Source organism: Enterobacter sp. CCUG 70166, from assembly GCF_020224095.1.
Classification (GTDB): domain Bacteria; phylum Pseudomonadota; class Gammaproteobacteria; order Enterobacterales; family Enterobacteriaceae; genus Enterobacter; species Enterobacter intestinihominis.
This window is the reverse complement of record NZ_NRIQ01000011.1, coordinates 56,410-114,080: the sequence shown is the minus strand read 5'-3', so window position 1 is coordinate 114,080 and position 57,671 is coordinate 56,410. Positions and strand designations below refer to the sequence as shown.

Below are 57,671 nucleotides of genomic sequence, written 5' to 3'. Positions count from 1 at the left end.
CCACCGCCGCCGTGGGTGCGATGCTCTGTAGTCTGGCGCTGGATCTTCGTCTGCCGCGCTTTAACTTTAAAGCAGCGGATATTGGCGCGTACTCTACGGTGCGCTATCTGGGCGTGCTGGATAACACCATCAATACCCTGCGGGACGAGAACGTCTGGTATCACGATATCGACCTCGATAAGCCCGGCGCGAAACTGGACGCCCGTCTGCACTTCCCGCTGCGCGGCAACGTCACGCTGGGCTTCCGGCAACTGGCCAATGCCCGCTGGCCCGCGACGCCGCTCTATACCCTGAGCATCAACTCTGCCGAGCTGGCGAAAGCCATTGCGGGCGACGGCGTACTGAACGTGCGCCTGAAGCTGCGTGGCGGCAATAAGCAGGAGGGGCCGGAATCTTTCGAGCTGAGTGATGCCTGGCTACAGGACGGCACGCCAGTGCCCCCGGACGCCCTGACCTTTAAACTGAATACTCTGGCCGATCGCCGACACAGCGGCAGCCACTACTGGATCGACAGCGGGAGCGTATACCTTAAATGACTGCGACGACTGCCACCACTCAGGCCTTAATCGGGTGGATCAATGAGACGCGACAGCACGCCCCGATGCTGGATAACGAAGCCGACGCCCTGCTTGCCCGCCTTAACGCAGTAAGCGCGCGTGAAGAGGCCCTCGAACGTGCCCTTGTCTGCCAGGGCAGCATCGGCTTATACGGCCACTCGCAGGCCGCGAAAGCGCATCTGCTGGCCTCCCTGTGCGGCAGCGGCGACGAACGGCTGAACGTTACGCCGGGTCAACGCACGTTTGATTACTTCTCGCATATTAACCCCGGGCATGCGCCGACCAATATGGCCGTGCGTTTCACCAGAGCGACCAGCGAGGTCGCAGACGACGCGTTTCCCCTGCGCCTGAGCCTGGTAACGGAGGCCGAGCTGGTACAGCTGTTTATCGCCCGCACCACGTTGGATCCGCAGATCCGTGCGGTGGATAAATCGGTGATTGAATCCCGGCTTGAGAAGTGGCGTACGCTGCGTCAGCCGCACAGCGTGCCGGGAATAACGGCGCAGGAAGTCGCGACCGTTGCCCGGTTCTGGCAAACCGTAGTACCCGGCGCTAAGCAGCATATTGATGATGCCCTGTGGCACCAGTTTGCCCTGCTGGTTCCGTCGCTTGATCTCAGCACCCGCGCCAGCGTCTGGTCTCTGCTGTGGGGTGAGCAGCAGGAGTTAACCCAGCAGTGGCTTAAACTCGCCCAGGTGCTGCATCAAACCAGCCATGCCAGCGCGCTTGCGGCGCCGTTGAGTCTGCTGGTGGACAGTTTTGGTCTGCCGTGTGAAGGTTTCCTTACTCACGGGGCGTTTACCGTGCCGGAAGCGCAGGAAACATTGCTTCATCCGGTAAATAACGGCGAGTTACTTAATGCCATTAGCCTGCCCGTCGATGTGCTGGCCAGTCTGACCCGCGAAGTGGTGCTGCCCGTTGAAAACTGCGTTCTGGATAACGTAGATATTATTGATATTCCGGCCATTTCTGAGGAAAACACGCCGCTGATGACGCAGGCAAAATGCCTGTGGCTGCTGGAGTATTATCGTCAGCACATACAGCCTGATGTCCTGGTTATCTGCAATGCGACGGCCCACCACCAGCAGACGGCAAAAACGGCCAGACTCCTGCAAAACTGGGTCAAAGAGACGCAGCCGGTGGAAGAGTCCGCGTTGCCGGGCCTGGTCTGGGCCATTACCCCTCACGATGCGCGGTTTACCACAAAGCAGAATCTGGACGAAGCGGTGCAACAGTTGCTGGGCCAGCCGGGTCTGCGCTGGGGCACGCTCCAGGCGCTCGATAGCCACAGCATGCAGCGAGTGATTGAGTGGCTGTCGCAGGCTACCCTGCCGGCACAGCGCCAGAAGCGTCTCCGCGCGCTGAAAAGGCTGTTACAAGAGTCGCTGTCGACGCTGATGCGCGCATACGTCGCGCCTCTCACTCAGGAGCCAGGCGCAGGGCGGGCAATGGCCGAAAAAATGGTCCGAACGCTGCAAGGCAGTGCCGCTCGTCATGGTGAACTGCTTGAGGGGCTTCTGCCGCCGTTAAACGCGTTTGAGACGCTGCTGACGGTTCACCAGCCCCGTGAGGAAAAGGTCAACGGCCTGTTTAACGACGTTATCGATCTGTTTGCGGAAGAGACGCCGGAATATCCAGGCGCGTTGCAGACCAAAGACAAGGCGCGACTGGCCCATAACGTGTGGGTTAACCATCTTCGTCAGTGGAGTCGCAACGACGCGGCCGCCGCCCGTCTGGGCCTGGACCCAGAGGTATTACAGCAGATTGCGGATGTGTTAATCGTTACCAGCTACCGGCTGGATCTGCCGCTGCAACTGCAACGCATTGCAGAAACAGATAAAAGCAGTGCTGCGCAGCTGCATGCCGCGACAGGCAATTTCATTAGCTGGCTTGGCTATGAACTGACGCCCGTTTCTGAACGGCCTGCAAGCCGGATCCGCAAAGGTCAGCCAATTTTTGTGACGCCCGTTGTGAGCAGCGCTTCACCCCGTCTTACCCGACTTGGCGAGCAGCCTGTTCATGCGGCGACAGCCTATGTTTATGACTGGCTGGTTGCGCTCTACACCCGCGCGATTGAGAATGTGGATTATCAGTGCCCGTATGACATTAAGCCTGCTGCGCGGAAAGCCTTGTCTGCCTTGCTGTCTTAATCATTGCAGCCCGCAGCAATGCGGGCTACCCCTTCATGATCCGTTTATGAAGCCAGACAAAGCCTGAGCCAACGCTGACGGGTTTTCCCAGGACATTGAATGGCCCGCATCAGGGATAATTTTACAGCAACGCCTTTTTGTTGCAGGCGATTAAAATCTTCATCAGGCAGGGACCACTCACCAAAAACTAACATGACCGGGCAGCTCAATGACAAAAACAGGTGTTCCCAGTCGGGTTTAACGCCCTTGACCAGGCTCGTTGCGCCGCGCCAGACGGCCCAGGGGGCATTGCTTTGAAGGCTTCCAGACCACGCCGTCGTTTCCGCCCGCAGCATGTCATCATAGCCCTGTTCCAGAAAATGTTGTTCCGTTTGGGCCGCAATTGCCCGGCTGAACATCCCGCCACCCGCATGAAAATTGGGTTCAGACACTATCAGGCCTTTAACGCGTGACTTTAGCAGCGTTGCCGTTTCGATCGCGATACTCCCCCCCATGCTATGACCATAGAGCCAAAGACTATCCAGGCCGAGATGGTCTAACAGTTCAACCACTACCTGCGCCTGTTCACTTGTGCGATAACGGTAGTTGTCAGGTTTGTCACTGTAACCGCTACCGGGGAGATCGATCAGAATGGCTCTGCGCCCCCCAAAACGGGTATCACAGACAATACGAGGATATTCATACGACGATGCACAGCCCAACCCGTGGATAAACACAACCGGGTCACCGAAACCGGGAAGATCCTGCCAGCGCACCGTGCAGCCTGCTTGCTGTGAATAGAAACTGTTCATAAGCACTCCATGTATGACGGACTGTATATTTATACAGCCTCAATGTATGGAATGCTATGTCTGGATGCCGATTCTGGACGCGTGCTTCAGAAAAGAGAGATTAACAGGGCAACAGGAAAGCTCATCGGCCAGGTGGAACCCACCAGGAATGCGCTCAACAGGCGAATACGTTTACGATCTTTAGACAGGAACCAGGTAATTAATGCGCAGATGGAGGCCATGATTGCGTAGAAAACCAACATCTTTTGATACAACGTCATTCTGTTTACCTGAGCCGAAAAATAACCGCACGCAATATGCGTCATATGTTGACACAGATCAAGTTTTTTCGTTACACAATAACCACTTAATTATTAATGATAATAACAACTGAGTACCTTGTGTAACAACGCCGGGTAAAGCAAAACGGTTATTATTGATAAGATGTATATTAAATACACTTTTTGATAAATCCATCCCCTCAGAAAGCAGTTTAATAACAGCAGGCTTTTAAGGGAGGAAACATGCTACGCATTCCGCAGAGTTGCATTCACACCCGTTCCACGCCTTTCTGGAACAAAGAAACGGCCCCAGCTGGCATTTTTAAACGTCACCTTGATACGGGCACGCGTCCGGGCGTTTACCCTCGCCTGTCGGTGATGCGTGGCGCAGTGCGTTATCTGGGCTATGCTGATGAATTTATACCTGAGCCTGACAGCGAGCTCGTCATTGAAGCGGGTCGTTTCGGCGTTTTCCCGCCAGAGAGATGGCACCACATTGAGGTGATGACCGACGACACCCTGTTCAATATTGAATTCTTTGTTGAACCTGAGGTGCTTAAATCCCTTTAAGCACCCGCCAACATGAAGGAAACTATGATGTTACGTATTCCTGAAAACTTTGTTCATACCCGCTCGACGCCGTTCTGGAATAAAGAGACCGCCCCAAAAGCGCTTTTTACCCATCACAACACCAAAGCAGGCGTGTACGGTCGGTTGTCCGTCATGCAGGGTGCGGTGCGTTACTTTGGCTTTGCCGATGGCGACGCCACCGAGCCCGATCTGGAAGTGGTTATTGAGGCCGGTTCTTTTGGCATCTCCCCACCGCAAAAATGGCACCGCATTGAGCTTCTGACCGACGACACCTATTTTAATATCGACTTTTTCGCGGATCCTGCCGTCACGCTCAGCGGTGCGGGCATCGGTAAAGTGGTCAACACGCATAAGGAGTAAATAATGGGTAAGGCTACCTATACCGTGACCGTCACCAACAACAGCAATGGCGTGTCAGTGGATTATGAAACAGAAGCGCCAATGGAGCTGTTGATCCCGGACGTCGCGGCAGATGTCGTGAAGGATCTGGTGAACACCGTTCGCGCCTACGATACGGAAAATGAACACGAGGTATGTGGCTGGTAAGCTGAATCGCCCGGCACTGCGCCGGGCATGAGGGTTTAGTGTTTAAACATGACATGTCGGACTACCGTGTAATCCTCAAGTCCGTAGACCGACATATCTTTTCCGTAACCGGATAACTTCATCCCGCCGTGCGGCATTTCGCTCACCAGCATAAAATGGGTATTGACCCAGGTGCAGCCATACTGCAACCGTGCGCTGAGGCGATGGGCGCGTCCGACGTCTTTTGTCCAGACGGACGAGGCCAGGCCGTATTGCGAATCGTTAGCCCAGTTCAGCACCTGCGCTTCATCCTCAAATTCTGTCACGCTGACCACCGGGCCAAACACTTCTCGCTGGACGATCGCATCTTCCTGCTTCGCCCCGGCCAGCAGCGTTGGCTGGAAGTAATATCCTGCCCCCTCTTTTTTACTGCCACCGGTGACGACGCGGATATGTCCGAGGGCTTTGGCTTCATCCACGGCAGCACTAACGCGGGAAAGATGCGCTGCGGAGCTGAGCGGTCCCAGCTCCGTTGACGCATCGTCCGGCGCGCCCATTTTCAGGCTGGCAACGGCTGCGCCCAGCTTTTCGACCAGCGCGGGGTAAATCCCCTTCTGGGCATAGATACGACAGGCTGCGGTGCAATCCTGACCGGCATTGTAGAAACCAAACGTGCGCACGCCTTCAACCACGGCATCCAAATCTGCATCGTCAAAGACAATGACCGGGGCTTTTCCGCCCAATTCCATATGGGTACGTTTCACTGAAGATGCGGTATGCCCGATAATATGTTCTCCGGTGGCAATAGAGCCAGTGAGAGAAACCATACGGACTTTTTCGTGACCGGTCAGCGGATCTCCTACGGTTTTGCCGCGACCAAACAGCACGTTCAGCACGCCTGGCGGGAAGATATCTTTCGCCAGTTCCGCCAGCTTCAGCGCCGTCAACGGGGTAATTTCAGATGGCTTGATGACGACACAGTTTCCCGCCGCCAGCGCGGGCGCCAGCTTCCACGCCGCCATCATCAGAGGATAGTTCCAGGGGGCAATAGAGGCGACAACGCCAACCGGGTCGCGGCGGATCATCGAGGTATGTCCTTCGAGATATTCTCCGGCAGCCAGCCCGTTCAGGCAGCGAGCGGCTCCTGCAAAGAAGCGAAACACATCGACCACGGCCGGGATCTCATCCCCCTGGACGCAGTGCAGCGGTTTCCCGCAGTTAAGGGACTCCAGTTTTGCGAACGCGTCAGCGTTGGCTTCTATCACATCAGCCAGTTTCAACAGACATTCGGCGCGCGTTTTCGGCGTCGTTTGTCCCCACTCTGTGAACGCGCGATCGGCAGCCTGGACGGCAGCGTCCACCTGTGCTGCCGACGCTTCAGCCATCTCCAGCAGCACTTCACCCGTGGCAGGATTATAAACCGCCTGCTTCTCACCTTCGCCGGTCACCAGTTCACCATTAATCAGCAATTGATTTTGCATAGCATCGTCCTGTTGAAATCGACATTGTTTTCGCTGTCAGCACACGTTCTGGCGGGCCGATACGTGACAACGTCACGTTACCAATCCGCGCTCCCTTACTAAAGGTAGACCGCGCGTCATGTCGCTTCAGGAATTTTCATCAAGGTGTGACTGGGTGCAGCATCATTTCGCGGATTAACCCCGCCAGCTGGACGACCGCCTGCTCCTCCCGCTCGCCCCAGCCCCATGAGGTATTGAAACGGAAAAACGGTGTCCAGATATTGGAGGTGGAAAACATCTTACCGGGCGCAATGCTGATTTGATGAGTTAATGCCTTTTCACTCAACTGCCCCGCATCCAGCTGTTCAGGCAGTTCCAGCCATAAAAAGTAGCCGCTGTCGTTATGATGGATTTTGACGCCAGCAGGCATATGGCGCAAAAGCGATTGCCAGGCCTGCTGTTTGCGTTCAGCAAGCGTGCGCCGCAGGCGACGAAGGTGGGCGTCGTAACGTTTGGTCGCCAGGTAATCCACCAGCGCCAGCTGCATGGGGGAGCTGGTGGATAACGTACTCATCAGCTGTAACTGCTGAATACGGCGCGCATGTTTTCCCGCCGCCACCCAGCCAATACGGAAACCGGCCACCAGACACTTGGAGAATGAGGAGCAGTGCAACGTCATATCCTGCTTATCCCAGGCCTTTGCCGGAAGCGGCTTTTCGCGGCCAAAGTAGAGTTCGCTGTAAACATCGTCTTCAATCAGCGTGACGTTATGCCGGGTTAATAAGGCCACCAGCTGAGCTTTCTTCTCTGCACTCAGCGTGAAGCCGAGCGGGTTCTGACTGTTGGTCATCAGCCAGCAGGCTTTCACCGGATAATCATTTAACGCCTGCTCAAGGGCACTGAGATCGATGCCCTCACGCACGTCAGTAGCAACCGACAGCGCTTTCAGTTTCAGACGTTCAAGTGCCTGGAGTGCGCCATAAAAACAGGGGTTTTCAACGATAACCCAGTCACCTGGTTCAGTGACAGCCTGCAAACTAAGGTTGAGTGCTTCGAGCGCGCCCGCGGTGATCACAATTTCGTCCGGGGAGATATTCATCCCCTGCTGAGCGTAGCGACGGGCAATGGCATGACGTAAGTCGACGTTACCCGGCGGCAGGTTTTCAATCACGCTCATGGCCGTGGCCGTTTTACTGACATTAGCAAGCGAGCGGTTGAGTTGCTGAAGCGGGAATAGGCGCGGATCGGGAAATGCCGAGGCAAAAGGGACAACGGAGGGGTCGCGGCTGGCCTGTAGCACGTCGAAGATATAGGTGTTGATGTCAACTACTTCATCGCGCATCACCTGCGCGGGCGGTGCTGGCTGATGTGTGGTCGGACGGGCGGCAACGTAATAGCCTGACTGCGGTCTGGCAACAATGCGCCCCTGACTTTCCAGCATCTGATACGCGTGGCCCACGGTCATGAAACTCATGCCGCTGCTTGCCACCTGCTCTCGCAGAGAAGGCAGCTTATCGCCCGGCAACCATACGCCAAGCTCAATCTGCGAGATAATTTGTTGCGCCAGACGCTGGTATTTTTTCATCAGATTCTCCTTATTGCTGACAGTGTATATCAGCAGGAGAAAAAGAGAAGAATTTGCTAACTGTTATGGGAAACGCGGTAGATTACTTGCGGTACTCAGTAATGTGATTCTGAGCAGAACGCGCTGCGGCCAGGTGGTCGAGCGTGATCATCGACGATTTGCAGAAAATGCATTTTGCGCCGAACGGATTTTTGTCAGACACATCAAAAGCTGAGGTGCGGTACTGCGAGCCATGACAGCATGGGCAGCGGAAATGGATATAAGAAGTCATAGGATTCTCCTGTAAACGTAAAAACGTAAATTACTCATGAGCCGATCAGGCAAAAGTTGGTTCGATACAAAACTAATCGGAATGTAGATAAAGACCCAAGAGAGGCTGCGGAGAGGCACAACGTGATGAGAACTGCTTTATAAAACTACGTCAGATATTTATTTGGATTCAAAACCAGAAATCCATTAACGCATGTTGCTGGCGACAAAGCAAGCTGTTTAATGCGTAAAAATCATAAAAAGAAATTTTTTATTCAAGATTGTCTACAGCTTCATTGATTATTCAAGAAACCGATTTCGAAGCACCAACACATAACACATTGAAATATATTTGTTTTATATGGCATTTTATGCCTACCTGGTTGGTTCAACAGAGGTATTAACTTTTCAGATTCACTCAGAAAAAAGGAACTATAGGATGGCAATTCCAGCATACCTCTGGCTAAAGATGACGGTGGCGCGAATATTAAGGGTTCTGTCGACGTTGTAAATCGTGAGGGAAGTATCGAAATTTTGAGTTTTGGGCACGGCCTGTATCTCCCTACCGACGACATGACCGGTAAGATCACAGGTACCCGTATTCATAGCCCACTTAATTTTGAAAAAGAGTTCGACAGCTCAAGCCCCTATTTGTACAAAGCAGTAGCAAAAGGACAAACCTTAAAAAGCGCTGAGATTAAGTGGTATCATATCAATAATGCAGGCCAGGAGGTCGAATACTTCAACATGCTACTGGAGAACGTGAAAGTTGTCTCTATCTGCCCACTCATGCATGATATAAAAAATCCCGCGACTGAAAAACATAACCATCTCGAAAGTATCGCACTTCGCTACGAAAAGATTACCTCGAAGCATTGCGACGGGAATATTCTCTTCTCTGATGAATGGAAAGACAGATGATTCGATGTACTTTTCATTTAAACGGGGGACAACTTTCAACGCTGAGCTGTCCTGGCCTGGGTTTTTTCCCCGCATATTCAGGAAACTCAGGTCACAACAGAAACAATCCTGATGCCGTTTCAACGCCTGAGGTAGGGCCATTACCACCCGGACTCTATTATAACGTTACACGTCCTCGAGGTGGGTTAGCTACCCACTGGCATGATGTTATCAAAGAGTTTGAAAGCGGATCGAACCGTGATTTTTGGTTTGCTCTTTATCGTCATGATAATCACATTGACGATACAACCTTTATCAACAGAGTTGAGCGAGGATCTTTTCGTCTACACCCTGCGGGACAGTCCGGTATTAGTAATGGATGCATCACATTACCAAACCATGCTCACTTCAGAATATTAATGCATGGACTACTGGCGTCCGGCACAATAAAAGTCGCTGCTGGATTAAATGCACTTGGCACCATACAGGTATATTGATGAATGCAAGAAAACATGCCCTTACGTGGGTGGTCGAAACATTGATGCTTTTCATTATTTATTCGCTGGTATGCTACATCATGCCGGATGTTTTGCTTTATCACCTCTACACCAGACATTTTGGATTTGTAACTGAACTTGAATGGAGTGAAAGCTACACATTATTACTTTTTATTTTTTCCTTTCTGCTTAACGCCGTATTGATCTACCTTTGGGCGTTACGAAAGTGAGCGTTAACATGGGCGGTAATATTACCGCCCGATACAAGTTTCACATAGACGGTCAAGAAAACTGTTATAGATAAATAACATCGGTCTGTCTCTGCAACCCAGACCTGGCAAAGCTTAGAATGGCATCGAATTTTTTGCACTGCGGAGTTTTGCATGTTTGGTTTCGATGCGTTTCATCTTGCGCGAATACAGTTCGCCTTTACCGTATCCTTTCATATTATTTTTCCGGCGATAACCATTGGCCTGGCGAGCTATCTCGCCGTGCTGGAAGGGCTGTGGCTGAAAACAAAAAACCCCGTCTGGCGTTCGCTGTACCATTTCTGGTCGAAGATCTTCGCCGTCAACTTTGGGATGGGCGTGGTCTCCGGCCTTGTGATGGCTTATCAGTTTGGCACCAACTGGAGCGGGTTTTCGCAGTTTGCGGGCAGCATTACCGGCCCTCTGCTGACCTATGAAGTGCTCACCGCGTTCTTCCTTGAGGCGGGGTTCCTCGGGGTCATGTTATTTGGCTGGAATAAGGTCGGGCCGGGGCTGCACTTCTTTTCGACCTGCATGGTGGCACTGGGGACCCTCATGTCTACGTTCTGGATCCTCTCGTCAAACAGCTGGATGCAAACACCGCAAGGGTATGAAATCATCAACGGTCAGGTCGTTCCGGTGGACTGGTTTGCCGTGGTGTTTAACCCCTCCTTCCCTTACCGCCTGCTGCACATGTCGATAGCGGCATTTCTCAGCAGTGCACTGTTTGTCGGAGCCTCCGCGGCCTGGCATTTGCTGCGCGGAAACAACACCCCTGCCATTCGCACCATGTTCTCCATGGCGTTGTGGATGACGTTGATCGTAGCCCCTGTTCAGGCACTGGTGGGTGATATGCACGGGCTTAACACCTTAAAACACCAGCCCGCGAAAATAGCCGCCATTGAAGGCCACTGGGAGAATCCCCCGGGTGAGCCTACTCCGTTGCTGCTGTTTGGCTGGCCGGATATGGAACAGGAACGGACCCGTTTTAGCCTTGAAATTCCCGCTCTCGGCAGCCTTATCCTGACCCACAGTTTCGATAAACAGGTTCCGGCATTGAAGGAGTTCTCAAAAGACGATCGCCCGAACGCCACCATTGTCTTTTGGTCTTTCCGCATCATGGCCGGTTTAGGGATGTTGATGCTCTTCCTGGGCATGGTGGCGGTCTGGCTGCGTTACAAACAGCGCCTCTACACCTCACGTTCCTTCCTGTGGTTTGCCCTGCTGATGGGGCCGTCCGGGCTGATCGCGATCCTCGCCGGATGGGTAACAACGGAGGTCGGCCGCCAGCCCTGGGTCGTCTATGGGCTACAGCGTACGAAGGATGCGGTTTCCGCACATGGCGATCTGCACATGAGCATCAGCTTGCTGGCCTTCTTCGTGGTTTATACCGCGGTGTTCGGCGTGGGTTACAGCTATATGGTGCGTCTGATTAAAAAAGGGCCGCAGCCTTATGAATCCTTCGCGACTGAATCCGATGGCCGCCCTGCTCGTCCGCTTTCTGCCGTCACCACTGAATTTAAGGAGTAACCGTAATGGGTATCGATCTTTCCATTATCTGGTTCGTGATTATCGTTTTCGCCACGTTGATGTATATCGTGATGGACGGTTTTGATCTGGGGATAGGCATACTGTTTCCGATAACGCCGAATGCGGACGATCGCGACGTAATGGTCAACAGCGTGGCTCCCGTCTGGGACGGCAACGAAACCTGGCTGGTGCTTGGCGGTGCGGCCCTGTTTGGCGCCTTTCCTCTCGCCTATGCGGTGATCATCGACGCGCTAACCATTCCACTGACAATAATGCTGATCGGGCTTATATTTCGTGGCGTCGCCTTCGAATTTCGCTTCAAAGCGACTCCGGCGCACCGTCCGTTCTGGGATAAGGCCTTTATTGGCGGGTCAATTGTGGCGGCCTTCAGCCAGGGCATCACCGTCGGCGCGGTCATCCACGGGTTCAGCGTCACCGGTCGCGCTTACAGCGGTGGTCCGTTTGACTGGTTTACCGCGTTCAATCTTTTCTGCGGTGCGGGTCTTGTGGTGGCTTACGCGCTGTTAGGATCAACGTGGCTGGTAATGAAAAGTGAAAATGCCCTGCAACAGCGGATGCGTCAGGTATCGAAAGTGCTTCTGCTCCTGCTTCTGGTATTCATTGCGGTAATCAGTATATGGACCCCTCTCGCCCAAGCAGCCATTGCTGCGCGCTGGTTTACGCTGCCAAATCTGTTTTATCTGCTGCCCGTTCCTGCGCTGGTTGCGATCCTGAGTCTGTGCCAGTGGCGCTGCCTGAACGATCCTGCGAGCCATACACTGCCGTTTATCATGACGTTAGGGCTGGTTTTTCTTGGCTTTAGCGGGCTTGGGATCAGCATCTGGCCGCATATCATCCCGCCGGACATTACCCTCTGGCAGGCCGCTGCGCCAGCCCAAAGCCAGGGCTTCATGCTGGTGGGCGCACTGTTGATCATTCCTGTGATTCTGGTCTACACCTTCTGGAGTTATTACGTTTTTCGCGGAAAAGTACAGCATGGGGAGGGTTATCACTGATGCAACAACCTGTATGGAAACGTTTGATGTGGCTTGCCATCATCTGGGGCGGCAGCGTCCTGGCACTGGCCTGCGTAAGTATGCTCTTTAAAATGCTGATGGCCGCAGCCGGATTTACATCGCACTAATTTATTCACCGGGTGCGTTGCCGCCCGGTCCTTATCTCGCACTTTCAGATAAACCCCATTAACACCCTGGCGGGTATGGTTACACTGAGAAAATATTTACAGCATTGATAGTTTGAGAAGAAAAATGAAAAAGCTCGCGGCAGTAAGTTTAATCAGCCTCGCACTGGCTGGATGCGTTAATCCCGGTAAAGCCTCCGTTCAGACCGATCAGTTAGAGAATCACCGTTTCGTGCTGGAAAACGTTGATGGAAAAGCGGTTAAGGGCCTGAAAACGCAGCCTGAAATTCGGTTCAGCGCGCAGCCCAGTATCAGCCTGATTAACAACATTGCCGTCTCCGGCACAATGTGCAACGGCTTCAACGGCCAGGGAAAATTGTCCGAAGGAGAGTTGACGGTCAAAACGCTGGCAATGACGCGGAAACTCTGCACCGAGCCGCAGCTTAATGAACTGGATCAGACCCTCGCCGATATGCTACGCACAGGCGCTCAGGTAGACCTGACCGAAGACCAGTTAACGCTGGCGACAGCCAATAAGTCTTTAATGTTTAAGCGAGTTGAATAACTCAGTAACTTCCGCACGATCCTACGGCAAGCGACTGCTCACTACAGCGTTTGCCGTTTGGCAACGCGCACATGCCGATAGCGGAGCCGTCGAGCTGACGGGCAACGGAGAGTGACCCTCCGATCATTGCGCAGTTGGCCTGGCCTGAACTGGACATAGCCGCTCGCATACCTGGCGTAACGTGTGCCGCAGTCGCCTGCTGTACAGGTTCATTGCTGCATGCCGACAACAGTAACGCGGCACATCCGACCCAAAATGCAGAACGCATACCTTCCTCCCCATAGTTAAAGCGAAACCTATGCATAATAGGCATCACGCACCGCATCGTCGAGAGCGGATGTGCGTATTTATGCGCTCTGGTAACAATTTCTCGCAATTTTTTATCGCGAATAGCCATCCAGTCATTGATACAGCGCATCCCAAGGACACAAAAGCGAAAATCGTAAAACCTGAGCTTTGCTAAAATACACAGATAATATTCAGGGTCTGTCGTCGTTTTACAGGCCCTTCATTTTTGCGCAATGTAAGGGTGTTGTCCTATGCAAACTATTGACGGCAATGGTGCAGTCGCGTCTGTTGCGTTTCGCACCAGCGAAGTTATCGCCATCTACCCCATCACCCCAAGCTCCACGATGGCTGAACAGGCTGACGCCTGGGCTGGTAATGGGGTAAAAAACGTCTGGGGCGATGTCCCGCGGGTTGTTGAGATGCAGTCCGAAGCCGGCGCCATTGCCACCGTGCATGGTGCGTTGCAGACCGGTGCCCTGTCGACCTCGTTCACCTCGTCTCAGGGGCTGCTGTTGATGATCCCCACGCTTTACAAGCTGGCAGGACAATTAACGCCGTTTGTCCTGCACGTCGCCGCACGTACTGTAGCCACACACGCGCTCTCTATTTTTGGCGACCACTCAGACGTGATGGCCGTGCGTCAGACCGGCTGCGCTATGCTCTGCGCCAGCAGCGTGCAGGAAGCACAGGACTTCGCGCTGATTTCGCATATCGCCACGCTGAAAAGTCGAGTGCCATTTATTCATTTCTTCGATGGTTTTCGCACCTCTCACGAGATCAATAAAATCGTTCCGCTGCCGGATGACACCATACTGAACCTGCTGCCGCAGGCTGACATTGATGCCCATCGCGCTCGGGCCCTCAATCCGGAACATCCGGTGATCCGGGGTACCTCTGCCAACCCGGATACCTATTTCCAGTCCCGCGAGGCGACAAACCCGTGGTACAACGCGGTATATGAGCACGTCGAACAGGCGATGGACGATTTTGCCGCTGCGACGGGTCGCGCATATAAGCCATTTGAATATTACGGTCATCCGCAGGCCGAGCGCGTGATCGTCCTGATGGGCTCCGCCATCGGCACCTGCGAAGAGGTGGTCGATGAGCTTCTTACGCGTGGTGAAAAAGTTGGCGTGCTAAAAGTTCGCCTCTACCGTCCATTCTCTGCGAAACATCTGCTCGCAGCCCTGCCGGAAAGCGCGCGTGCCGTGGCGGTACTTGACCGCACCAAAGAGCCTGGCGCGCAGGCTGAACCCCTTTACCTTGATGTAATGACCGCTCTGGCTGAGGCGTTTAATCACGGTGAACGCGAAACGCTGCCGCGCGTCATTGGCGGGCGTTATGGTTTGTCTTCCAAAGAGTTCGGGCCGGAGTGCGTCCTGGCCGTATTTGCTGAACTGCGCGAGGCAAAACCGAAGCCGCGCTTTACGGTCGGCATTTATGATGACGTGACTAACCTTTCTCTCCCTTTGCCGGAAAACACCCTGCCCTCGAATGCGAAACTGGAAGCGCTGTTCTACGGTCTGGGCAGCGACGGCAGCGTCTCGGCGACCAAGAACAACATCAAAATTATCGGTAACTCCACGCCGTGGTATGCGCAAGGGTATTTCGTTTACGATTCCAAAAAAGCGGGCGGGTTGACCGTCTCGCACCTGCGCGTCAGCGAACATCCAATCCGCTCGGCATACCTGATTTCTCAGGCGGATTTTGTTGGCTGTCATCAGCTCCAGTTTATCGATAGATACCAGATGGCCGAGCGCCTGAAGCCCGGCGGTATTTTCCTGATCAACACCCCGTATAGCGCCGATGAGGTCTGGGCACGACTGCCCCAGGAAGTCCAGGCGGTGCTAAACCAGAAACAGGCGCGCCTGTATGTCATTAACGCCGCGAAGATCGCCCGCGAGTGCGGCCTGGCCGCGCGTATCAATACGGTTATGCAGATGGCGTTCTTCCATCTGACCAATATTCTGCCGGGCGACAGTGCGCTGATGGAGCTCCAGGGGGCGATAGCCAAAAGCTACAGCAGCAAAGGTCAGGAGCTGGTTGAGCGCAACTGGCAGGCGCTGGCGCTGGCCCGCGAGTCGCTGTTCGAGGTGCCGTTGCAGCCGGTCAATACCAGCAGCCCGAACCGGCCGCCAGTGGTGTCTGACGCTGCCCCGGATTTCGTCAAAACCGTTACGGCGGCGATGCTTGCCGGGTTGGGCGACACTCTTCCCGTCTCTGCGCTTCCGCCTGATGGCACCTGGCCGATGGGCACGACCCGCTGGGAAAAACGTAACATTGCCGAAGCGATCCCTATCTGGAAAGAAGAGCTGTGCACCCAGTGCAACCACTGCGTGGCGGCCTGCCCGCACTCGGCCATTCGCGCCAAAGTGGTGTCGCCAGAAGCAATGGCGGACGCACCGGAAAGTCTGCACTCGCTGGATGTAAAATCCCGTGATATGCGTGGCCAGAAATATGTCCTTCAGGTGGCACCAGAGGACTGTACCGGCTGTAACCTGTGCGTCGAGGTGTGCCCGGCGAAAGATCGTCAGGATCCCTCAATCAAAGCCATTAATATGATGTCGCGTCTGGAACATGTTGAAGAAGAGAAAGTGAATTATGACTTCTTCCTCGACCTGCCCGAAATCGATCGCAACAAGCTGGAACGCATTGACATTCGTACCTCGCAGCTCATCACCCCCCTCTTCGAGTACTCCGGGGCGTGTTCCGGATGCGGTGAAACGCCGTACATCAAACTGCTTACCCAGCTTTACGGCGACCGGATGCTGATTGCCAACGCGACGGGCTGCTCGTCAATCTATGGGGGGAACTTGCCGTCTACGCCTTATACCACCGACGCGTATGGCCGCGGCCCGGCTTGGGCAAACTCGCTATTTGAAGATAACGCAGAATTTGGTCTGGGATTCCGCCTGACGGTCGATCAGCACCGCGCCCGCGTAATGCGTCTGCTGGAACAGTTTGCCGATAAAATCCCGGCAGAGCTGAATGACGCCCTGCATGCGGAGGCCACGCCTGACGTTCGTCGCGCACAGGTTGCTGAACTGCGCCACGCGCTTCAGGGTGTTGAAGGGGCTGAACAACTGCTGACCGATGCTGACGCGCTGGTTGAAAAATCTATCTGGCTGATCGGTGGCGACGGATGGGCCTACGATATTGGTTTCGGTGGTCTTGATCACGTCCTGAGCCTCACCGAAAACGTTAACATTCTGGTGCTTGATACTCAGTGTTATTCCAACACCGGCGGACAGGCCTCGAAAGCAACGCCACTGGGTGCGGTCACGAAATTTGGTGAGCATGGCAAACGAAAGGCGCGTAAAGATTTGGGCGTCAGCATGATGATGTATGGACACGTCTACGTCGCGCAGATTTCGCTGGGCGCGCAGCTTAACCAGACGGTGAAAGCCATTCAGGAAGCGGAAGCGTATCCTGGCCCGTCGCTGATCATCGCCTATAGCCCGTGTGAGGAGCATGGCTACGATCTGGCGCTTAGCCACGACCAGATGCGTCAGCTTACCGCAACCGGCTTCTGGCCGCTGTACCGCTTTGACCCGCGCCGTGCCGATGAAGGAAAATTACCGCTGGCGCTGGATTCCCGTCCGCCTTCAGACGCCCTTGCCGAAACCTTACTTCAGGAGCAGCGTTTCCGCAGGCTGAACGCCCAACAACCAGAAGTAGCAGAGCAGCTATGGAGGGACGCGGCAGCGGATCTTCAGAAGCGTTATGACTTCCTTGCTCAGCTGGCGGGGAAAGCAGAAAAATCAACCAGCGAATAACCATTATGCCCGGCTTGTCCGGGCATTTTTTTGCCATAAAAAAACCCGATGCACGTGCACCGGGCTAATCCAGAAGTTCGGTGAAAATTGCCTCAATGTTCTGAACAATATTCACGTGAATTATGGATGAAAAAATCTTAAAGGCATATAACGCCATGGAGAATACCTGCTTTACCACTTAATTAATAATTTTTATTTTGTATCGATTATAACGATTAATTCACGGCATCAATTGTTATTTCAAACGCATCATTTGCTTTAGATTTTACTCAACCCGTAACAATTATATTTTATTCATCAGCCCTCAGTGTGATTTAGCATGGGACAGCTTTCCAGCCCGGAAAGTTCACTAAGCAATAAAAAATAACTGCAAAGGAATAATCAAAATGCAAAGAAAAGTACTGGCACTGATGATCCCCGCTTTGTTAATGGCTGGAGCCGCTCACGCAGCTGAAATTTATAATAAAGACGGCAATAAACTGGATCTGTATGGCAAAGTAGATGGTCTGCATTATTTCTCTGACGATGCGTCAAAAGATGGCGACCAAACCTATATGCGTCTGGGTTTCAAAGGTGAAACCCAAATCAACGACATGATGACCGGTTACGCGCAGTGGGAATACAACATTCAGGCAAACAACACCGAAGGCTCTGACAATCAGTCCTGGACGCGTCTGGCCTTCGCGGGTGTGAAGGTAGGCGACTACGGATCCTTCGATTACGGCCGTAACTATGGCGTCCTGTACGACGTAGAAGGCTGGACCGATATGCTGCCAGAATTTGGTGGCGACTCTTATACTTATGCCGATAACTTTATGACCGGTCGTGCAAACGGCGTGGCGACCTACCGTAACACCGACTTCTTTGGTCTGGTGCAGGGTCTGAACTTCGCGGTGCAGTATCAGGGTAATAATGAAGGTAATAACTGCGATGAGAATTTCTGCTCTACCAATGAAGGGACCAACAACGGTCGTGATACACGTCATGAAAATGGTGACGGTTACGGTATCTCCGCAACCTATGATTTCGGCATGGGCTTCAGCGCAGGCGCGGCATATGCTTCATCTGACCGTACTAACGATCAGGTAAATTACACTACTGCGGGAGGTAATACTGCGGATGCATGGACCGCAGGCCTCAAATACGATGCCAACAACATTTACCTGGCTGCAATGTATTCCGAAACCCGTAATATGACGCCGTACGGCGACAATGCAGATGCGGTTGCAAATAAAACCCAGAACTTTGAAGTGACCGCACAATATCAGTTCGATTTCGGTCTGCGCCCGGCTGTTTCCTATTTACAGTCCAAAGGTAAAGATCTGGGCAATGGTCAGGACGATAAAGACCTGGTGAAATACGCTGACGTCGGTGCTACCTACTATTTCAACAAAAACATGTCCACCTATGTTGATTATAAAATCAACCTGCTGGATGAAGATGATTCATTCTACAAAAACAATGGCATCGGTACGGATGACATCGTAGCGTTAGGTCTGGTTTACCAGTTCTAATCCCGTTAGCCCGCAGCGATCTGCGGGCTAATTTTATCTCTGTTTCGCCTGTTCTTTGCGAAAAGAGAGATAGCCAATTACCCCGCTGTCGCCATCCATAGGGTGATTTATCCCATCCATTACCGCCACTTCCGGGAAGTCGAATGGCGTAACATTTTCCAGACAGGCGACATTCACACCATATTCATTGGGATTGGAACGTCGTTGATGGAACGTGTAAATACCGCAAACCGAGCAGAAGAAATGGCGCGCCGTGCCGGTGTTGAAACGGTACTCTGTGAGCGTGTCCGCGCCCTGCGTCACCTTAATACCCGTCAACGGCGCGGAAACCACTACTGCCCCGCGCATCCTGCAAAACGAGCAGCTACATCGCCGTGCGGTATTCAGGCCGTCCGTCAGCTCAACAGTAAATTTCACCGCCCCACAATGACACTGTGCATGACGAATTTCAGCCATCGCTTATACCCCTTTTCTCACTAACTCAGCCGCTTTCAAAAAGACCTCATCTTCGACACCATCCCCCTTCTGCCTGCCGAGCCTCACCAGCTCATCGACAATACTTTCACGGTTGATGATCTTCTGCGCTGAAACCAGCCCGATAACGGCGGCACCAATCGCCAGCCCAACTAATCCTGTCTGTTCGTCTTTATTTTTCATAGAAGCGCTCCCTTGTTCCCCTCAAAAGCGTAGCAGGAGAACTGTAAAACGTGCTGGAACGCGGGGATGAGATCGGTGCTTTATCTCACCTTCTCGTCCGGCAAAACAGGGGGGTTCTGAGCGGGTATCGGAATATCGTGAATAGCGTTGCGCATAGCGAGGCCGTAATGGGTGTTAAAACCGCCTTCGTAAAGGCGGCTGGTCATTACTCTGGATCTTTATCGCCTGATTCAGGCGCTGAGCCAGGATCATCTTTCGGTTTTCTTCCATCCTTTTCCGGGTTATCCGGGCTGGGATTATAATCAGGATGGTCACCATTAACGGGACGGTCAGTCATTTTCACCTCCGTTTTTACTGCGTAAGCTGTAAGTGTAGACAACCCGTTAGTCTTAACCAAACTTCTTTGAGGGGCTCATTTGTAAATCGTGCTGGCATTCGGCGCTGCAATCCGTACCATACACGACACACTTTCGCATGCTGGTTTTTACCGGTAGCCGCAAACCCGTCTTTTATCGCTAACCAGATGGGGCACGTAAATGCGCAGATGGTGTATGAAATCTATGCTACATGGATAGAAGAGATGAACACGAAGCTGACGCTTTGAAATCGTTTTCTCACCCTGTGCCCCATTTGAGATCTGAGTAACGAATAGATGCAACAAAATCAAGAGATTAACAAGAAAGAACAGTACAACCTGAATAAACTGCAAAAGCGACTGCGCCGTAACGTGGGCGAAGCCATTGCAGACTTCAACATGATTGAAGAAGGCGATCGCATCATGGTCTGCCTGTCGGGCGGTAAAGACAGCTACACCATGCTAGAGATCCTGCGCAATCTACAGCAAAGCGCACCGGTGAACTTTTCCCTGGTCGCGGTTAACCTCGATCAGAAACAGCCAGGATTCCCTGAGCATATCCTGCCGGAGTACCTTGAAAACCTGGGTGTTGAGTACAAAATCGTAGAAGAGAATACCTACAGCATTGTTAAAGAGAAGATCCCGGAGGGCAAAACGACCTGCTCGCTTTGCTCACGTTTGCGTCGCGGCATTCTGTACCGCACCGCAACCGAACTGGGCGCCACCAAGATTGCGCTTGGTCATCACCGGGACGACATTCTTCAAACACTGTTTCTGAATATGTTCTACGGCGGCAAAATGAAGGGAATGCCACCGAAGCTGATGAGTGACGACGGCAAACACATCGTGATCCGCCCACTCGCCTACTGCCGCGAGAAAGACATTGAGCGTTTCTCTCAGGCCAAAGCCTTCCCTATCATTCCGTGCAATCTGTGCGGTTCACAGCCGAACCTGCAACGTCAGGTCATTGGCGACATGCTGCGTGACTGGGATAAACGCTATCCGGGTCGCATTGAAACCATGTTCAGCGCCATGCAGAACGTGGTGCCTTCGCACCTCGCCGATGTTGAACTGTTCGATTTCAAAGGGATTAACCACGGTTCAGAGGTGGTGAACGGCGGGGATCTGGCGTTTGACCGCGAAGAGATCCCGATGCAGCCTGCTGGCTGGCAGCCAGAGGAAGAGGATGCGCAATTCGATGAACTGCGCCTGAACGTGCTGGAAGTGAAATAACCTGACTGCGTCTCAGACAGTGCTTCTGAGACGCTTTTACCCTTACTTCAGCAGCCGAACACGGCAGGTTTTCCCTTTAATCTTCCCGCCCTGCAACTGTTTCCAGGCCTTATGCGCAACCGACTGGCGAACCGCTACATAGACATGTGCAGGATGGACCGTGATCTTGCCAATATCTGCCCCGTCGAGACCAATATCCCCTGTTAACGCCCCCAGAACGTCACCGGGTCGCATTTTGGCTTTTTTTCCGCCGTCGATGCACAGGGTGGCCATTTCCGCCGCCAGCGGAGCGATGCTGATATTACCGGGGGCATTCACCCAGTTGAGTTTCAGTTGCAGCATTTCCGCAAGAATATTAGCGCGCTGCGCCTCTTCAGGTGCGCAGAAGCTGATCGCGAGACCGCTGTTACCCGCACGCGCGGTACGCCCGATGCGGTGGACATGCACTTCCGGATCCCATGCCAGTTCGAAATTCACCACCAGTTCAAGCGATTTAATATCCAGGCCACGAGCCGCCACATCCGTTGCAACCAGCACGCGAGCGCTGCCGTTAGCGAAACGCACCAGCGTCTGATCGCGATCGCGCTGCTCCAGATCGCCATGCAGCGATAATGCGCTCTGTCCGGCATCATTCAGGGCATCGCACACCGCCTGACAATCTTTTTTGGTATTACAGAACACCACGCAGGACGCTGGCTGGTGTTGGCTAAGCAATTTTTGCAGCAGTGGAATTTTGCCCTGCTGCGACGTCTCGAAGAACTGCTGCTCAATCGCTGGCAATGCATCGACAGTATCGATTTCAATGGTCAGCGGGTTCTTCTGCACGCGCCCGCTGATCGCCGCAATCGCCTCTGGCCAGGTGGCAGAAAAAAGCAGCGTCTGACGCGTGGCTGGCGCAAAGCGAATCACTTCGTCAATCGCATCGCTGAAGCCCATATCCAGCATGCGGTCAGCTTCATCCATCACCAGCGTTTGCAGTGCATCGAGTGAAACGGTGCCTTTTTGCAGGTGATCGAGCAGACGGCCCGGCGTTGCCACAATGATATGCGGGGCGTGTTGAAGGGAATCGCGCTGCGCACCGAACGGTTGCCCGCCGCAGAGCGTTAAAATTTTAGTGTTAGGCAAAAAACGCGCCAGACGACGCAGCTCACCCGCGACCTGGTCGGCCAGCTCGCGCGTCGGGCAGAGTATCAGGGACTGGGTCTGAAACAGGGTTGCATCAATATGCTGCAACAGGCCGAGTCCAAATGCAGCCGTTTTTCCACTACCGGTTTTCGCCTGCACGCGCACATCCCGGCCTTCAAGGATAGCCGGCAGCGCGGCGGCCTGGACAGGGGTCATAGTGAGGTAACCCAACTCATTCAGGTTTGTCAGTTGGGCTTCAGGCAGAACGTTCAGCGTGGAAAAAGCGGTCACAATATACTCTCATGGTAATGATTGCAGTCAGATGGCGCGTATCCTCGCAGATCTCCGCTAACGATGCGACAATTTAATCGGTTCTTCGTCCGGTGGCGGATCCGGCATCGGCTGCGGACGCGGGATGGGATCGGGAATTGGGGTCGGATCGGTGGGCACCGGATCGGACTGCCATGTGTTCAGGCGTTGCAGGGCAAGTAGCATACTCATCTTTTCCTCCAGATTAGGGTGCTTACCCCTAAAGGGTAGACGCAGATAAACAGGAGGCAAAAAAAAGCCGACTATGAAGTCGGCGTCGTACGAATCAATTGTGCTATGCAGTAATTCAAAAAAAGGAAGTAAGACAATATGGAGCGCAACGCCCATCGCTTGACGTTGCATTCACCTGCGGGAGTCATATTGCACCTAACATGGTCTAAGTTTATTGACTTCGCTCAATTAAAATGTCGTTTTGAAGCAGTCGCAGCATTAGAAAATGCGTAAATTTACAGCCATTTACTACGATGCAACCACCATGCAACACCCCCAATCAAAACCACTAACATGATGCAAAACGTGGTGAAGCCATAGTGATATTCACCGCCGGGGATCCCCCCAAGATTGACGCCAAACAACCCGGTTAAGAACGTACTCGGTAAAAAGACCATCGCCATCAGCGACATGGTATAGGTTCTCCTGGCTAATGACTCCTGCATTACCTGTGCTATCTCATCCGCCATGACCGCCGTTCTGGCGATACACGAATCAATTTCGTCCAGACCACGTCCCAGCCGGTCAGCAATATCCTGCATTCTGCGACGCTGATCGTCATTCATCCAGCTCATGCGTTCGCTGGCCAGTCTCGCATAGACGTCGCGCTGCGGGGTCATATAGCGGCGCATAACAATAAGCTGTTTTCGCAACAACGCCAGAAAACCACGTGGGGGAATTTGCTGATCGAGCAGGTTGTCTTCCAGATCGATGATTTTATCGTGGAGTTCTTCAATAAACTCGCTGGCATGATCGGTCAGCGCATCACATACATCCACCAGCCAGCTTCCGCAATCCGTAGGCCCCGTGCCCTCTTTCAGATCGTTAATGACGTCATCCAGCGCCAGCACTTTTCGCTGACGGGTGGAAACAATCAATCGTTCATTCATGTAGACACGCATTGCCACCAGCTGATCCGGACGCTCATCCGTACTGCCGTTTATGCAACGCAGTGTTATTAACGTCCCCTCACCCATCCGGCTGACGCGAGGTCTGAGACTTTCTCCCGCCAGCGCATCCCGAACGTTGTTGGGCAATAGCGGCGTGGACGCGAGCCACTCGGCGCTGTCCGGGTGCGTGTAGTTGAGGTGCAGCCAGCATGGGTGTTCGTTGTCGATGTGATCCTGATCTTCAAGCGGCCTTGCGCCCCCGCGCCCATCAAGTACCCATGCAAAAACCGCGTCAGGTACGTTAACTTCAGACCCTTTAATGCTCTCCACAGCGCCTCCACCGATTTATCTCTTTCGGTGTCAGTCTAGCTTTCGTCGAGGGTTAAGCAATAATTATGTGAGGCATCATCCTGAATATGCTCAGGAATTCACCACCCATTCGCGGCTTATTAACGCATTATCAGCCTGGTACTCGTTCTTCAGACGGAAATTACGTGTTCGTGTCTGAAGTTCAATCACCTGATTGCGCAACACATCTGACGAACCGTTCAGTTCTTCAACCATCGACACATTGCTCTGTGTTACGCGTTCCAGCTCTGACAATGCCAGCGTGATTTGTGAAATCCCTTTTTCTTGTTCCGATGTTGAGGCGGAAATTTCATCCATCAGTCGGCTCACGTTGCCCGAGCCGGTAACGATGTCGTGCATGTTTTTTTCAGCTTCAGAGACTACGTTAACGCCCTGCGTCACGTTATGGCTGGTGACTTCAATCAATGACTTAATATTTTTTGCCGCTTCGGCGCTACGATGCGCCAGGCTTCTGACCTCACCGGCGACTACTGAAAATCCTTTACCATGGTCGCCCGCTCTTGCCGCTTCAACGGCAGCATTAAGCGCCAGTATATTGGTTTGGAAAGCGATACCGTCAATCAGCGAGATAATCTCTGTCATTTGCTGGGCGCAGTCGGTAATTGATTGCATATTGTTCGCGACCTGCCCCATTAACTCTCCGCCTTTACGCGCCTGCAACGTCGCGATATTCGCCTGTTCGCTGGCTAAACGGGTATTGTCGGCATTATTTTTTGTACTTGCAGCCATCTCTTCCATGCTGGCTGCCGTTTGCACCAGCGAAGCTGACTGCTGTTCTGTTTTAACGGAAAGCTGCGCGCTGCGTGAAGAAAGCTGATCTGACAGGGTCATCGCGGTTTGCGAGGAGGCGCGGATTTCACGGACCAGCGTTGCAATGTTGCTGGAGAGACTATTAATGCCCGGGATCAGTCGTCCCGCACAGTTGTTGCCGAATTCAGGGATCGACACGCCGAGATTGCCTGACGTCACTTCTTCAATACTTTTTTTCACAGTATTGATCGGCGTCACAAGATATTTTGTCATATACGCCCAGAGTAAAATTAAGGCGATACATTGTACGATAATGACTGCAATAAAAAGCGAAAAACTCCCTGAAAATAGCGCTATAACTCCATCACTTACCAAAAACACACATAAAAGGAAATAGACAATGAAGGTTCTGACACTAATATTTCTTAGCATAGTTTTTCCTACGACTTTATATTTTTGTGGGCTCTAAGGTTTATAGCATTGCCACAGTATTTTGTCCTCACGTTCGTCGTTGGTTTGTTGTTTTGCAGTTTGATTTGAGCAGTTTCGCTTAAGGCAGATAAAAAGCATGATATACGGTAAATATCCAGCTTGTAGTTTGGTTACCGCCCCCCCTTAAATATTAGCGCTTACCTATTTAAGAAGGAGTACCGTAGGGCAACATTGTTTAGTCATGCTTAATAAGTTAACGTAGTTAATATATATCAACTACGTTACCGTGACCTCCCACCAGGCTGGCTTACGTTCAGGCCAGACAGTCGACTGACTGGAAAAAATAGTCCTCCGTCATGAGAACATTCTCTTTCACACTTTGATGTCCGCGACGAATATACCAGCCTGTTTCAGGCGCCATGCTTAAATGGTATATCCTCTCCCCCGATATACTGCCGGGGGCATTAATGCACATTGTCATACACCCCTTCTCTGATCCCCTGATGATCTGTTCTGGCATAATGCTGACGCTGCGATCTCCATTTCGCAGAATGACAGTCGTGATGACATAACGACATATACAGCTACTGAGGCTGTAGCCGACCGTACTCAAATCGGTGATATGCTTTTGGGATAACAGGACTTCAATACCAGAACCCTCAAACCAAACAATAATTTGCTGTGCAAGATCATCCATCCGCTGACAAAAAACCCTGACTTCGGCTTCAGCCGAATTAATATGAATCGGTTTATTTACGTTATTCTGCTGCACTTTCTTAAAAAAACGCTCTCTTGCTGACATGTTAACTCCGTGTTTTTCGCCAGTCTTATTGTTCTTTTTTGTGCTTCAGCAGGGCGTAGCTGACAATCAACTGCTGAAGATGTTGTTCGACCTTGTTTTGCTGCGCTGCTGACCGGGGTTGCCCGGCAGGTAAAGTGGAAAGCAGACGAAGCTGCTCCTCAAGCGGTATGGTTTGGCTAAATGACTGCGACATGGCAAACACGTCTGATTTCAGTTCACTCACCGTCATGTACTTCCCTTTCTGTTCATCCAGTGCGTTCAGCTTGTTCGTCAACTCCTGCAACTGCGCCATACCCTGATGCCATCCATTCAGATCTAAATCTGCTAGCGCAGCGATACTCATCTGTTTCTGCCAATATTGCGCCAGGGGTTTGGCTTCTTCCGGCCACAGCGTCAGCGCCTGCTGCACCAGACGGTCGCCGAAGCTCACAGCCCAGTCTGGTTTCAACTGTAAAAGCTGCGCTAACAGCTGTTGTGTCTTGCCAATCCCCGGTTCCGGTGATGGTGACGTTTGTTGCAGCACCTCTAATTGCCCTGTAGATAGCCCTTGAGGTAGAGGAGCCAGAGCCGCGGCTAGCTGCGCTTGTGCCGAATCTGGCGCATGCAACATCTGCCATCCTCCTGCGACGACACTGGCTGCCACCAGCATGGTCAACATACCAGCAGCAAATGGCTTCCAGGGTTTCATCGACACCGGAGGTTCTTTAACCACCCCAACGTTCAGCACCGGCTCGGGCTCAACCACATAAACCCATTTACTACGCTCAGTCGGTTCGACGAGGTGAATTTCCGTAGCACCCAATGCGTCACCGTGCAGACTCATGTCCGTATTTTCGCTCTTTTCCAGACGCACTGCTGCGTTCTGCATCATCGTGCGCAGAGCATCAAGCTGAGTAGCATGCTTGAGTTCCAGACGCTGCAAGACGTCCCCCAAAGCGCTCAGATGCTCTTCAGACTGATACAGCTGCCCTAAGTCAGCGTACGTCAGCGATAGCGTTCGTACTACCTGTTGCAGGCGCTTGCTGAGTGCACAGAGGATTTCGATTCGCGCATGGACAGGCTGTGGCCAGAGGTTTCCCCACTGGCGGGCTACCAGTGCAGCAAGTACCGCAAGCCCCTCATTCATACCGTACAATCCGGCCAGATGCGTACGGGCGAGCGTATACCATGCAGCCGTTTGTAGCTCCACACCGTTATGCCCGAACAGTGACAGACAGAGCGTTTCCGCGTGTTGCCAGTTCACATCCGGGCGTGCCGGATGGGTGAGCTTGTTCATTTCTTCGCGCAAGGCAGCGTAATCCGCAAGCGTGCGCGGATCCCCGCCGGTTTTAAGTTGGCGTTCAGAATTTATTGTCATAACTGTTTTAACCTGAGTAATAACTAGATGGCGGCTCGTGCATCGAGGTATTGCTGTTGTTTCAGATGACGGATTAATACCCTGCCCTCGGGCATAAATTCCGTGCCGTAGCGCACCAGCCCCACCCCCTTCAGCTCCGCGTCAATGGCGTAGCGAAGCTCACCGGCCTGAATCTGTTCCTGCATCACCACGTTAATTCGATTCAGGCGCGGCTCATATTTCAGCAACACGGCCGACAGTGTGGTGATCAGCTGATGGGCGGTTCCGGGCATCCCCTGGAGGATTTTTGTCATATCAGGCATGCCGTAGTCTGGCAGGTGAGCCAGCGTACCAGCGCGGCAGTTGAGGATGCGCTGCATGTTATCGAGTACTGATAAAATCACCTGATTCTGTTCGCTGACCTGGTTGAGGTTCAGGCCACCTGAGAAATTGCCGCTCAGCATTTCATACAGCGATGGCGTATTATGTCCCTTTGGCATCAGTCATCCTTCAATGGCTGTAACGTCAGGTGGTTATTCCCGGCCTCCAGAATGCGCGGCTTATCCGGATCGAGATCTTCACGTTTTAGAACCTGCTTCCAGGTATTGTTGTCCAGGTCCGGGTGACGAAACAGGCCGACTACCGCGACAAACTGCGTTTCTTCTTCCATTGGCATATCAAGATTTGTATCACCACCCGGTTTTACGACCACATCTCGGGTCGCCAGCAGGTCGGCTTTCAGGATGGTTTCGCCATCTTTCAGGAGTTGCTTGTAAACCGTTTTATCGAAGATTTTACGGTCTTTCAGTTGATAGACGCGGACTACCACCGGCTCGGAGAGTGAGTTATTTTCGCGGGAATCGGTGTTTAACGCTTCACGCGCCGTGAAATCCAGGTGCAGCATCTTAATTTTTTTGTAGAACACGGAGTTAAATGCCGATTTGGTGCCATCAGTGATGCCCTGCGTCACCCCGCACCCCGTCAGGCTGAATGCCAGCAGAGCAGGCAGCAAGCTCGCATGTTTAATTGAACTTGTACGTAACACGTCGGTTTCCTTGTTGTGATATTGCCGGCTTCAGGCCGGTGTAATAGCCCAGTTCCGTCGTAAAGGTCGGTGGGATATCGTCTGTAAACTCCCCCTCATCAGCCCCCAGCACGCCGTTCATCCCGAGCCAGAAAGGGCCTTCACCAAGCGGCGGAACGGCAAGAAGTCGGGTCCGGGTGGTCAGGGTGAGTTTTGCCTTAAAACGCCAACCGAGCCAGACACGAAGCATCACCATAAAGTCCTGATACAGCAGACCGTCCGGCTTCCAGCCCTGTGCCTCCTGTTCATTATCCGTCCTAAGCGCAACCAGCAGTTGGCTACCCGCATCCATCGCTTCGTCACCCAGTGGTGTGTTGCCGTCCAACAGAAAATCGTCATCACCGTAAAAGCCCAGTGGCTGACCAATTTCCACCGGCCGCAGGCAGTACGGGCTAACCTTAACGGTGGTTTCCGGGGCCAGCAAAGTCACCAGCGCCTGCATCCCCTCCTGCGTTTTGCCCGGTTGCTGTAGGACAGCCAGCAAAGCCAGAAAACGGGATACCGGTGTGGCAATGTGGTCTGCTGTGCCGGGAATACCCAGCCCCACCAGGCCCAGCAGTGACTGCGAGATGCTGTCTGTACCACCGGGTTCAAAGGTGGCAGGATAAGAGTATTTACGCCAGATACGGTAAAACTGCGTCAGAATGCGATGGCTGAAGATATCCAGAAAACCCTGTAGTGCATAATGCCCTTCCCGACGCTGAGCGATGTCATCGAGATACGCCGTCGGCAAGGGTGAGTCGACACCGTACATTCCCATAAAGGTCGTGCGGATGAGTGGTGGCCGGCTGTCATCCTCCTCATCATATTCCACGGCTTTCATCTCACTGGCCGGAAATCCCATCCCCGGATGTGGGGCAAAGCGTACCGGATCATCCCCCGGGTGACTGGTCGAGCCCATCAGCGGCCTGCCCGGGTTACGCTTCTCCAGTAACTGGCATAAACGGTAAAAGTTAATGCGATGCAGGTCGGCTTCCAGCCGTGGGCTCAGCCGGGAATACGGCGATTGTGCTTCTCTTCCCATTCCAGGCGCTCTCCGGTAGGTTGCAGGATGATAATCAGTCGGTTAAACAAATAAATGTCGGTGTAGAGCGCAAAGAAACGACTCAGCATCTCGCCAAACAGGCAGATGTCACCGCGCCCGGCAAAGCCATGGCTGTCCAGGGTCACCTCAATCTGCACGCCGCGCACCAGATAGCCCTGCTCAAAGCGTTCGGTTTCACTGTGCTTCACGTCAATGATGGCTTCCAGGCGGCGACGGTTCATCTCGCTGTCGGTCCATTCATACAGCGCCAGGGTACCGCGCAGCACGTCGGCATTATCCATCATCGACAGAAATCCGCTGCCAAGGTGACTCAGCACGCGCCAGTGGAAACGGTCCTGCGCCGGTGGGTAACAAGGCAGCGTCGGCGCACACAGGTTGCGCACGGCAATGCTGACCGAAGTGGTTTTCATCACCGTATCAAGCACGGTGCTTTGCAGCGCACGTCGTGGCAGTTGACCGTTTGTGCCGGTGAGCGTCAGCGACAGGCTTTCGTCTTCCGGGACGGTATGATTATCAAATGCTTCGCCGCCAAGAATGAGCCAGGTGTTATGCAGGCCGGACGGACCGCGGCGCACGCGGGTGTGGTAGTAATATTCCGGTGCTTCATGACGCATCATTCCTCCCTTATGACGGAAGCTCGAAAACGGCACGTAGGTATGCTGACTCGACGACATCACCGAATCCACGGTATATATCTCGGTATGGCCATCCTGCACGCGCATCGGGCGCAGCATGTATTCGGTTTGCAGAGAATTGAGCGTCAGCGGATCGGATTCCAGCGGGAAAAGGTTAATGACCGGCACGCAATTCAGGCGCAGGTGCTTTTCGGTAAAGCTGAAGTCATGCTCCCAGCGTTCCGCCAGCACCACGTCGATTTCAAACCAAGGAAGCTCAGAAGGAAAGATCACGGCCTCCAGCCCGCGCAGCCCCATGAACATAAATTTCTCGCGGAAGGTGAAGTACTCCAGCAGCAACTGGTAACCGCTGAAACTGCTGTCCCCCTTCGGCCACAGCCTGTCATCATCACCAAACCCCAGTGCGGTGAAATACCCGTCCATCGGCCTTCTGTCCGTGTCACCTGGCATGCGCAGCCACAGACGCGCCGTATTCATGGTAAAAGCTTCATGCATAGCGCAGGCCAGCGGTGCGTCAGCATTGAAATAGAACGGGATCTGGCTGAGATCGACACGGCTCCAGTCAGCAAGATGGCTACAACTGAAGCGCAGGCTGATGACAGAGCGCCCGTCAGGATCAGTCGACAGGCGGGCATGCTCCAACGCCAGTGGCTGAAGGGTTATCTCTTTAGTTGTGGTGTAGCGACAACGCGTGCCTTTTTCACCGATCGGTCGCGAATTGACCTCGAAACCTCTGGCGATACGCATCGGTTCTTTCATCTCACGCCAGACAGGAGTGAACTCCACCACCGACATCGAGGGAATGGTGCGCAGGTAATGCGGCCACAACAGGCTGACCAGCCCTTCGGTCAGTTCCGGCAGGTCGTCGTCAAGCTTCTCGCGCAGACGGCCCATCAGGAAGGCAAAACCTTCGAACAGGCGCTCCACGTATGGGTCGCGCGCGCCCGCTTTATCGAGATTGAGCATTGCCGCCTGCTCGGGATGAGCACGGGCGAATTCCTCGCCGGCTTCCAGTAGGTAGCGCATTTCAGCGTCGTAATAACGCAGGGTTAAATCATCCATAAGAACCTGAATAAATGTGTTTTAAAGGTATGTCAGTCGCTTTACCCGCAAAGCACCGCACAGCCTGCCGGGTCAAGCGCAATCAGGCCCGCCAGAAGCTGGTCCATCTCTGGCTGAAGCCGTGACTTATCGGTTTCGCTGCGGGCGGCTTTCATGCGCAGCAGCCTGAGGCGGCGCGATTTCACTTCAAACAACAATGCTGGCGTCCATTGCGTGAGGGTGATGGCCTGTGCTGCACCGTCAAGCTCACCCAGCAGATGCAGAGCCAGCTCATTCTTACCCTTCTGCTCCGCCACACGTGCCATCAGCAGACGCACCAACCATTTGTCTTTTGTGGTGTCGGTGCCCGGGCGCGTTTGCAGCCAGTGGAGTGTGTCATCCAGACCATCCGTGTCAGCTTTCTCCAAAGCTTCCGGTTCAAGGGCCAGAATATCGTTGCCAGTTTCACTCAAGGCATTGACAGGCTCATCCCGCCAGTTGGACATCTCGTCCTGCACGCTCTGGTTTATCCAGTTCAGCGTGACCTCATCAGCAAAGGGTGTGCCGTCATTGAAGGCCAGCGTTTCAAGTCCGGGAAGGCGCCGCAGCAGCCCTTTCAGGTCAGCGATAATGATATCGGCCAGCACATCCTGGCCTGATTTAATCAGGGCCTGATGGATGTACCACTGCAAATCCAGCCAGAGATGATTGGCGCCACGCGAGAAAGTACTGTCCGCTTGTTCCAATATCTCCAGCCAGCTCTGTTGCAAATACAGCCGTTTGAGCATTGCCCGCTGGTCAGCCCGCGGCGGTTCGATGCGCGTTTTCCCTTCGGCATCCGGTGCCGGGATCGCTCTCAGCGTGTCGTGACGCAGACTTTTCATCAGTCGGTGTGCGGCAAGCCAGCCATCGGGTTGCTCACGTAGATATCCCGTCAGGGTTCGGGCCTGAGCCAGCAAATCCTGACCTGACGTGATGTGGCTCAGCACTGGCGCGTCCTGCTCTGCCGCGTGAGATGCCCACTGCGCGCGTGTTTTACTGCTGGCGTTCTGGGGTATTACCGCATCCACGCCACCGGCTTTCATCAGGCGGGAACTCAGCGCGCTGTACAGGGCATTCAGATCTGGACGTGACGCTTCAGGCTCAGTTTCAAGACTGTCTCGGATGAGAAGCAACGCACCGGTCGTACGCTGGGCATCGTCGCGTACCACTTCTGGCCATAGTAACAGGCTGTCAAGCAGACGAGAGCCTGCGAGCCACTCCAGTGCTGGTTTACGGCTTCGCTCTCGCTGTGGGTGAAGCTGCTTTCCATAGCGCGTTAGTAATCCCGCAAGTAGCTCAAGCCCTTCAGCAAACCCGGTTTCACCGTCCTGGTGCAAGCGCGCCCAACAATAGTAAGTAGCAACCCGGACATCTTTGGCCACAGTGTTCAACACCTTTTCAGCCAGCTGGCAAATCAGCCCGGTATCAATACTGGAAAGTTTATTGACCTCCTCCCGGATACGCTGGAAATCATCGTCATAACCCGGGTCTTCTCCTGTAGGACTGTTCTCACTGATCGGGGTAAGCCAGCGCTGCCAGCTTTCGGAATGTGACTGCGCCTGCTGTCGCAGCAGGGTTTCATCTGCCTGGCAGGCAACAACCAGATTCTGCAAAGCGTCCATTATTCGACTCCGTCCATGTCACTGTTTTCTGTATTGGTCATCAGCGCCTGCGCCATAGCCGCGCTATCTACGCTAAATATTTGATCTGGCAGCGTGAAGCCCCGCAGTGCCAGTAACGCCAGCGGCCCACTGCCCAGTTGTGAACGCAGTACCCACTGTAGGGTACGACCATCCGGGGCGGTAAAACTCATCATCCACTGACTGCGGTCAAGCTGCTCTCGTTTACTCTCATCCAGCCAGCGAATAAAGCCCCAGGTTCCGCTGTAATCACCAAACAGACGTGCACCCGCATTGACGGTGGTCCATGTCAGCATGGTTCCGGGCTTGTAGGTGTCACCAGGCCAGCGGAAGCTCTGCCAGTCTGCCATCTGGTTGAAGTAGTGTAGCTTTTGTCCATCAATAGTTAGTTGCGTTTCTACCACCTGCGGTACCGGACGCGCCTGTAGTTCAAAGCTGATGCCCTGACTGCCGTCGGTAAACAAGATATCCGATAGCTGGCTGAGCTGATTAATCGCCCGCAGGAAGGCTGGGTTAAAGTTCAGTCCCTGGCTGTTGACCTTATCCGGTACCCACTGGCTGCCCTCCTTATGCAGCACACCGCCGAGTTCCGTGGTCAGGAAGCGCTCAATGCGTCCGCTGTCCTTACGCACAAACTCAGCCAGCATTGGCAGAGAGGAATCACTCTTGCTGACAGCAAATGGGAAACGTCCGTCAAATGCCGTATGCCAGTTCGCCACCACGGAACGACTCCATTTGTCATTCAGGCTCGCTGCCGATGGCTGAAGCACAGTTTCCCAGGCCTGGGTCAGCGGCTGCACAAACATGGTGCTGCCAAAACCACTCCACTCTTCGCCCAGGCTTGCAGCAATCAGGCTGCCGTACTGCTGGGTGTCGGTCAGGTCCACGCTTTTGCCCTGGAATACGGTCTGCGCCAGGCTCTGCATCATTTCCTGAGGGTCAGAGGCGCTGGCGACCTGTTGCAGACGCAGACGCACACGGGTGATACGGGTAAGATACGTTTGCAGGCTCAGTGAATTGTCAGCCGACATAACGTTGCTGCCGTTGTTTTTACCCATAAGTGTTAGCAACGGTCCAAAGGTTTCATCCAGTGGGCCCTGCGGGCCTGAGGCTGACTGGTCAATTACCGGTTTGTCCTTCCCGCCTACCAGGTCTTTAGCCGATTTGATGATGGAGTCCGACAGGCCTTCACTCTTCTGGCCGGCCTGCCCCTGCCAGGCGAGGGTGTTCATCAGGGCAATCAGCGGTGACTGGCGAACATCACTCATCAGCGTCAGCTGGTCAGTGACGTCTGCAATATTGTTTGCCGGATTAAGTTGCAGGCTGTTGAGGAAGCTCAGCCAGCTACCGGCAAAGTCGGTGAAGTAGCGTTCCGTCAGACGTGCTTTCAGTGCTTCCGGCGACAGGTCTGAGGAAACGGTTTTCCGGCTGTCGCTCAGTACCCAGTCGATTTCATCGCGGCGGGAGTTTGCCGCTTTCTCAATGGCCTGCTGAATCCCTCCCTCCCAGGCCTGACGGGTGAACATGCCCGGCACCACCTCATCGGTGGTAAACAGGCGACGGGCATCGGTACCGCCAGTCATGTCCTCCAGAGACACATCGGCAAAGTTACGACGTACGGATTTGAGCATGTTCTCGTACAGCGTACTTTCCGCGTTGCGCCGTCCTATCTGCTGCAACAACACCTGGCGGCTCTGGCTGACCAGTTGCGCATCCGGCGTGATTTTCCACTGTGGCTGCGCTGGCAGTTCGGTGATGTAGAAGGCCCACAAATCCGGTGACAGGCTTTGCCACAGGCCAGCTGAGATACCTAAACGCGTCGGCTGCACAGTTTTCATGGTTTGCGCGTAGAATGCACCATCAGCTTTATCCGGACGGGACATCATCAGCCAGGCTTTCAGCTGGTCATAACCTGGTTTCGCCATCTGTGTCCGCTGGTCGCTGTTGGGTGCCGAATTGACCAGCGCAATGAGCTTCTGCTTAAGCGCTTCATTTGCCGGATCACGTATCAGACGGTTGTTCGCCACCCCGTACCAGGGCAGCATTGCGTCAAGCAATTGCTGATTATGGTTAAGACCAAAGCGCTGATACCATGGCGCGCCGTCCTGAATATGGTGCAGCAGGCGACCGGCATCATTACGCAAAGCATGCAGGGCCGTCAGCTGGTAATCCGATACAGAAGGGTGCTCAACCAGAGCATGAGCCTGCTGTGCAACAGAAACTATTTGTGGGCGGTTGACCGCAAAAGACAGCAGCATCCCTCCCCCCCAGACACTGATGATGGCCATCAGTGACCAGGCCAGCGCTCGTTCCCACGGCATACCGACACGACGGCCACGTACGCGGGTGCAGTCGTCAACAATACCCTGCCAGGTTGCTGGCAGAGTCAAGGCATGACGCTGTGATCCATAATTCTCAGCGTCGGCTGTTCCCGCTGACATTCCGGCAGGTTTCTTCTCCGACAGGCTGAACATCAGACCACGCAGCGGGACGCGCTGCTGAGAAACAAAGAACCATGGCTGCAACTGCTGAGCCCAGCGGGCAATAGCACCGTCGTTCAGGTGCTGGCTCAGGCGCAGCAGGAAGTCGTGGCTGCTGTTTTCCGCGACCTGACTCATCCCCTGCGCCCGCAGGGCCGGCAGCATCAGTTCCAGCTGGCGGATTACATCATCTTCTTTTGCGCGTGGTGGAAAGCTTGCGCCTACCGCCTGCTCAGGACGCGTACCCTGCGACCAGTGACTGCTGCACAGTTGCCACAGCCAGACCGGAGCGGAATAACGCAGCAGTTCGCTGATTTTTTCCAGGCCGCGTAAATCGCTGTCGCTGATATGTGGGGTCAGCTTAGGCGACTCAGGCAGTACACGGATAATCCCGTCCAGCGGGCGCCCGCGGCGTAGTTTACGCAGCGCGGTGTATTTTTCGCGGTCAGGCTCCGATGCCAGGTTGCCGCCGTAAATCAGCACGGTGCGGTTGCCTTCAAGCCACTGCTGCTGTTGCAGGCCGGGTACCAGTTGTTCAATCGCGGCTTCATCGCCGGTGATCAACAGCAGGCGGATCTTGTTTTGCCACAAGAAGCTATAGCGTCGGCGTAAATGAGCTTTTACAGGATCCTTTTTACTGGACTTTTTATAGTTATTAAGAACATTAGCTGTGACGGACTTCCCTCCCGCGATATGCTGAAAGCGATACTCTTTTTGATGGAACCACACACCGAAGTTCATCAACATCAGGAACACAGAAATTAAAAACATGCATAAGAACCAAAGGCTCACTTTTTCTTTTGAGGATACCCATCCAAAGATATCCCCATAGTAGTAACATCCTATAAAAGTCAGCACACCAAAGATAATGAGACAGGATACAAGGCCAATCACTCTCCATTTTGCCGAGGTGTTCAATTTAATGCTCCTTGCTATTATCAAATGGCTTAATGACATTTAAAAGGTATTCATCACCAACGCCAGTGACCATTAAAACCGGCTCATTATTTTTTTCTGATATGAAAAGTGCCAGAGTAAACACCAACCAAAAATGGTGCTCATTTAAATTACCCAGCTTCAAATTTAAATGCATTATCTCACACTCCCATTCAACATTCATAGATAAAGATGAGAGTCTTAATATCCCCGAAACTTCTGAAGCTTCCTCTGCACTCATATTGCTAAAAAGTACTCTTGTCGTTTTAAGAATATCTGACTGGTAAGTCATCATGTGGATGACCTCTTGTTTGGTGAGATTTTTGTTGCATACCATTGGTCGCAAAGCCACACCATTATTGTCTTTTTCAGGTGGTTGCCCTTGATGAGTCACCAGCAATATTGAAGCGAACTCTGTTGAGTCAGGGGGGTATTTTACAAAAGTTTCAATGTTTGCAGATATTATTATTGACACCCGATTTTTTGAGATGTTGGATAATGTATCAAATCCCTGTCCTAATGCTTTACTCCAACAGTAATAATTACGCAAGCAATTTTCATCAAACCCGATCGCAGCCCAACACTCTTGAAATATTGAGAAAGTAATATAATTACTATCATAGGTAAATATAACATCAAATATACATGATTCACTCAACCGTAACAGCCTTGGTCTGACAGACGACAACAGTTCGTAAATCAGTTGTTCTTCAGTATATAAATCATCGTTATGGCCCCGTAGTTTCAATCGCTGGTTATTATATATTTCAACCGAATGAGACATTGCTATATCGGTTTGCGATATTGCAGAAGGGAGAAATAGTTTATAAGCGGAAACATAAAACTTTTTACTTGCCCATTCAGTCCAGTCTTTCCTGACCAATGCTGCTTCGCGCTCTCTTGCTTCGAATGCCGACAAACACAAACCATGGTAATAGATTCTAACGGAAATTATGACAGAAAAAGCTAGGGGCACCGAAAAAAACAACAGGGTAAGCAATTTCAAAAGCTCTTCATCTTCAGCAGGCAAAATAATTTTAGCCCCAACCCAACTAACCACCACAATCAACAAAATACTTATGAAAGAAAAAAACCATTTACTCCATTTAATTCCAGGAATTTTATCGACTGGAGGGATTATTTGCACAGGCCAATTCATATCATTCTCCATCATTGTTAACAGCACATTTTCTTTAAGAGAAAAAACTTCTTAACATGCCATACTGTCAATTATGGATTTAATATCTGAGTATGACTGAAGGTCTTTACTGCGATTACTAAATAAGATCTTCTTAAATACCTCATCCTGATAAAATAGCCGCTGCGCGCTCAACACATCAAGCCCAAAATCAATAACATCCTTATCGGATGTTGAGAAAGTTGAATAATAATAATCCAGCGCAGGATGCAATAATCCCATAACATCACGCTCACTAAATTTATGCGGCATTCTCATTTTCAGATATGCTCGCAAAATATAATTAACAACTAAAATTCGGCCCATTTCTAATGCATTTTGCTCTGTTAATCCAAGTGAGTAGTTTAATTTTTTTTTGCATTTACCATCACCATTCACCACCTGAGCTATTCCGCCTCCATCAATATAAGACCATGTATTAATATTGCTTAATAGCTGTTGTTTTTGCCATTTATCTAGCGTATACATTAACAAACCAAATACTGATGGGTCGTAATAGCGAAGTAATATATTACCAACTGATTGAATCGACTGTACGGCGGACAAAGCGACCTGTTCAGCAAGCTGCTCCCCAGTTAAATCCGTCGAAATCCACGCACAGACGCTACGCCCTTCCCCGGAGTCAAGTTTTTCTATTTTCAACTCATTTAATGAATGGTAAATACTATTCTTAAACAATTGACCATCTCTCTCGCTGGAGGCACTAATAGGGAAAAGGTAAAGTGGTAAAGCCCCCTGAAGTTCTTCCTGGCGGAATGTAACCGGAAAAGATTTATACTCTCTAAGAATACCGGGCAAAAAAAGTTCTGAATGATACTGTTCTAAAGATGCATCTATTAGCAGAAAACATTTCCCATTTTTCCCAAAAGCAGCATTGGTAATTTCTTCATGTATGACGTTAAAAAATTTACCATCCATAATCAACCCTATCAGAATAATATTAGAAAAATATTTCAGTTAATTTTTATTTATGATTTTCATAAAACATCATTATCTTATTCATATTTAGCCGCTCCCTCTCTCAGTAGAGATAGCAATTTCCTCCTGAGTAGGTAAATTTCAAAATTGGGCATGCTGGCTTACCTCGTTTCCTGTCGAGGGTAACCAAAATAACACTGTCTTTTTCTGTCTAGTAGTAAAACCAGCCTTCATCTGAATAAATGAATTTCCCACTGGGACAGGCAGGTTTACTTTTATCACCCGGCTCATGCCACTTCCCATTGTCTTTTAGTTGTTGCTCACGTTTTTTTGTCACCTTATTGAGGTTTACTGTTCTAATATTTTTAACACCCAGCAGATGAAATATCTCCTCCGCCAGTTTGCAGCGTGTTGGAGCACAGGCTTTATAAGCAAAGAATGCAATTAATCCTGAAAGACCCCCTCCCCCCAACAATGCTATAACATACAACCAAAAGTATGTGGTGATAAATAACTCAAAGCCCTTCCAGGTATCTTCAATCACTTCACTCAGAACTCCCGCAAAAAGCACTGAGAAGAAAAAAATCCCCGTGAGAATAAACATATTTTTAATCCGCCACAGCATATGCGCAATATGCCCCATATCACATTTCGGACATACAGACACTATCCGCTCTTCCGGTAACGCAATGGCATAGACTTCATAATGATCATGCTGCCACTCAACAATCATGTCCACATTATCGCCAGCCTGAAGTCGGGTGATGCCCACCCAGCCGCGAAATGGTCTGCCATTAATATCTCCCTGCACATATTCCGCCGAATCATTTGATGATTCGCTCTCAGCCATAATGGCAGCCCCGACGCCAGGACTCCCTGCGACTATCGCGGCGGCGGCGGCAGCTCCGCGCTGGCCATCTGATATCTCCGGCAACGTGCTGGTCCGGTAGGCATCTGCATCAAAATACTCCCGAAAATAATCGCTACGGAAAGACTGCAGTTTCCCTGATATTTTCTCCAGAGGACCATAAGGCGGCAATACCGGCGGCGGCGGAAGCTCACGTGTCCACGGCCTGCCGTTCATCACCTCAATCTCTCGCTTTGTACGCAGGTCTGCTAATTTTTCTGGCTTAACAAAACGGGAACATATCTGATATTGCTCTTCTGAATTCATGAAATATCCTTTATCGCCCCTTCCAAGGCTTTATTCTGGTCTGCCACACTGCGGTTGAACGGTGCTGTTCCAGATACGCATTTCCTGCACCATATCTGAAGCTCGTCGTCCGATATCCAGGTCACAACCACCTGTAACAAAGTTATCGCCACCATCACTGCCCAGGTCAGCAAAATCGCCAGAGATCTGACTCCAAAATATATTTCCACCGTTTATTTTTCAGCAATTAATTCCACACCAGAAGCATTCCACGACTAATAACACTAGCGAAAGTAGCTTGTTTCACTGCCGATTTAGTAGTAAAACCAGCCTTCATCTGAATAAATGAATCTCCCGCTGGGACAGGCAGGTTTGCTTTTATCACCCGGCTCATACCACTTCCCATTATCTTTTAGTTGTTGCTCACGTTTTTTTGTTATTTTATTGAGATTGATTGTTGCAACACGCCTCATCCGCAGCAACTGAAATATCTCCTCCGCCAGTTTGCAGCGTGTTGGCGCACAGGCTTTATATGCAAAGAATGCAATCAACCCCGAAATTACAGAGGACACCACAAAAGCCATTACCAGGAAAAGATAAAACCTCTCAAATAAAGAGACACCATTTGGATTTCCTTTTGAGATAGAGATAAATACACATACAGAAACAAAAGCCACCATCAATATGGTGATTAGAATGAACATATTTTTAATGCGCCACAGCATATGCGCAATATGCCCCATATCACATTTCGGACATACTGACACTATCCGCTCTTCCGGTAACGCAATGGCATAGACCTCATAATGGTCATGCTGCCACTCAACAATCATGTCCACATCATCGCCAGTCTGAAGCCGGGTGACACCCACCCAGCCGCGAAACGGCTGGCCATTAATCATCCCCTGCACATATTCCGCCGAATCATTCGAAGACTCGCTTTCAGCCATCATTACAGCCCCGACACCCGGGCTCCCTGCAACTATCGCTGCAGCGGCGGCAGCTCCGCGCTGGCCATCTGATATCTCCGGCAACGTGCTGGTCCGGTAGGCAACTGCATCAAAATACTCCCGAAAATATTCGCTACGGAAAGACTGCAGTTTCCCTGATATTTTCTCCAGAGGACCATAAGGCGGCAATACCGGCGGCGGCGGAAGCTCACGTGTCCACGGCCTGCCGTTCATCATCTCAATCTCTCGCTTTGTACGCAGGTCTGCTAATTTTTCTGGCTCAACAAAACGGGAGCATATCTGATGCTGCTCTTCTGAATTCATGAAATATCCTTTATCGCCCCTTCCAAGGCTTTATTCTGGTCTGCCACACTGCGGTTGAACGGTGCTGTTCCAAATACACATTTCCTGCACCATATCTGAAGCTCATCGTCCGATATCCAGGTCACAACCACCTGTAACAAAGTTATCGCTACCATCACTTCCCAGGTCATCAGTACTGCAAGTATTCGGATCCCTAAAATTTCCCAAGCCAAAAAACCTGTAATTTTCCCAGCTACTTTTTTAACTATCGGTTGACTAAACTGTTCCAGCAGAAGACCGACTGATTTTGTGACTGCCAGGACATCAACTGTTGTTTTAATAAGCAATACAGAGGAAAGTAAAAAACGATTGCTTTGCAACTCTTCGTAAGTACTTGCACCATCAGCAAACACCGAAATTAAAGACGCAGTTCCACCCGCTGCCGCCCCAACCCCCTTGACCCAGGCCACCGTAAGCTCACGCGCTTCCAGACCTTTTTCTATTGCCGGCAAAATAACCGACGTCCCCTGACTCACCATCGCCAGCCCGCTGGCCAGCAGGCTCGCCAGCGGCTTCTTCTCATCCCTTACCTGTCCGCACAGGTAGATAAAATCCATCGCATTCAGCACCAGCAACAGACTGTTTATTCCCGCCAGCCGATATTCGGCCTTGCCCTTTTCTGATGCAAAGTGCTCTTCCAGCCTGCTGCTCATTCTCTGTTTAATCTCGGCGACTTCATTCCCGCTCGCCATAAAACGTCCGCTGCGCCGTATACCTGCCAGCACCGTCTGACGTAACACCGGGGCATCTTTCAGATACGCATTCACTAACGAGTGAACTTTTTCTGAAGGTATTCCCGCCCTTATCATAAATATCAGCCTGAACGCCGTGGTCGCCAGCTTCTCGCCTGCCTTATCCACCCGCAGAATTCGGCTTACCCTGTCTCCCACCGTGACGATAAACGCATCCGTGTTGAAGAGCTGTACTTCCAGTTTGCTGGCATTTTCCCTCAGCCCCTTCACGACACTGTTCATCGATTTCTGGTAATACCCCTCCAGCTTTTTCATATTGCTGACCTGCTGCATCAGGGCTGCCGTCATGGCGGTCGCCGTCAGAGGCGTCACGTCCTCGTCCTTTTTCCCTTTCACCGTCGCCAGATACGGCTCCAGTTCACTGATTAGCTGCGGGTTATTGGCCGCCACATGCCGCCACAGCAGATTTCCGCGATTTTTAGTGCTGTACTCATTCCACCAGCCGTCTATCTTTGCCGCCCCTGCCGGACAGCTGTTAATCCCGTGCATGGCCATCCCCACCGCTGACTGGTAGAACAGCCCTGCCCGCTGTGCCTCGCATTGGAAATCATCCAGCGTTGCCAGCAGTACCGGTGCACTGAGCCAGTTCACCACGCTGACGATACGCTTCTGGAAGATAGCATTAACCGAATCAACCAGGCTCGTGTAGCAGGTATCAAAGTTCGCCTGTCGGGTTGCGTTGAGCTTTTTCTGATAGGGAGCCCAGCTCCGGGCCCGGACTCCACTGAAATCCTGCGAGGGTTCAGGCAGATTTAACGCCAGTTCCTTATCGACCTGAGCCTGTATCGCGGCAACCCGTCGCTGGTGAGCAGCCAGCGGTTCGGGTGGACTCATCAGCACACTCTCCGGGTATGATGCCGTCACGTTCTGCGCATGCCAATTTCTCACTAACCTGTCATCAGCCCTGATTTGTGCCAGCACATCAGGCTTACCCTGATACCTTTTCTCAAGCGCCTGCAGACGCGAATCCAGATATTCGTCTGTCAGCATGGGACCATCAGTTCTTCGTCTCCGCATCGCGTCCTCCAGAGATTCGGCATTGCTTTCCAGCAGCGTTCTGACTGCATCGAGGTTTGTTTTGGTGGCGAACTCAAGCTCACGCTCCTGCAGGAACTGCGCCTGGCGCCCCAGCACATCCTGGCACCAGCCGTTAAGCTCATGAACAATCCCCACCGGATCCCAGAGTGGAAGCAGCAACGGCGTCATCCCCTCACTTCGGTTTTCCATGGCCGTGACCGTCGCGGCTGCCATGCCACTGCGGTTTTTTGCCCACGGATACAGACTGGACTGCAGTTTCACCACATCATTATTGACCCGCCAGGGATCATCCACTGTCGGATCCCAGAGTGACGATGCACGGCTGATGTTTACCACTTTCGCTTCATCCGGACCAGGCAGAAGACCAGAAACAGAAGGCACCTGATAGTCCAGTACCTGATTCAGGCTTGCCCCGGTAACGTCGGTCCCTGTTTTTGTGCGCTGAGCTCCCGCCACCGAAGGCATCACTTTCTGCATTCTCTCACTGCGCTCTTCTGGCCTGATGCGATACCGATCGAGCGTTTCCTGCTCCCACGGATACTGACTGAACGCAAACCACACATTGCCGCACTTATCCGGGGATTCAATGCTCATGAACTCGACGTTTTGCGCGATATGCTCGCCCGTTTCGCACAGCGCTTTATCCACCGGTACAGGATTAGACGCCACCTGTTGCAGCCACAGTGAGCCGTCTGGCGCAACGCTGTAGCACTGCCAGTAATTGATGCCATGTTTTCCTTTTTCATAAAAAACGTAAAGGTAGCCCTGGCGAAGCGCGCGGAGTGTGTACTTTTCATTACTGGCGAGCGTTACCCCTGTTATGCGCGCATCATTCGCCCATCCCGGTAAACTGGCATTAATATTTTCTGGCACAACAGCATAGCGCACGGGCAGTACTGTCAGGCCTTTCGTTGTGCATAACCCCTGGCATGCCATATTCACATCCTTTTTTTAATTAAGCCTGTAAATAAAAAATTCTTATTTAGCCAGTGAAAAAATTAGAGCCTGCGATCACTTTATGGCCGGGACATAGACAAAGCACACGGTCCTGATCCTGTACCAGAAGTATGCCATTACTGACGATACCAATTGCAGTGGCCAGGATGGGAAATGTTCCCTTACAGACAGTACAGATGGCTTTGTCATTATTTTGTGCCACCTGTTTTCCATCACTAAAATAATTCGCAGTTGCAGAAATTATTTTCCCATTACTCGTCCTGTCACCTAAAACGGCTAATTTTGTAGTCATCTTTTTCCTCAAGTATTAGCTAAGCATCACCACAGCCCCTTGCTGTTGGGCTGCAGAAATTACCCCAGGTTTGCAGCCAGAAGGTAGCGAAAGCGTTGAATTTAACGTCGCCGCAGACTGCTGTTGAACCGCAATACATTTCAACGTGACGTTTTTGCCAGTACCAACTTCAACCCCCGCATCACTTAACCGTATAAATGTCCCCCCACAAACCAAAAGGATTTCTTTTTTGGCTGATATGACAACGCTGTTGTCTGAACTGGCGACCGAAAGCTTTTCTTTAGCAAATAAATTCAGCGCGTCCGACTGTGCCTGAATATCTACTTTGCCCTCCGAGGCATACATTTTTATTCCCAGTTTGTGTGCAAATAAGCTCAGAATATCGCCCACCGCCAGAGTTAATTTTTTGGCAATGCTAATGTCTGCATGTTGACCAGCAGTAACAATTAGATTTTCCCCCGCCGAAACTTGTACGCTCGCGGGGGTGACCTGCGCAATTCCTGAAGGGGCAGACAGAAGTAATGCTTGCTGCTTAAGATCGCTAAGCGTCTGATTCATTAATGTTGTTTGTCTCTCAAGATCGGCTAATTCCGCCTGGGCTGCTTGAGCAGCGTGACGTAATCCAGAAATCACCTCTCTGGCAGCGTCAAGTTCTTTGAGCGCAGCTTGCATTTCACGCTGCAGTCCTTGCGCTTTCGCCTGCCCGTCCGCCGAGATGAATAGTCCTTTCTGCGCCCGGATGGCACCCCAGCTGTCGGTTCTGAGTTCAAACCCCTCACCGCGCTGCTGTTTCTCGCTGTCGACCAGGTGGCCGAGATTCAGCTGGCTCTTGCCGCCGTACTCCGTGCTGACCTTGATGTGCTCTTTCCCGCGCTCGTCGTCGAGGCGGATTTTGTTGTTCGCTGGCGTCCGCAGGACGTTGCGTTTGTAGTTCAGGATGGTGACATGGTCGCCGTGCGCCGAGTCGTGCAGCACACCGGAGATGTATGGCCGGTCCGGGTTGCCGTCCTCAAAACCAATCGCCACCTCGGTGCCTGCCAGCAGCGGCAGGTGCAGGCCGTAGGTGCCCCCTGCATACGGGCGGGACTGACGGACCCACAGGCTCTCGAACCCGGTTTCCCAGTTCTCACGGTCAAACAGCATATTGACGCGGTAGCGACCGTCCTTGTCGATATGCCCGTAGGTGTCATTTTCGGTGGTGCTGGTGACGCGGGCCGGTAAGGTGCCGGCCATCACCGGGCGGCGGCCTGGCGCCGGGCGGAAGCAAAAGTCCGCGCTGTCCGGGATACCGTCAAACCTGACGCAAAAGTCTGCATCACGCCGGGCATGGCTGTGCATCGCAGTGACCACCACGCCCTGGGTAAACACCTCCGCCACTTCGTACCCGCCGGTGACTTTCAGCCGCATACCCGGTGAAAGGGTCGGGCAGCTGGTGAAAGCAACGGTCTGCGTCTGGCCATTCAGGTAGCGCTCATGCCGGATGCGGGCGTAAAACGCCCCGGACTCCGCTGCCGGGTTACGGTCATACACGCTGCCGGGCGTCAGGTAGTTATCCGCCCAGTGATAGGCATCACCGTACGTGGTGACATCCCCGCCGGTCGCGTCAACCCGGGCGTTCATGTCCTGCGTGGCCTGACGGTAGTTGTAGTCCCGGGTGCTGACCTGCTTCTGCACCACATTGTGATGGCATTCCATTCCCCAGACTGAATCCACGCCTTTTGAATGCTGGCCCGATGGCGGTACAGACGGCAGCGCCAGGCCTTTCTCATACCCCTGCTGGCTGTCATAAAACTCCACCACGTCAATGCTGAGGCGCGTGTCGGTGGTGAAGCGGAACCATATACCGACCTCACCCAGCAGGCGGGTGATAAAGTGCAGGTCGTCCTCAGCGTACTGCATCACCTGCTCACGGCGTGGATACTCTTTACTCAGTGAGAACAGGAAATCCTGGCCGCGCATGCCGTGACGTTCGCGCAGGATTTTTTCCACGATTTGCGGAACCGACATGTCCTGGTAAATCGCGTTCTGGTGCGAGCGGTCGAGCAGCGCCAGACGCGGCTCAAGCGTCAGGGCGTAGCGGGTTTCATCTTTTGACGTGCTGAGGCGTTCAAAACCGGTCACCACGCCCTGAATCACCCGTACCGGCTGCTGTATTTTGATACCGTAACCCTGGTCTACCGGGGCCTGAAGCGTCAGGGAAGCCGCTTTCATCAGCATCATCTCTTTGCTGATGGCATGATCCGCGCTGGTGAATTCAGTACGGTAGCTGAACGGTGTGCTCAGGGCTTCATCGCCCTCAAATGCCAGCACATCAAGCCCTGCATCGCAGCCCTTCACCGAAAGCAGGTGATGGCTGTGGCTGAATCGTAAGGGAAGATTACTGCTCATGCATGCTCACCTTCTGTCCGGTCAAACTCGAGCACTATGCCCTCTTCCTCATCCCAGCCAAGCGTCAGGGTATGCGGCTTCTTTCCCGCCGCCATCTGGCTCAGCAGCTGCTGGCTCAGGACCGGCAGAATCTGCTGGTTCAGCAGGCTGTCGATATTGCGCGCCCCGGTGTCCGGCAGCAGGCAGGCATCGGTCAGCGCATCAGACAGGCTGTCTGCTATAGCGGTTTTCATGCCGTAATGCCGGGCCAGGCGCTGACTCACCTGGCCGAGCTTCATGCCGACAATCGTACGCATCGCTGCCTGTGCCAGCGGACGGTAAATCACCGTCTGGAAGCGCGCCAGCAGCGCGGGCTGGAAGTGGTCCCGCAGGACAGGACGCAGCAGTTCGTGCAGGTCGCCTTCGGTGGCGTCCGGATTTTCATCCAGCATCTGCATGATAAGGTCGCTGCCAAGGTTCGAGGTCATCAGTATCACCGTGTTGCGGAAGTCAATTTCCCGCCCCTCGCCGTCGCGCATGAAGCCCCGGTCAAACACCTGGTAGAACAGGTTCATCACGTCCCGGTGTGCCTTTTCCACTTCATCCAGCAACACCACGCTGTACGGGCGCTTACGGACGGCTTCGGTCAGAATGCCGCCCTGACCGTAACCCACGTAGCCCGGCGGTGAGCCCTTGAGCTGCGAGACGGTGTGTGGCTCCTGGTATTCCGAGAGGTTGATAGTAATAAGGGACTTCTCGCCGCCGAACAGTTCATCGGCCAGCGCCAGGGCGGTTTCGGTCTTGCCGGTGCCGCTCGGGCCCACAAGCAGGAACACGCCCTGCGGGCCGTTCTCCGGTGCCAGACCGGTTTTGCTGGCGCGCAGGCGCTGCGCAATGGCATTCAGCGCACTGTCCTGACCGACAACGCGTTTCGCCAGACTGTGCTCAAGACTCAGCAGTTCCGTCTGCTCGTCCTTCATCAGGGAAGAGAGCGGTACGCCGGTCCAGTCGGCGATAACGGTGGCGACGGTACGCGCGTCCACATCCAGCCCCAGCAGCGGGGTATTCTGCTGCACGGCAGTAAGCTGCATCTGAAGGTCCGCAATTTCCCCCTGACGGGAGATATCCGTGCGGCAGGCAAGCAGTTCTTCCGTGAGTTTCAGCTCCTGGCCGTACCGGGTTTCCCGTTCATCGAGCTGCAAAATGATGCCGACTTCTTCCTCTCCGATGGCGGCCAGACGTTCGCCGTGGGCGGTATTGCCCACCGCGATATCCTCCAGCAGCGCCTGTTTCTCCATGGCAAGTGCCGTGAGCTGCGCCTTCATCCTGGTCAGTGGCTCCGGCACCGTATCGAGGCTCATGCGGACACGGGCCGAAGCGGTGTCCAGTAGGTCAACCGCCTTGTCCGGCAGCTGGCGTCCGGTCAGATAGCGTCTGGAGAGCGTGACGGCCGCCCTGACCGCCTCATCGGTAATATGCACACCGTGGTGCTGCGCGTAACGTGGCTTGAGTCCCCGCAGCATCAGGCACGCGGTGTCGTCGTCCGGCTCGTCAACTTTAACCATCTGGAAACGACGCTCCAGCGCGGCGTCGCGCTCAAAGTACTGCTTGTATTCGCTCCAGGTGGTGGCGGCGATGGTTCTGAGCTCACCGCGGGCGAGCGCCGGTTTCAGCAGGTTGGCCGCATCGGCGCCCCCCGCCTGGTTGCCCGCACCGATAATGGTGTGCGCCTCGTCAATGAAGAGCAGAACCGGCAGGGGTGACTGCTGCACCGCGTCGATGATGTTTTTCAGGCGTTGTTCAAACTCCCCCTTCACGCCTGCACCCGCCTGTAACAGGCCGAGGTCAAGGGTGCGTACCGAGACCGGCTTCAGCGCGTCCGGCACATTGCCTTCGGCGATGCGCAGCGCCAGTCCTTCCACGAGCGCGGTCTTGCCGACTCCCGGTTCGCCCACCAGAATCGGGTTGTTCTTGCGGCGCCGGGAAAGAATGTCCACCATCTGGCGGATTTCATTGTCGCGGCCATAGACCGGGTCGATTCTGCCCTCACGGGCGCGGGCGGTGACGTCGAGGGTGAACCTGTCCAGCGCATTCTGCAACGCCGGGTTCAGCTCTCCTTTTATATCCGCATTCACCGGACGGCCGACAAACTCCACCTCATCGCCCTGCGTAAGCTCCGCTTCCTGCTGCACCTCCGGGCGTTCATCCGACTGCGCATCCAGAAGCCCCCGCAGGCGCTCAAGCTGGCTCTGCGCCAGCGTCAGCAGCGGCCACAGGCCGTCGCAGCGCACCAGTTTCGGTTTGTCCACCAGGGCCATCAGGAGGTGAATGCTGCGGATGTGCTCTTCCCCCGACAGCGAGGCGTGCAGCCAGGCCTCCTGCATCAGAGCCCGGACACTGTCCGACAGCTGCGGACGGCTGCGCACCGAACGTGGCAGGCTGTCCAGAAAACCCAGCATATCCTGCCATATCGTATCCATATCCCATTCGTAGCGCCGCGCCAGCACCGTCAGGTCGCCCTCACCCTGCTCCAGCAGCTTCAGCAACCAGTGCTCGGGCAGTATTTCCGTATGGGCGCGGGTCTGGCACAGGGAAGCGGCCCCTTCCATCGCGCGGGCACAGTAAGGGTTAAGACGGCGTAACAGGATGGCTGGATTTTCCATGAGACTCTCTCTTTATCAGTTCCGGACACGCTACCGCCCGTCGCTGTTCCCTGTTATTCAGGAACCCAAAGCGCATCAGGTCGGGCAGGCAGATTGTGTTTTTCTTTGCACAGCGTCCGTGCATACAGACGCTGTGCAAAAAACTGCGGACAGGGCCCTGTCCGCATGCGACTTACGCGGTGGCGCGTTCGTTCCAGGAATCGGAATGAATGATGTTGCCGTCCTTGTAGGTCCAGGTGATTTTTTCGTAGCGCAGTTCAATCTGCTCGAGGTGGTTGTGCTTCTCGAACGCCGGATCCTTGATGTCGTGCATCTTCGGATTCACTTTCACCAGCTTCACGTTCTCAAGCTTCGTGTTGAAGTACTCCACTTCCTGGCCCGCGTCATTGATTCTGTACCACTTAAATTCCGCAGACTTCAGGGTCTGGCCGGTGGTCACCGCCTTGTACAGGTACGGGCTGGAGGAGTCGATTTCCTTGGTGAACAGGAACGGGGTGTGGATACGGGTACCGGTCAGCTTGCCGGTGTTATTGTCGGTCGGGATGTACAGGTTGTGCTCCTGGGCCACCACCTCGATGCTGCCTTCACGATCCTGAACGTCCACAGACCCTTTGATGTCCGCGCCGCCGTCGTCCTTCAGCCACAGATAGACTGGTATTGCCATGTTAATTACTCCGTTAAGTTGTTATCAGCGCCATCATCCTGCGATGACGCGGGGGTGTTGCCCGGCAGCTTGCAGGCGTTCGCCTGCGGCACCAGACTGATTTCGACACGGCGGTTCAGCGTCCGGCCTTCTGCCGTGTCGTTGGTGGCGACAGGTCGGCTTTCACCGTAGCCCTGCACCGCAAAACAGCTCTCCGGCACATCGCCGGTATCGCGCATCCAGTCGCGCACGGACTCCGCACGCTTCAGCGACAGGACCTGGTTGGACTGGTCATCCCCGGTGCTATCGGTATGGCCCGCCACTACAATCAGCCAGCCGGGCTTCGCCTTAATGCCCACCAGTGAGTTCACCAGCAGCTTTGTTGAGGCGGGTTTCAGCGCCCACTTTCCGGTATCGAACAGCGACATGCTGTCGAGGCGGATGATTTTCGGCGCGACCTTTTCCACAGGCTTTGGTGGAGGAGGTGGTGGCACATATGAGCGGATCGCTTCCAGCACCGGTATTCGCAGACGTTCCCCCCGATAAAGCCCCAGACCCAGCCGGGCCGGTACACCATTGCGTGCATGCTCATCCAGCAGCGCCGCATCCTCGCGCAGCACCTGTACGGCGCTGGCTTTAGGACCGTAATCATCCATGGCAATGCTGTTGTAACGGACAATATCGAAGCTAACGCGTTGCAGCAGCTGACGGTTGTTCCAGCCACTACTGAGCAGTGCAGCAATGGTCGCCAGCGTGACGATTCCGAGCGCACCGCGCCAGGTTCGTCCATGCGGTGTCAGGCCTCGTCCTTCTGGCAGTAAAGGGAGGACAAAATTCGGGAACAGGGAAATAACCGTACTGTCCGTTCCCGCCGGCTGCCAGCCAGACACCTGCTGCATCGCAGTATGGCGGGACAACCACGCTGTCCAGACAGAGGTGGCCATGCTTCCGGCCAGGATCGGGCCCAATCCCCACAGAACCGCAACAGGTTCAATGACAGGAATATCGGGGTTTTCATCCATAAGGACAGCGTGGACGTGCTGTTGGAACCAGCTCATCAGGCTGTTCATAAGCACCTGTTGATGCATCGCAGGCGTTCCGCCAGTATTAACCCATTCAGCAACTGAGCCAGGCGCTGAAGTCCCACTCCAGACCTTTACCCCTTCCCCCAGGATCGCCGTCTGCCAGAGCATGTCATTCATCATCGCACTGCCGACCTGTCCATTCAGAACCAGTGGCACAGAATGGCCGGTTGCTTTACGCAACCGACTAATCTGCCAGCGCAGGGCAAGCAAACGACTGGTAAGGCGTTCACTGTCAGGGTGCTGCTGCGGACAAACACTGACCATCACTGACAGCTGACGTCCCCAGTCGGGGCGCAACCACAGTACCTGACGGGCGGCCTGCTCCAGTTCCAGATGATCCTCCACACGGATCCAGCAGCCCTGCGTGACAGTAAGTACAGGTGACTGATGCGGCCAGGCAAGCGGCAGATCGCCACAGACCAGTACCACGGGCTGGCAATAACTGGTTTCAGGCAGGTCCTCCAGACACAGGGTGAAATCGTGCTGCACGCGACGGCAGGCGACAGCCCAGAACGCCATGATTAGCCCCAGTACCGCCAGCAGGACGAGAACGGAAACCAGCCGGGATGCTGGCAGAAACCACAGGCAGACCACTGCACTCAGCAGGGCAGCCCAGAGCGCAAGCCCGCGTTGTTGTGCAGGGCTCATTTCACGGCTCCCGGCAGCAGGGTAAGCAGTGTCTGATCCAGCCAGCAATCCAGTCCCCACCATAATGCGGTGACCACCACCACACTCAGGCCAATGCGCATGGGCCATGAAGCAAGCCAACCCCCTATCCCCCGTCCGGCATGGCTTTCCGCCAGAACGGGATGGGGTTGTGAATAGCTGAACGGCGCAACATGTTCATTAAGTGCATTCATGAGTTTCTGCCGCTCAGGATCGTTCAGGGAGCGGAAGTTGCCGAGGAATCCGAGCATCATGACCCGCTGGAAGCAGGTCACGACAGCGTGGTCAGGAGCCGGTTCACGCAGCACATCGCGCATCCGATCGCACAGCGTGTCACCGGCGTCCATGGTGCCAAGGAAGTGCCCCTGCAGGAGAATGTCATACCACTGCACGCAGGCATCATCCTCCACACCGCGACTCTTAACCGCCTCATCCAGCAGCGCACATTGTGCGGTGAGAATATGCCGGCAGCTGGCTTCATCAAGTTCGCCCGCTTTCAGCTCACGCTGCACACGTTCGACATCAGCAATGCAACGCTCCCACAGCGTGCGCCCTTCTCCATCCTGAAATTTCGGACCGTGACGCAGGCTGATCACCTGCAGCCAGGTATCCTGCAGCAGGGCATCAATATCAATGGCCGCGGCAGCGCCGCGTTTACGCTCACTCATGTTCTCAGCACCGCAAAGAGTTCAAGTTCAGGCTCGCCGAGCATGCCCGGAACGTAAAACATGCAGGTGCCGCCCTGGAGCATTTCAGTGGCCTGAGGATGAGAGACATCAAGACTGAAATACTGATTTTCCAGACGTAACGGAATGGCTGCCGGCACATGGCGCAGCGGGGTCAGCGGCACGCCCACCCGCGATGAATTGACGATACTTCTGACATGATCGGGGCTGCCAACCTTGCACTGGCGCGGGAATTGCTCCTGCAGCTGAGCCACCGGCACCATTGAACGCACGGAGAGGTAGTAATCCGCCCCTTCACGCAGACGCGGATCATGCAGACGGGCCTGCCAGAAGTGCAGCCGGGCATCGTGCTCAAGCTCAATCGCCACCACCCGCGATGGCAGACTGGCTTCCAGAAGGTCCCCCAGTAAATCAAACAGCGGCGGAAATACGTTATTCAGTTGCTCGTGCTGCCAGACCGGGATCGCACTCACCTGGTGCTCCAGCGAGAAGGTCAGCAGGCTGCCCGCCAGGCGGGCCAGCTCCGGATACAGGCGTTCAGGCGGACTTTGCGGATGGCGCTGAAACTGCCCCAGCACGGGCTCAGCGCTGTTGAGGGCATTCAGCAACCAGAACAGCGACACGTCGGCCACGGCAAAGTCTGCCATGCGCTCATTACTTTCCCGTCGCATGGCCATCAGTCGGCTCAGGCGTACACGTAGCTGGATCATCAGCTGTTCGAGCTGGGTTAACAGCCAGCGGCTGCCCTCGATGGCCAGGAGCGGGGGGAGAAACGTCTCATCAGGCTGCCACGCCCCCTGCAGATCCTGCTGCAGGCGGGCAACCGGACAGGTCAGGTAATCGCTGTTGTTCTGATGTGCAAACCGCAGCGTCAGTTCAGGACGCATTACCGCAATCTGGCGGGTATCGTCCCCGAAGGTATTGCGGATATCCTGCCAGCGCTGGCGATAGCGAACAGGACGCCCGGCTACCTCATCGGGCTTAAGACAGTTGCCACCATTCGCGCGCAGCAGCGGAAGCGCGAGCATCACTACCACCTCATTTGATTTACTCTCCAGCGCGAGAACCGGTGGCAGATCGTCAGCATTATCCGTGTCGATAAGCGTCCCGTCGGGGAAACGGATGTGCAGATGGCGGGCCTGCAGGCGGCCCAGTTTCAGTGCATCCGGTTCGAAAGTGGCTTCAATCACTCCCCAGGGATGGGAGAGACCTAACCGGGCGATGCATTCCGCAGACCAGGCCGCATACGCGGCCTGTTGCTGGAAGTGCTGGGGAGAGACCATCTGGCCCCTGCCCCATAACGGTTGTTCCGTTTTCATGCTTCCTGCCTTACGTTACGCTTTCGCTTTCGGCATCTGGCTCACCAGAGACAGGTTCACATCCATGCCTTCCACCTGGAAGTGCGGCACCGCAAACAGCTTCACGCGGAAGAAGCCCGGGTTGTCTTCGATATCTTCCACCACCACCTTCGCGTCACGCAGCGGATGAGATGCCTGCAACTCATCGCCCGGATCGGTCATTTCCGTCACCAGATTACGCACCCAGGTATTCAGCTCCAGCTCCAGCAGACGGCGGTCCTTGGTGGTGCCGATGTTCTCGCGCTGGATGAGCTTCAGATAGTGCGCAATACGCGACAGCAGGAAGATGTATGGCAGACGGGCGTTGATGCGGCTGTTGGCCGTGGCATCTGCGGTGTCGTACAGCGCCGGTTTCTGCGCGGAGTTCGCCGAGAAGAAGCAGGCATAGTCGCGGTTTTTGTAATACGAGAGCGGAATAAAGCCGAGATTGGCAAACTCAAACTCGCGGGTCTCCGGGATCATCACCTCAGACGGGATTTTCACCTGGTTGCCGGTACCCAAATCGTACAGATGAATAGGCAGATCTTTCACCGCCCCGCCCGCCTGCGGGCCACGTATTTGCACGCACCAGCCGTTATTGATGAAGCTCTTCACCATGTTTGACGCGAAGGAGAACGACGCGCTGGTCCACAGGTATTTCTCGTGATCCGGGCCTTTCACCTGCTCAACGTAGTTAAAACTGCGCACTGGTACGGTGTCCGGGCCATACGGCAGACGCCCCAGCACGCGCGGCATCACGAGGCCGATGTAGCGGGCGTCGTCGGTGTCGCGGAAAGATTTCCACTTGATGTACTCGGCGCGGTCGAAGTAGTTGCCGATATCCTTAATCGCAGCAACCTCTTCCATAGAGTCTTTCAGGAAGAATTTCGGGCCGACAGAGCCAATAAACGGCATGTGTGCGGCGGCAGACACTTTCGAGATGTTGCGCAGCAGCGCCACATCCTGCGGGCTGGCGTCAAATTCATAGGATGAAATCACTGAGCCAATCGGCTCGCCGCCCGGGGTGTCGTATTCGGCGGTATAGGTGTGCCAGTAGAGGCCGCTCTGGATAAGTTCCGGTGCATCCTCAAAATCCTGGCGCAGGTCGTCCTTGGAGACGTCCAGAATCTCGGTTTTCACATTCTGGCGGTAGTCGGTGTTGTCCACCAGCTGCTTCAGGCCGCGCCACAGGGACTCCACCTTCTGGAACGCCTGGTGATGCATTACGGCATCCAGCTGACGGCTAATCTGGAAATCCAGTTCGGCGATATGGTGGTCAATCAGCGTTTTGTCGAGCTTCTCCACGGGCTGACCGGATTTGCGGATGCAGTCCATAAACACCTGCATCGCCGCCGTCAGGCGTTCACCCGCCGGCGCGTCAGAAAGCGCGGCATCATCCAGAAACGCATTGATATCACCCAGGCTCGAGGCCGGAGTCAGGTTGATTTTTTCAAACAGGGAGGCGTAAACGCCCTCTTTTTCCAGTACGATGGTCTGCCCCTGCGCGGAGGCGGTTTCACTATTCACAGACATCAGCATATTCCCGGTTAATCCATTAAATTACACATGCCGCTTATTTCGGGGCCAGTGCACTCATTTCGTCGCGTAATTCCTGAGACAGCGCCGGGTCCTTAAGAATTTTCTCGAGTTCTTTTCTGAAAGTGGCGTTATCAAGAAGATTGGATTTGAGGTCGCGTAATAAATTACGCATGGCCAGCATGGCGCGGAGCTGGGGGATCTGGCGGGCAACCTGTTCAGGTTCGAAATCCTTAATATCGGAGAAATTCAGTTTTATACTTTCCTCAGAACCATCGACAGCCATGGTGTTAGGCACCGTCAGATTAACCTCCGGGTTAAATTCCGAAAGTACGCTATTAAAGTTATTTTTGTTGACGTTGATTTTCTTCCTTTCGGACAATGGACGATTCTCTTTTCCATTACTGAAATCACCGACAGTGAGAAGTTTAAGCGGCAGTTCGACTTTCTTCTGCGCGCCGCCTGTATGCAGCGCCAGTTTTAAATTTATGCGTGCCTTGGGCACCTCATTCTGAAATGAATCGGCCATAGCAGTCCCTTTCTTTGCAAGAAATACGAGTTAAGTGAGTGACGGGTCTTTACAAAACCATATTAGAGCAAAAGCCCATTCATGATCAACTTTTCAGATCAAAGATCTGTATATGGATTTTTCTTAAGAATTTTCCACTAATCAGTAGTATTTATAAATTCCAGATATAAGTGGCACGCAGAAAGTATTAACCATTTATTCACAATAGATTAGCAGGAACGTCTGCCTTGATAGAGAATATTGAATTCATTGCCACCTGTCGTTGAATAATTGATTTATATCAATGCTGATTTAAGCATCAGCTGCAAAATCGCAGAGACATATCATCTTATTCAATAAACCTCCTGAATATGGAAAAATCCTAAATCGGACAAAAGTCAGGTTTTAAATAGCAGGAATTAAGCTATTACATGGAGGATGTATAAATGCTTGCACGCTTTTCAATAAACTGGAAAAGAGATGTCGTTCGAAGCATTCATCAAAAGAATAAATGATTTTTTATGAAAGGAATTTTGATAATAACTAGCCTGTAGGTACCATGAACCGTGTGTTCAGGCGCTTAAGCGATGTATAGCTATTTGCCAAAACCACTTAAGCGCCTTTCCTGTTTTTTAATGCTTTTCAATATACATTGTACGACTGTACGCAACATCCTCTGGGTTATTTATCGGATACCCTTTAACCCAGGGCTTAATGAGGCGGCCATTGGTGTATTGATAAATAGGGGCTATCGGCGCTTTCTCGGCGAGGATCTTCTCGGCCATGTTGTAGTCTGCATTACGCGCTTTTTCAGTGGTTTCGAGCGTCGCCTGATGAATAATCTTATCGTAAGCAGGGTCGTTGAACCGTGAGATGTTGCCGGTGTGAGAGGACGTCAGCAGCGACAGGAATGTCGACGGCTCATTGTAATCCCCTACCCACGACGCACGGATCACGTCGAAATTCCCGGTATTGCGGCTGTCGATGTAGGTCTTCCATTCCTGATTCTGCAACTTAACGTCAACACCCAGATTTTTCTTCCACATAGATGCGACGGCAATGGCGATTTTCTGGTGGTTTTCAGACGTGTTGTACAGCAGCGTTAATTTCAGCGGGCGCTGGGGACCATAGCCTGCCGCCTGTAATAACGTTTTCGCCTGAGCATTTAGCTCCTGCTGCGACATCTGCTCAAATGGCGAGATTTCCGGTGTAAAACCGGCAGTGACATCGGGAGTGAAATGCCAGGCCGGTTTCTCACCGGTTCCCAGGACTTTTTCAGCCATAATACGTCTGTCGATAGTCATGCTGAGCGCCAGACGTACGCGGGCATCCGCAGTTGGGCCTTTTTGTGTGTTAAACGCGTAGTAATAGGTCCCAAGCTGTGGCGGTGTATAAACCTGTCCCGGAATATCTTTAAGCAGCTTCTGGTACATGTTTTTCGGAAACGATTCTGTAATATCGATATCGCCCGCCAGATAGCGTTTGGTCGCTGAGGACTCCTGGTTGATTGGCACAAAGGTGACTTTTTTAAGCACCGTGTTGGCGTTATCCCAGTAGTGAGTATTCGGCTCAACCACCAGTTTTTCATTCACCACGCGATCTTTCAGCACATACGCACCGTTGCCGATGAGCGCGCCAGGGCGCGTCCATTCTTTACCGCTTTCCACGTTTGCCTTTTGAACAGGATAGAACGCAAAGCTAGCCGTGAGGTTGCTGAACCATGGCAGCGGTTTATCCAGCTGCACGCGCAGAGTTTTAGCATCGACTGCCGTCACGCCGAGCGTTTCCGGTGCAGCTTTACCATCGATAATGGCCTGCGCATTATTAATACCCGCCAGCGCTGCAAACCAGGCGAAAGGTGACGTAGTTTTAGGATCAACCAGACGACGCCAGCTGTAGACAAAATCTTGTGCCGTCACCGGGGTACCGTCAGACCACTTCGCGTTATCCCGCAACGTAAACGTCCAGACACGGTTATCGTTGCTCTGCCAGCGCGTCGCCACGCCGGGAACCAGCTCCCCTTTTTCGTTCTGATTCACCAGCCCTTCATAAAGGTCGCGGATCACCTGTATCTCGGGTAAACCCACCGCTTTTGCCGGATCGAGCGAGGCGGGTTCATCTTTAATGTGTCGAACCAGCTCCTGCTTTTGCGCCAGCACCGTTCCCCTGGGAACCTCCGCGGCATATGAAAGTGAAGAAAACCCGCACAGCCACAGCGCAGTACAAAGAAGCGAAACAGGATGCTTCATACGATCCCCTTAATGATGTCAGGTAACAGGCAGATGCGTAATTATTTGTTTCGAAACGGAGAAATGCAAATGCTTCCTCAGGAAAGTTGATGTCAGGCAATTTTACACACAGACGGAAACTATTTGATTAAGCGCGGGTTTTGCACAACACTGCCAGAAGCGACTTCATCATCAGGGTTTATTATGGCAACCACCCGACCAAGAACGGAACGCGGCGCCTTCCCGCCCGGGACTGAACATTATGGCCGCTCATTTTTAGGCGCCCCACTGATCTGGTTTCCGGCTCCCGAG

49 protein-coding genes and 3 pseudogenes (2 of these 52 only partly in view) are annotated in these 57,671 nt (G+C 53.2%); 16 read left to right on the top strand and 36 right to left on the bottom strand.

What is annotated here, in order from left to right; genetic code table 11:
* Both CKK19_RS05605 and CKK19_RS05600 read left to right on the top strand, forming a co-directional pair.
* A protein-coding gene (locus CKK19_RS05605) for a virulence factor SrfB (protein ID WP_063853463.1) crosses the window boundary here: on the top strand, nt 1–536 show its 3' portion. The gene continues 2,446 nt to the left of window position 1, outside the view; the window shows 536 of its 2,982 coding nt (coding positions 2,447–2,982); its start codon lies off the left edge, out of view; the stop codon is at nt 534–536.
* The gene (locus tag CKK19_RS05600) at nt 533–2,707 is read left to right on the top strand and encodes a virulence factor SrfC family protein (protein ID WP_063853462.1); all 2,175 of its coding nucleotides are present in this window, start codon (nt 533–535) and stop codon (nt 2,705–2,707) included. Before CKK19_RS05605 ends, CKK19_RS05600 begins: the two co-directional genes overlap by 4 nt.
* 33 nt (nt 2,708–2,740) lie before the next feature.
* Here CKK19_RS05600 and CKK19_RS05595 read toward each other — a convergent pair.
* Both CKK19_RS05595 and CKK19_RS05590 read right to left on the bottom strand, forming a co-directional pair.
* Nucleotides 2,741–3,498, bottom strand: a pseudogene (locus CKK19_RS05595) (alpha/beta fold hydrolase).
* 86 nt (nt 3,499–3,584) lie between these two features.
* Complete coding sequence (locus CKK19_RS05590; RefSeq protein ID WP_003856960.1) at nt 3,585–3,758, bottom strand: GhoT/OrtT family toxin; 174 nt, start codon at nt 3,756–3,758, stop codon at nt 3,585–3,587.
* Between the two features lie 243 nt (nt 3,759–4,001).
* On the opposite strand from CKK19_RS05590, the gene CKK19_RS05585 reads away from it, so the two are divergent.
* Genes CKK19_RS05585 through CKK19_RS05575 form a run of 3 tightly spaced genes read left to right on the top strand, consistent with a single transcriptional unit; the run spans nt 4,002 to nt 4,895 of the window.
* Nucleotides 4,002–4,328 carry a DUF1971 domain-containing protein gene (locus CKK19_RS05585; protein ID WP_023306287.1) on the top strand — a complete coding sequence of 109 codons (327 nt, stop codon included), beginning with the start codon at nt 4,002–4,004 and terminating at the stop codon, nt 4,326–4,328.
* A 27-nt stretch (nt 4,329–4,355) separates the two neighbouring features.
* Nucleotides 4,356–4,709, top strand: a complete 354-nt coding sequence (locus CKK19_RS05580; RefSeq protein ID WP_003856958.1) for a DUF1971 domain-containing protein — start codon at nt 4,356–4,358, stop codon at nt 4,707–4,709.
* Between the two features lie 3 nt (nt 4,710–4,712).
* Complete coding sequence (locus CKK19_RS05575; RefSeq protein ID WP_003856955.1) at nt 4,713–4,895, top strand: DUF1869 domain-containing protein; 183 nt, start codon at nt 4,713–4,715, stop codon at nt 4,893–4,895.
* 35 nt (nt 4,896–4,930) lie between these two features.
* On the opposite strand, the gene patD is transcribed toward CKK19_RS05575, so the two are convergent.
* The 3 genes from patD to CKK19_RS05560 all read right to left on the bottom strand — a co-directional run bounded on the left by patD (nt 4,931) and on the right by CKK19_RS05560 (nt 8,190).
* Nucleotides 4,931–6,355: an aminobutyraldehyde dehydrogenase gene (patD, locus tag CKK19_RS05570; protein WP_032676213.1), complete on the bottom strand. Its 1,425-nt coding sequence runs from the start codon at nt 6,353–6,355 to the stop codon at nt 4,931–4,933.
* Between the two features lie 139 nt (nt 6,356–6,494).
* Nucleotides 6,495–7,919 carry a PLP-dependent aminotransferase family protein gene (locus CKK19_RS05565; protein ID WP_059294949.1) on the bottom strand — a complete coding sequence of 475 codons (1,425 nt, stop codon included), beginning with the start codon at nt 7,917–7,919 and terminating at the stop codon, nt 6,495–6,497.
* Nucleotides 7,920–8,001: 82 nt separating this feature from the next.
* Nucleotides 8,002–8,190 (bottom strand): hypothetical protein, encoded by a 189-nt coding sequence (locus CKK19_RS05560; RefSeq protein ID WP_017693360.1) that lies wholly within the window; start codon nt 8,188–8,190, stop codon nt 8,002–8,004.
* 417 nt (nt 8,191–8,607) lie between these two features.
* On the opposite strand from CKK19_RS05560, the pseudogene CKK19_RS05555 reads away from it, so the two are divergent.
* The 6 genes and pseudogenes from CKK19_RS05555 to hslJ all read left to right on the top strand — a co-directional run bounded on the left by CKK19_RS05555 (nt 8,608) and on the right by hslJ (nt 13,049).
* Nucleotides 8,608–9,089, top strand: a pseudogene (locus CKK19_RS05555) (Hcp family type VI secretion system effector).
* Nucleotides 9,086–9,565, top strand: coding sequence for a DUF2778 domain-containing protein (locus CKK19_RS05550; RefSeq protein ID WP_074174385.1), 480 nt, complete (start codon nt 9,086–9,088; stop codon nt 9,563–9,565). The pseudogene CKK19_RS05555 and the gene CKK19_RS05550 overlap by 4 nt, the downstream one beginning before the upstream one ends.
* A 383-nt stretch (nt 9,566–9,948) precedes the next feature.
* Nucleotides 9,949–11,343 carry a cytochrome ubiquinol oxidase subunit I gene (locus tag CKK19_RS05545; RefSeq protein ID WP_063853461.1) on the top strand — a complete coding sequence of 465 codons (1,395 nt, stop codon included), beginning with the start codon at nt 9,949–9,951 and terminating at the stop codon, nt 11,341–11,343.
* 5 nt (nt 11,344–11,348) lie between these two features.
* A complete protein-coding gene (gene cydB, locus CKK19_RS05540; RefSeq protein WP_063853460.1) occupies nt 11,349–12,359 on the top strand; it encodes a cytochrome d ubiquinol oxidase subunit II in 1,011 nt (336 codons plus the stop codon).
* A complete protein-coding gene (locus CKK19_RS05535) occupies nt 12,359–12,487 on the top strand; it encodes a DUF2474 domain-containing protein (RefSeq protein ID WP_038416129.1) in 129 nt (42 codons plus the stop codon). The genes cydB and CKK19_RS05535 overlap by 1 nt, the downstream gene beginning before the upstream one ends.
* Nucleotides 12,488–12,611: 124 nt before the next feature.
* On the top strand, nt 12,612–13,049 hold the full coding sequence (gene hslJ, locus CKK19_RS05530) for a heat shock protein HslJ (protein ID WP_023300211.1): 438 nt from the start codon (nt 12,612–12,614) through the stop codon (nt 13,047–13,049).
* Between the two features lies 1 nt (nt 13,050).
* Here the strand turns inward: hslJ and CKK19_RS05525 are convergent, their stop codons facing one another.
* The gene (locus CKK19_RS05525) at nt 13,051–13,317 is read right to left on the bottom strand and encodes a DUF333 domain-containing protein (protein WP_003856935.1); all 267 of its coding nucleotides are present in this window, start codon (nt 13,315–13,317) and stop codon (nt 13,051–13,053) included.
* 271 nt (nt 13,318–13,588) lie between these two features.
* On the opposite strand from CKK19_RS05525, the gene nifJ reads away from it, so the two are divergent.
* Nucleotides 13,589–17,113, top strand: a complete 3,525-nt coding sequence (gene nifJ / locus CKK19_RS05520; RefSeq protein WP_063853458.1) for a pyruvate:ferredoxin (flavodoxin) oxidoreductase — start codon at nt 13,589–13,591, stop codon at nt 17,111–17,113.
* Between the two features lie 386 nt (nt 17,114–17,499).
* Nucleotides 17,500–18,627, top strand: coding sequence for a porin OmpC (ompC, locus tag CKK19_RS05515; protein WP_063853457.1), 1,128 nt, complete (start codon nt 17,500–17,502; stop codon nt 18,625–18,627).
* A gap of 33 nt (nt 18,628–18,660) precedes the next feature.
* Here the strand turns inward: ompC and CKK19_RS05510 are convergent, their stop codons facing one another.
* From CKK19_RS05510 to CKK19_RS25315, 3 genes are all read right to left on the bottom strand, one after another.
* Nucleotides 18,661–19,083 (bottom strand): GFA family protein, encoded by a 423-nt coding sequence (locus CKK19_RS05510; protein ID WP_023300213.1) that lies wholly within the window; start codon nt 19,081–19,083, stop codon nt 18,661–18,663.
* A gap of 3 nt (nt 19,084–19,086) precedes the next feature.
* Nucleotides 19,087–19,284 carry a hypothetical protein gene (locus tag CKK19_RS05505; protein WP_022648260.1) on the bottom strand — a complete coding sequence of 66 codons (198 nt, stop codon included), beginning with the start codon at nt 19,282–19,284 and terminating at the stop codon, nt 19,087–19,089.
* Nucleotides 19,285–19,489: 205 nt separating this feature from the next.
* On the bottom strand, nt 19,490–19,621 hold the full coding sequence (locus CKK19_RS25315; RefSeq protein ID WP_255409922.1) for a hypothetical protein: 132 nt from the start codon (nt 19,619–19,621) through the stop codon (nt 19,490–19,492).
* Nucleotides 19,622–19,702: 81 nt separating this feature from the next.
* Between CKK19_RS25315 and CKK19_RS05500 the strand changes: the two are divergent.
* Nucleotides 19,703–19,888 (top strand): annotated as a pseudogene (locus tag CKK19_RS05500) (tyrosine-type recombinase/integrase); the annotation flags it as partial.
* A gap of 48 nt (nt 19,889–19,936) precedes the next feature.
* The gene (gene ttcA / locus CKK19_RS05495) at nt 19,937–20,872 is read left to right on the top strand and encodes a tRNA 2-thiocytidine(32) synthetase TtcA (RefSeq protein ID WP_063853456.1); all 936 of its coding nucleotides are present in this window, start codon (nt 19,937–19,939) and stop codon (nt 20,870–20,872) included.
* A gap of 42 nt (nt 20,873–20,914) precedes the next feature.
* Here ttcA and dbpA read toward each other — a convergent pair whose 3' ends face one another.
* The 27 genes from dbpA to CKK19_RS05360 form a co-directional block, all read right to left on the bottom strand.
* The gene (dbpA, locus tag CKK19_RS05490) at nt 20,915–22,288 is read right to left on the bottom strand and encodes an ATP-dependent RNA helicase DbpA (protein WP_022648261.1); all 1,374 of its coding nucleotides are present in this window, start codon (nt 22,286–22,288) and stop codon (nt 20,915–20,917) included.
* 57 nt (nt 22,289–22,345) lie between these two features.
* A complete protein-coding gene (locus CKK19_RS05485; RefSeq protein ID WP_369702450.1) occupies nt 22,346–22,492 on the bottom strand; it encodes a hypothetical protein in 147 nt (48 codons plus the stop codon).
* A gap of 281 nt (nt 22,493–22,773) precedes the next feature.
* The gene (gene zntB / locus CKK19_RS05480; RefSeq protein ID WP_045308186.1) at nt 22,774–23,757 is read right to left on the bottom strand and encodes a zinc transporter ZntB; all 984 of its coding nucleotides are present in this window, start codon (nt 23,755–23,757) and stop codon (nt 22,774–22,776) included.
* Nucleotides 23,758–23,847: 90 nt separating this feature from the next.
* Nucleotides 23,848–24,978: a methyl-accepting chemotaxis protein gene (locus CKK19_RS05475; RefSeq protein WP_022648264.1), complete on the bottom strand. Its 1,131-nt coding sequence runs from the start codon at nt 24,976–24,978 to the stop codon at nt 23,848–23,850.
* Between the two features lie 313 nt (nt 24,979–25,291).
* Nucleotides 25,292–25,780, bottom strand: coding sequence for a hypothetical protein (locus CKK19_RS05470; RefSeq protein ID WP_063853455.1), 489 nt, complete (start codon nt 25,778–25,780; stop codon nt 25,292–25,294).
* Nucleotides 25,781–25,805: 25 nt separating this feature from the next.
* A complete protein-coding gene (locus tag CKK19_RS05465) occupies nt 25,806–27,137 on the bottom strand; it encodes a VasL domain-containing protein (RefSeq protein WP_063853454.1) in 1,332 nt (443 codons plus the stop codon).
* Nucleotides 27,138–27,160: 23 nt separating this feature from the next.
* Complete coding sequence (gene tssE, locus CKK19_RS05460; RefSeq protein WP_023300218.1) at nt 27,161–27,616, bottom strand: type VI secretion system baseplate subunit TssE; 456 nt, start codon at nt 27,614–27,616, stop codon at nt 27,161–27,163.
* Nucleotides 27,616–28,161, bottom strand: coding sequence for a type VI secretion system lipoprotein TssJ (gene tssJ, locus CKK19_RS05455; protein WP_063853453.1), 546 nt, complete (start codon nt 28,159–28,161; stop codon nt 27,616–27,618). The genes tssE and tssJ overlap by 1 nt, the downstream gene beginning before the upstream one ends.
* Nucleotides 28,139–29,224: a type VI secretion system baseplate subunit TssG gene (gene tssG, locus CKK19_RS05450; protein WP_063853452.1), complete on the bottom strand. Its 1,086-nt coding sequence runs from the start codon at nt 29,222–29,224 to the stop codon at nt 28,139–28,141. Before tssG ends, tssJ begins: the two co-directional genes overlap by 23 nt.
* Nucleotides 29,188–30,942 carry a type VI secretion system baseplate subunit TssF gene (gene tssF / locus CKK19_RS05445; RefSeq protein WP_063853451.1) on the bottom strand — a complete coding sequence of 585 codons (1,755 nt, stop codon included), beginning with the start codon at nt 30,940–30,942 and terminating at the stop codon, nt 29,188–29,190. The genes tssG and tssF overlap by 37 nt, the downstream gene beginning before the upstream one ends.
* Nucleotides 30,943–30,983: 41 nt before the next feature.
* Nucleotides 30,984–32,585: a type VI secretion system protein TssA gene (gene tssA, locus CKK19_RS05440; protein WP_225455050.1), complete on the bottom strand. Its 1,602-nt coding sequence runs from the start codon at nt 32,583–32,585 to the stop codon at nt 30,984–30,986.
* Nucleotides 32,585–36,040 carry an ImcF-related family protein gene (locus CKK19_RS05435; protein ID WP_318653995.1) on the bottom strand — a complete coding sequence of 1,152 codons (3,456 nt, stop codon included), beginning with the start codon at nt 36,038–36,040 and terminating at the stop codon, nt 32,585–32,587. Before CKK19_RS05435 ends, tssA begins: the two co-directional genes overlap by 1 nt.
* Nucleotides 36,003–37,178: a hypothetical protein gene (locus tag CKK19_RS05430; protein ID WP_063853448.1), complete on the bottom strand. Its 1,176-nt coding sequence runs from the start codon at nt 37,176–37,178 to the stop codon at nt 36,003–36,005. The genes CKK19_RS05435 and CKK19_RS05430 overlap by 38 nt, the downstream gene beginning before the upstream one ends.
* A gap of 51 nt (nt 37,179–37,229) precedes the next feature.
* A complete protein-coding gene (locus tag CKK19_RS05425) occupies nt 37,230–38,135 on the bottom strand; it encodes a DUF4123 domain-containing protein (RefSeq protein WP_063853447.1) in 906 nt (301 codons plus the stop codon).
* Between the two features lie 211 nt (nt 38,136–38,346).
* Nucleotides 38,347–39,309 carry a putative type VI secretion system effector gene (locus CKK19_RS05420; protein WP_063853446.1) on the bottom strand — a complete coding sequence of 321 codons (963 nt, stop codon included), beginning with the start codon at nt 39,307–39,309 and terminating at the stop codon, nt 38,347–38,349.
* Between the two features lie 293 nt (nt 39,310–39,602).
* Nucleotides 39,603–40,562: a putative type VI secretion system effector gene (locus CKK19_RS05415; protein ID WP_225455049.1), complete on the bottom strand. Its 960-nt coding sequence runs from the start codon at nt 40,560–40,562 to the stop codon at nt 39,603–39,605.
* Nucleotides 40,559–43,327, bottom strand: coding sequence for a T6SS effector BTH_I2691 family protein (locus tag CKK19_RS05410; RefSeq protein ID WP_063853444.1), 2,769 nt, complete (start codon nt 43,325–43,327; stop codon nt 40,559–40,561). The genes CKK19_RS05415 and CKK19_RS05410 overlap by 4 nt, the downstream gene beginning before the upstream one ends.
* A gap of 46 nt (nt 43,328–43,373) precedes the next feature.
* A complete protein-coding gene (locus CKK19_RS05405; protein WP_022648278.1) occupies nt 43,374–43,640 on the bottom strand; it encodes a PAAR domain-containing protein in 267 nt (88 codons plus the stop codon).
* Between the two features lie 15 nt (nt 43,641–43,655).
* The gene (locus tag CKK19_RS05400) at nt 43,656–46,028 is read right to left on the bottom strand and encodes a type VI secretion system Vgr family protein (protein ID WP_225455048.1); all 2,373 of its coding nucleotides are present in this window, start codon (nt 46,026–46,028) and stop codon (nt 43,656–43,658) included.
* The gene (tssH, locus tag CKK19_RS05395) at nt 46,025–48,670 is read right to left on the bottom strand and encodes a type VI secretion system ATPase TssH (protein WP_063853442.1); all 2,646 of its coding nucleotides are present in this window, start codon (nt 48,668–48,670) and stop codon (nt 46,025–46,027) included. The genes CKK19_RS05400 and tssH overlap by 4 nt, the downstream gene beginning before the upstream one ends.
* A gap of 172 nt (nt 48,671–48,842) precedes the next feature.
* Nucleotides 48,843–49,334, bottom strand: coding sequence for a type VI secretion system effector Hcp (gene hcp / locus CKK19_RS05390; RefSeq protein ID WP_009653685.1), 492 nt, complete (start codon nt 49,332–49,334; stop codon nt 48,843–48,845).
* Between the two features lie 5 nt (nt 49,335–49,339).
* Nucleotides 49,340–51,046: an OmpA family protein gene (locus CKK19_RS05385; RefSeq protein WP_225455047.1), complete on the bottom strand. Its 1,707-nt coding sequence runs from the start codon at nt 51,044–51,046 to the stop codon at nt 49,340–49,342.
* Nucleotides 51,043–51,732 (bottom strand): type VI secretion system protein TssL, short form, encoded by a 690-nt coding sequence (gene tssL, locus CKK19_RS05380; protein WP_063853440.1) that lies wholly within the window; start codon nt 51,730–51,732, stop codon nt 51,043–51,045. Before tssL ends, CKK19_RS05385 begins: the two co-directional genes overlap by 4 nt.
* Nucleotides 51,729–53,069: a type VI secretion system baseplate subunit TssK gene (gene tssK / locus CKK19_RS05375; RefSeq protein ID WP_063853439.1), complete on the bottom strand. Its 1,341-nt coding sequence runs from the start codon at nt 53,067–53,069 to the stop codon at nt 51,729–51,731. Before tssK ends, tssL begins: the two co-directional genes overlap by 4 nt.
* A 15-nt stretch (nt 53,070–53,084) precedes the next feature.
* Nucleotides 53,085–54,626 (bottom strand): type VI secretion system contractile sheath large subunit, encoded by a 1,542-nt coding sequence (gene tssC, locus CKK19_RS05370; RefSeq protein WP_074174384.1) that lies wholly within the window; start codon nt 54,624–54,626, stop codon nt 53,085–53,087.
* A 34-nt stretch (nt 54,627–54,660) separates the two neighbouring features.
* Nucleotides 54,661–55,152: a type VI secretion system contractile sheath small subunit gene (gene tssB, locus CKK19_RS05365; RefSeq protein WP_023300236.1), complete on the bottom strand. Its 492-nt coding sequence runs from the start codon at nt 55,150–55,152 to the stop codon at nt 54,661–54,663.
* A 611-nt stretch (nt 55,153–55,763) separates the two neighbouring features.
* Nucleotides 55,764–57,380: a peptide ABC transporter substrate-binding protein gene (locus tag CKK19_RS05360; protein WP_023300237.1), complete on the bottom strand. Its 1,617-nt coding sequence runs from the start codon at nt 57,378–57,380 to the stop codon at nt 55,764–55,766.
* Between the two features lie 183 nt (nt 57,381–57,563).
* Between CKK19_RS05360 and mpaA the strand changes: the two genes are divergently transcribed.
* Nucleotides 57,564–57,671 carry the 5' portion of a murein tripeptide amidase MpaA gene (gene mpaA / locus CKK19_RS05355; protein WP_022648287.1) on the top strand. It continues 606 nt past the right edge of the window, so only the first 108 of its 714 coding nucleotides appear in the window; the start codon lies at nt 57,564–57,566; the stop codon falls past the right edge of the window.

Excerpts from the sequence above, each read along its gene's own strand:
- CKK19_RS05600 (WP_063853462.1), top strand. The coding sequence starts at position 533 with ATGACTGCGACGACTGCCACCACTCAGGCCTTAATCGGGTGGATCAAT.
- CKK19_RS05590 (WP_003856960.1), bottom strand. The coding sequence starts at position 3,758 with ATGACGTTGTATCAAAAGATGTTGGTTTTCTACGCAATCATGGCCTCC.
- CKK19_RS05585 (WP_023306287.1), top strand. The coding sequence starts at position 4,002 with ATGCTACGCATTCCGCAGAGTTGCATTCACACCCGTTCCACGCCTTTC.
- CKK19_RS05580 (WP_003856958.1), top strand. The coding sequence starts at position 4,356 with ATGTTACGTATTCCTGAAAACTTTGTTCATACCCGCTCGACGCCGTTC.
- CKK19_RS05575 (WP_003856955.1), top strand. The coding sequence starts at position 4,713 with ATGGGTAAGGCTACCTATACCGTGACCGTCACCAACAACAGCAATGGC.
- patD (WP_032676213.1), bottom strand. The coding sequence starts at position 6,355 with ATGCAAAATCAATTGCTGATTAATGGTGAACTGGTGACCGGCGAAGGT.
- CKK19_RS05565 (WP_059294949.1), bottom strand. The coding sequence starts at position 7,919 with ATGAAAAAATACCAGCGTCTGGCGCAACAAATTATCTCGCAGATTGAG.
- CKK19_RS05560 (WP_017693360.1), bottom strand. The coding sequence starts at position 8,190 with ATGACTTCTTATATCCATTTCCGCTGCCCATGCTGTCATGGCTCGCAG.
- CKK19_RS05550 (WP_074174385.1), top strand. The coding sequence starts at position 9,086 with ATGATTCGATGTACTTTTCATTTAAACGGGGGACAACTTTCAACGCTG.
- CKK19_RS05545 (WP_063853461.1), top strand. The coding sequence starts at position 9,949 with ATGTTTGGTTTCGATGCGTTTCATCTTGCGCGAATACAGTTCGCCTTT.
- cydB (WP_063853460.1), top strand. The coding sequence starts at position 11,349 with ATGGGTATCGATCTTTCCATTATCTGGTTCGTGATTATCGTTTTCGCC.
- CKK19_RS05535 (WP_038416129.1), top strand. The coding sequence starts at position 12,359 with ATGCAACAACCTGTATGGAAACGTTTGATGTGGCTTGCCATCATCTGG.
- hslJ (WP_023300211.1), top strand. The coding sequence starts at position 12,612 with ATGAAAAAGCTCGCGGCAGTAAGTTTAATCAGCCTCGCACTGGCTGGA.
- CKK19_RS05525 (WP_003856935.1), bottom strand. The coding sequence starts at position 13,317 with ATGCGTTCTGCATTTTGGGTCGGATGTGCCGCGTTACTGTTGTCGGCA.
- nifJ (WP_063853458.1), top strand. The coding sequence starts at position 13,589 with ATGCAAACTATTGACGGCAATGGTGCAGTCGCGTCTGTTGCGTTTCGC.
- ompC (WP_063853457.1), top strand. The coding sequence starts at position 17,500 with ATGCAAAGAAAAGTACTGGCACTGATGATCCCCGCTTTGTTAATGGCT.
- CKK19_RS05510 (WP_023300213.1), bottom strand. The coding sequence starts at position 19,083 with ATGGCTGAAATTCGTCATGCACAGTGTCATTGTGGGGCGGTGAAATTT.
- CKK19_RS05505 (WP_022648260.1), bottom strand. The coding sequence starts at position 19,284 with ATGAAAAATAAAGACGAACAGACAGGATTAGTTGGGCTGGCGATTGGT.
- CKK19_RS25315 (WP_255409922.1), bottom strand. The coding sequence starts at position 19,621 with ATGACTGACCGTCCCGTTAATGGTGACCATCCTGATTATAATCCCAGC.
- ttcA (WP_063853456.1), top strand. The coding sequence starts at position 19,937 with ATGCAACAAAATCAAGAGATTAACAAGAAAGAACAGTACAACCTGAAT.
- CKK19_RS05485 (WP_369702450.1), bottom strand. The coding sequence starts at position 22,492 with ATGCTACTTGCCCTGCAACGCCTGAACACATGGCAGTCCGATCCGGTG.
- CKK19_RS05475 (WP_022648264.1), bottom strand. The coding sequence starts at position 24,978 with ATGCTAAGAAATATTAGTGTCAGAACCTTCATTGTCTATTTCCTTTTA.
- CKK19_RS05470 (WP_063853455.1), bottom strand. The coding sequence starts at position 25,780 with ATGTCAGCAAGAGAGCGTTTTTTTAAGAAAGTGCAGCAGAATAACGTA.
- CKK19_RS05465 (WP_063853454.1), bottom strand. The coding sequence starts at position 27,137 with ATGACAATAAATTCTGAACGCCAACTTAAAACCGGCGGGGATCCGCGC.
- tssE (WP_023300218.1), bottom strand. The coding sequence starts at position 27,616 with ATGCCAAAGGGACATAATACGCCATCGCTGTATGAAATGCTGAGCGGC.
- tssG (WP_063853452.1), bottom strand. The coding sequence starts at position 29,224 with ATGGGAAGAGAAGCACAATCGCCGTATTCCCGGCTGAGCCCACGGCTG.
- tssF (WP_063853451.1), bottom strand. The coding sequence starts at position 30,942 with ATGGATGATTTAACCCTGCGTTATTACGACGCTGAAATGCGCTACCTA.
- tssA (WP_225455050.1), bottom strand. The coding sequence starts at position 32,585 with ATGGACGCTTTGCAGAATCTGGTTGTTGCCTGCCAGGCAGATGAAACC.
- CKK19_RS05435 (WP_318653995.1), bottom strand. The coding sequence starts at position 36,040 with ATGTCATTAAGCCATTTGATAATAGCAAGGAGCATTAAATTGAACACC.
- CKK19_RS05430 (WP_063853448.1), bottom strand. The coding sequence starts at position 37,178 with ATGAATTGGCCTGTGCAAATAATCCCTCCAGTCGATAAAATTCCTGGA.
- CKK19_RS05425 (WP_063853447.1), bottom strand. The coding sequence starts at position 38,135 with ATGGATGGTAAATTTTTTAACGTCATACATGAAGAAATTACCAATGCT.
- CKK19_RS05420 (WP_063853446.1), bottom strand. The coding sequence starts at position 39,309 with ATGAATTCAGAAGAGCAATATCAGATATGTTCCCGTTTTGTTAAGCCA.
- CKK19_RS05415 (WP_225455049.1), bottom strand. The coding sequence starts at position 40,562 with ATGAATTCAGAAGAGCAGCATCAGATATGCTCCCGTTTTGTTGAGCCA.
- CKK19_RS05410 (WP_063853444.1), bottom strand. The coding sequence starts at position 43,327 with ATGGCATGCCAGGGGTTATGCACAACGAAAGGCCTGACAGTACTGCCC.
- CKK19_RS05405 (WP_022648278.1), bottom strand. The coding sequence starts at position 43,640 with ATGACTACAAAATTAGCCGTTTTAGGTGACAGGACGAGTAATGGGAAA.
- CKK19_RS05400 (WP_225455048.1), bottom strand. The coding sequence starts at position 46,028 with ATGAGCAGTAATCTTCCCTTACGATTCAGCCACAGCCATCACCTGCTT.
- tssH (WP_063853442.1), bottom strand. The coding sequence starts at position 48,670 with ATGGAAAATCCAGCCATCCTGTTACGCCGTCTTAACCCTTACTGTGCC.
- hcp (WP_009653685.1), bottom strand. The coding sequence starts at position 49,334 with ATGGCAATACCAGTCTATCTGTGGCTGAAGGACGACGGCGGCGCGGAC.
- CKK19_RS05385 (WP_225455047.1), bottom strand. The coding sequence starts at position 51,046 with ATGAGCCCTGCACAACAACGCGGGCTTGCGCTCTGGGCTGCCCTGCTG.
- tssL (WP_063853440.1), bottom strand. The coding sequence starts at position 51,732 with ATGAGTGAGCGTAAACGCGGCGCTGCCGCGGCCATTGATATTGATGCC.
- tssK (WP_063853439.1), bottom strand. The coding sequence starts at position 53,069 with ATGAAAACGGAACAACCGTTATGGGGCAGGGGCCAGATGGTCTCTCCC.
- tssC (WP_074174384.1), bottom strand. The coding sequence starts at position 54,626 with ATGCTGATGTCTGTGAATAGTGAAACCGCCTCCGCGCAGGGGCAGACC.
- tssB (WP_023300236.1), bottom strand. The coding sequence starts at position 55,152 with ATGGCCGATTCATTTCAGAATGAGGTGCCCAAGGCACGCATAAATTTA.
- CKK19_RS05360 (WP_023300237.1), bottom strand. The coding sequence starts at position 57,380 with ATGAAGCATCCTGTTTCGCTTCTTTGTACTGCGCTGTGGCTGTGCGGG.